At 60.2% G+C, this 57,671-nt stretch carries 48 protein-coding genes, 1 tRNA gene and 1 pseudogene (2 of these 50 cut by a window edge); 21 read left to right on the forward strand and 29 right to left on the reverse strand.

Annotated features, from left to right (window positions below; all coding sequences use genetic code 11):
- Positions 1-1,391, forward strand: partial view of a type IV secretory system conjugative DNA transfer family protein gene (locus tag ATJ93_RS12160; RefSeq protein ID WP_120244886.1) — the 3' portion only. It extends 505 nt beyond the left edge of the window; 1,391 of the gene's 1,896 nt are visible here — the last part of the coding sequence; its start codon lies beyond the left edge, outside the window; its stop codon occupies positions 1,389-1,391.
- Positions 1,388-1,810 (forward strand): hypothetical protein, encoded by a 423-nt coding sequence (locus tag ATJ93_RS12165; RefSeq protein WP_120244887.1) that lies wholly within the window; start codon positions 1,388-1,390, stop codon positions 1,808-1,810. Before ATJ93_RS12160 ends, ATJ93_RS12165 begins: the two co-directional genes overlap by 4 nt.
- Here the strand turns inward: ATJ93_RS12165 and ATJ93_RS12170 are convergent.
- Genes ATJ93_RS12170 through ATJ93_RS23920 form a run of 8 tightly spaced genes read right to left on the reverse strand, consistent with a single transcriptional unit; the run spans position 1,807 to position 13,491 of the window.
- Positions 1,807-3,447, reverse strand: a complete 1,641-nt coding sequence (locus ATJ93_RS12170; protein ID WP_120244888.1) for an ATP-binding protein — start codon at positions 3,445-3,447, stop codon at positions 1,807-1,809. The two genes, ATJ93_RS12165 and ATJ93_RS12170, sit on opposite strands and share 4 nt — an antisense overlap.
- A gap of 3 nt (positions 3,448-3,450) precedes the next feature.
- Entirely contained in the window at positions 3,451-4,065 is a 615-nt protein-coding gene (locus ATJ93_RS12175; RefSeq protein ID WP_120244889.1) for a hypothetical protein, read from the reverse strand.
- Positions 4,066-4,069: 4 nt separating this feature from the next.
- A complete protein-coding gene (locus tag ATJ93_RS12180) occupies positions 4,070-5,287 on the reverse strand; it encodes a DNA double-strand break repair nuclease NurA (RefSeq protein ID WP_170155566.1) in 1,218 nt (405 codons plus the stop codon).
- 1 nt (position 5,288) lies between these two features.
- Positions 5,289-7,973 carry an AAA family ATPase gene (locus tag ATJ93_RS12185; RefSeq protein WP_120244891.1) on the reverse strand — a complete coding sequence of 895 codons (2,685 nt, stop codon included), beginning with the start codon at positions 7,971-7,973 and terminating at the stop codon, positions 5,289-5,291.
- A complete protein-coding gene (locus ATJ93_RS12190) occupies positions 7,970-9,343 on the reverse strand; it encodes a metallophosphoesterase family protein (protein ID WP_120244892.1) in 1,374 nt (457 codons plus the stop codon). Before ATJ93_RS12190 ends, ATJ93_RS12185 begins: the two co-directional genes overlap by 4 nt.
- A gap of 26 nt (positions 9,344-9,369) precedes the next feature.
- Positions 9,370-11,661: an argonaute/piwi family protein gene (locus ATJ93_RS12195; protein ID WP_120244893.1), complete on the reverse strand. Its 2,292-nt coding sequence runs from the start codon at positions 11,659-11,661 to the stop codon at positions 9,370-9,372.
- Complete coding sequence (locus ATJ93_RS12200) at positions 11,658-12,389, reverse strand: hypothetical protein (protein WP_147376651.1); 732 nt, start codon at positions 12,387-12,389, stop codon at positions 11,658-11,660. The genes ATJ93_RS12195 and ATJ93_RS12200 overlap by 4 nt, the downstream gene beginning before the upstream one ends.
- Positions 12,367-13,491, reverse strand: a complete 1,125-nt coding sequence (locus ATJ93_RS23920) for a helix-turn-helix domain-containing protein (protein ID WP_120244895.1) — start codon at positions 13,489-13,491, stop codon at positions 12,367-12,369. The genes ATJ93_RS12200 and ATJ93_RS23920 overlap by 23 nt, the downstream gene beginning before the upstream one ends.
- 134 nt (positions 13,492-13,625) lie before the next feature.
- On the opposite strand from ATJ93_RS23920, the gene ATJ93_RS12210 reads away from it, so the two are divergent.
- The 3 genes from ATJ93_RS12210 to ATJ93_RS12220 all read left to right on the forward strand — a co-directional run bounded on the left by ATJ93_RS12210 (position 13,626) and on the right by ATJ93_RS12220 (position 17,177).
- A complete protein-coding gene (locus tag ATJ93_RS12210) occupies positions 13,626-15,668 on the forward strand; it encodes a phospholipase D-like domain-containing protein (RefSeq protein WP_120244896.1) in 2,043 nt (680 codons plus the stop codon).
- A 106-nt stretch (positions 15,669-15,774) separates the two neighbouring features.
- Positions 15,775-16,788 carry a hypothetical protein gene (locus tag ATJ93_RS23255; RefSeq protein ID WP_147376652.1) on the forward strand — a complete coding sequence of 338 codons (1,014 nt, stop codon included), beginning with the start codon at positions 15,775-15,777 and terminating at the stop codon, positions 16,786-16,788.
- A 5-nt stretch (positions 16,789-16,793) separates the two neighbouring features.
- Positions 16,794-17,177, forward strand: a complete 384-nt coding sequence (locus ATJ93_RS12220; RefSeq protein WP_120244898.1) for a type II toxin-antitoxin system PemK/MazF family toxin — start codon at positions 16,794-16,796, stop codon at positions 17,175-17,177.
- Positions 17,178-17,212: 35 nt separating this feature from the next.
- On the opposite strand, the gene ATJ93_RS12225 is transcribed toward ATJ93_RS12220, so the two are convergent.
- The 5 genes and pseudogenes from ATJ93_RS12225 to ATJ93_RS12240 form a co-directional block, all read right to left on the reverse strand.
- The gene (locus ATJ93_RS12225; RefSeq protein ID WP_170155536.1) at positions 17,213-19,162 is read right to left on the reverse strand and encodes a restriction endonuclease; all 1,950 of its coding nucleotides are present in this window, start codon (positions 19,160-19,162) and stop codon (positions 17,213-17,215) included.
- 69 nt (positions 19,163-19,231) lie between these two features.
- Positions 19,232-19,300: pseudogene (locus tag ATJ93_RS24545) on the reverse strand (zinc-ribbon domain-containing protein); the annotation flags it as partial.
- A 284-nt stretch (positions 19,301-19,584) separates the two neighbouring features.
- Positions 19,585-19,827 carry a hypothetical protein gene (locus ATJ93_RS12230; RefSeq protein ID WP_120244900.1) on the reverse strand — a complete coding sequence of 81 codons (243 nt, stop codon included), beginning with the start codon at positions 19,825-19,827 and terminating at the stop codon, positions 19,585-19,587.
- 49 nt (positions 19,828-19,876) lie between these two features.
- Positions 19,877-20,242: a DUF6908 domain-containing protein gene (locus ATJ93_RS12235; protein ID WP_120244901.1), complete on the reverse strand. Its 366-nt coding sequence runs from the start codon at positions 20,240-20,242 to the stop codon at positions 19,877-19,879.
- On the reverse strand, positions 20,239-20,760 hold the full coding sequence (locus ATJ93_RS12240) for a hypothetical protein (RefSeq protein WP_147376653.1): 522 nt from the start codon (positions 20,758-20,760) through the stop codon (positions 20,239-20,241). The genes ATJ93_RS12235 and ATJ93_RS12240 overlap by 4 nt, the downstream gene beginning before the upstream one ends.
- 442 nt (positions 20,761-21,202) lie before the next feature.
- Between ATJ93_RS12240 and ATJ93_RS12245 the strand changes: the two genes are divergently transcribed.
- Positions 21,203-22,921, forward strand: coding sequence for a DUF262 domain-containing protein (locus tag ATJ93_RS12245; protein WP_120244903.1), 1,719 nt, complete (start codon positions 21,203-21,205; stop codon positions 22,919-22,921).
- A 32-nt stretch (positions 22,922-22,953) separates the two neighbouring features.
- Here ATJ93_RS12245 and ATJ93_RS12250 read toward each other — a convergent pair whose 3' ends face one another.
- From ATJ93_RS12250 to ATJ93_RS12275, 6 genes are all read right to left on the reverse strand, one after another.
- Positions 22,954-24,075: a tyrosine-type recombinase/integrase gene (locus ATJ93_RS12250; protein WP_120244904.1), complete on the reverse strand. Its 1,122-nt coding sequence runs from the start codon at positions 24,073-24,075 to the stop codon at positions 22,954-22,956.
- A 185-nt stretch (positions 24,076-24,260) separates the two neighbouring features.
- A tRNA-Gly gene (locus tag ATJ93_RS12255) sits at positions 24,261-24,331 on the reverse strand.
- Between the two features lie 264 nt (positions 24,332-24,595).
- Positions 24,596-25,543 (reverse strand): WD40/YVTN/BNR-like repeat-containing protein, encoded by a 948-nt coding sequence (locus ATJ93_RS12260; RefSeq protein ID WP_120244905.1) that lies wholly within the window; start codon positions 25,541-25,543, stop codon positions 24,596-24,598.
- Between the two features lie 215 nt (positions 25,544-25,758).
- On the reverse strand, positions 25,759-26,478 hold the full coding sequence (locus ATJ93_RS12265; RefSeq protein WP_120244906.1) for a class I SAM-dependent methyltransferase: 720 nt from the start codon (positions 26,476-26,478) through the stop codon (positions 25,759-25,761).
- A gap of 61 nt (positions 26,479-26,539) precedes the next feature.
- Positions 26,540-28,657 (reverse strand): type II secretion system F family protein, encoded by a 2,118-nt coding sequence (locus tag ATJ93_RS12270; RefSeq protein WP_120244907.1) that lies wholly within the window; start codon positions 28,655-28,657, stop codon positions 26,540-26,542.
- Between the two features lie 9 nt (positions 28,658-28,666).
- The gene (locus tag ATJ93_RS12275) at positions 28,667-30,535 is read right to left on the reverse strand and encodes a type II/IV secretion system ATPase subunit (RefSeq protein ID WP_245977556.1); all 1,869 of its coding nucleotides are present in this window, start codon (positions 30,533-30,535) and stop codon (positions 28,667-28,669) included.
- A gap of 276 nt (positions 30,536-30,811) precedes the next feature.
- On the opposite strand from ATJ93_RS12275, the gene ATJ93_RS12285 reads away from it, so the two are divergent.
- The 5 genes from ATJ93_RS12285 (at position 30,812) to ATJ93_RS12305 (ending at position 36,391) form a co-directional block, all read left to right on the forward strand.
- Positions 30,812-31,288, forward strand: a complete 477-nt coding sequence (locus ATJ93_RS12285) for a DUF5793 family protein (protein ID WP_120244909.1) — start codon at positions 30,812-30,814, stop codon at positions 31,286-31,288.
- A 151-nt stretch (positions 31,289-31,439) separates the two neighbouring features.
- Positions 31,440-32,621, forward strand: coding sequence for an ABC transporter ATP-binding protein (locus tag ATJ93_RS12290; protein WP_120244910.1), 1,182 nt, complete (start codon positions 31,440-31,442; stop codon positions 32,619-32,621).
- Between the two features lie 78 nt (positions 32,622-32,699).
- Positions 32,700-33,368 (forward strand): DUF998 domain-containing protein, encoded by a 669-nt coding sequence (locus ATJ93_RS12295; RefSeq protein WP_120244911.1) that lies wholly within the window; start codon positions 32,700-32,702, stop codon positions 33,366-33,368.
- Positions 33,369-33,451: 83 nt separating this feature from the next.
- Positions 33,452-33,730: a UPF0058 family protein gene (locus ATJ93_RS12300; protein ID WP_013881203.1), complete on the forward strand. Its 279-nt coding sequence runs from the start codon at positions 33,452-33,454 to the stop codon at positions 33,728-33,730.
- 66 nt (positions 33,731-33,796) lie between these two features.
- Complete coding sequence (locus ATJ93_RS12305; protein WP_120244912.1) at positions 33,797-36,391, forward strand: cell division protein ZapB; 2,595 nt, start codon at positions 33,797-33,799, stop codon at positions 36,389-36,391.
- A gap of 305 nt (positions 36,392-36,696) precedes the next feature.
- Here ATJ93_RS12305 and ATJ93_RS12310 read toward each other — a convergent pair whose 3' ends face one another.
- Positions 36,697-37,002, reverse strand: coding sequence for a hypothetical protein (locus ATJ93_RS12310; RefSeq protein ID WP_120244913.1), 306 nt, complete (start codon positions 37,000-37,002; stop codon positions 36,697-36,699).
- 329 nt (positions 37,003-37,331) lie between these two features.
- Between ATJ93_RS12310 and ATJ93_RS12315 the strand changes: the two genes are divergently transcribed.
- The 3 genes from ATJ93_RS12315 to ATJ93_RS12325 all read left to right on the forward strand — a co-directional run bounded on the left by ATJ93_RS12315 (position 37,332) and on the right by ATJ93_RS12325 (position 39,693).
- Positions 37,332-38,711, forward strand: coding sequence for an adenylosuccinate synthase (locus ATJ93_RS12315; RefSeq protein WP_120244914.1), 1,380 nt, complete (start codon positions 37,332-37,334; stop codon positions 38,709-38,711).
- Between the two features lie 123 nt (positions 38,712-38,834).
- A complete protein-coding gene (locus ATJ93_RS12320; protein ID WP_013881199.1) occupies positions 38,835-39,035 on the forward strand; it encodes a methytransferase partner Trm112 in 201 nt (66 codons plus the stop codon).
- A 40-nt stretch (positions 39,036-39,075) separates the two neighbouring features.
- Positions 39,076-39,693: a DUF7524 family protein gene (locus ATJ93_RS12325; RefSeq protein WP_120244915.1), complete on the forward strand. Its 618-nt coding sequence runs from the start codon at positions 39,076-39,078 to the stop codon at positions 39,691-39,693.
- Positions 39,694-39,705: 12 nt separating this feature from the next.
- Here the strand turns inward: ATJ93_RS12325 and ATJ93_RS12330 are convergent, their stop codons facing one another.
- From ATJ93_RS12330 to ATJ93_RS12340, 3 genes are all read right to left on the reverse strand, one after another.
- Complete coding sequence (locus ATJ93_RS12330) at positions 39,706-40,863, reverse strand: DR2241 family protein (protein ID WP_342768861.1); 1,158 nt, start codon at positions 40,861-40,863, stop codon at positions 39,706-39,708.
- A 2-nt stretch (positions 40,864-40,865) separates the two neighbouring features.
- The gene (locus tag ATJ93_RS12335) at positions 40,866-41,798 is read right to left on the reverse strand and encodes a CbiX/SirB N-terminal domain-containing protein (protein ID WP_120244917.1); all 933 of its coding nucleotides are present in this window, start codon (positions 41,796-41,798) and stop codon (positions 40,866-40,868) included.
- A 162-nt stretch (positions 41,799-41,960) separates the two neighbouring features.
- Entirely contained in the window at positions 41,961-42,320 is a 360-nt protein-coding gene (locus ATJ93_RS12340) for a BsuPI-related putative proteinase inhibitor (protein ID WP_120244918.1), read from the reverse strand.
- A 416-nt stretch (positions 42,321-42,736) separates the two neighbouring features.
- Between ATJ93_RS12340 and ATJ93_RS12345 the strand changes: the two genes are divergently transcribed.
- The 3 genes from ATJ93_RS12345 to ATJ93_RS12355 all read left to right on the forward strand — a co-directional run bounded on the left by ATJ93_RS12345 (position 42,737) and on the right by ATJ93_RS12355 (position 46,779).
- Positions 42,737-43,498, forward strand: coding sequence for a DUF2797 domain-containing protein (locus ATJ93_RS12345; RefSeq protein ID WP_120244919.1), 762 nt, complete (start codon positions 42,737-42,739; stop codon positions 43,496-43,498).
- 87 nt (positions 43,499-43,585) lie between these two features.
- A complete protein-coding gene (locus tag ATJ93_RS12350) occupies positions 43,586-45,175 on the forward strand; it encodes a sensor histidine kinase (RefSeq protein ID WP_120244920.1) in 1,590 nt (529 codons plus the stop codon).
- A 239-nt stretch (positions 45,176-45,414) separates the two neighbouring features.
- A complete protein-coding gene (locus ATJ93_RS12355; RefSeq protein ID WP_120244921.1) occupies positions 45,415-46,779 on the forward strand; it encodes a serine hydrolase in 1,365 nt (454 codons plus the stop codon).
- A 1-nt stretch (position 46,780) separates the two neighbouring features.
- Here the strand turns inward: ATJ93_RS12355 and ATJ93_RS12360 are convergent, their stop codons facing one another.
- The 5 genes from ATJ93_RS12360 to ATJ93_RS12380 all read right to left on the reverse strand — a co-directional run bounded on the left by ATJ93_RS12360 (position 46,781) and on the right by ATJ93_RS12380 (position 48,659).
- Positions 46,781-47,035 carry a KEOPS complex subunit Pcc1 gene (locus ATJ93_RS12360; protein ID WP_120244922.1) on the reverse strand — a complete coding sequence of 85 codons (255 nt, stop codon included), beginning with the start codon at positions 47,033-47,035 and terminating at the stop codon, positions 46,781-46,783.
- Positions 47,036-47,054: 19 nt separating this feature from the next.
- Positions 47,055-47,189, reverse strand: coding sequence for a DNA-directed RNA polymerase subunit P (locus tag ATJ93_RS12365; RefSeq protein ID WP_006181151.1), 135 nt, complete (start codon positions 47,187-47,189; stop codon positions 47,055-47,057).
- Between the two features lie 28 nt (positions 47,190-47,217).
- Positions 47,218-47,478, reverse strand: coding sequence for an eL43 family ribosomal protein (locus ATJ93_RS12370; protein ID WP_120244923.1), 261 nt, complete (start codon positions 47,476-47,478; stop codon positions 47,218-47,220).
- A 97-nt stretch (positions 47,479-47,575) separates the two neighbouring features.
- Positions 47,576-47,776, reverse strand: a complete 201-nt coding sequence (locus tag ATJ93_RS12375) for a hypothetical protein (RefSeq protein ID WP_120244924.1) — start codon at positions 47,774-47,776, stop codon at positions 47,576-47,578.
- A gap of 106 nt (positions 47,777-47,882) precedes the next feature.
- Complete coding sequence (locus ATJ93_RS12380; protein ID WP_120244925.1) at positions 47,883-48,659, reverse strand: DUF2103 domain-containing protein; 777 nt, start codon at positions 48,657-48,659, stop codon at positions 47,883-47,885.
- A 138-nt stretch (positions 48,660-48,797) separates the two neighbouring features.
- On the opposite strand from ATJ93_RS12380, the gene ATJ93_RS12385 reads away from it, so the two are divergent.
- From ATJ93_RS12385 to ATJ93_RS12400, 4 genes are all read left to right on the forward strand, one after another.
- Complete coding sequence (locus tag ATJ93_RS12385; RefSeq protein ID WP_120244926.1) at positions 48,798-49,193, forward strand: FxLYD domain-containing protein; 396 nt, start codon at positions 48,798-48,800, stop codon at positions 49,191-49,193.
- Positions 49,194-49,330: 137 nt separating this feature from the next.
- The gene (locus ATJ93_RS12390) at positions 49,331-50,851 is read left to right on the forward strand and encodes a flippase (protein WP_120244927.1); all 1,521 of its coding nucleotides are present in this window, start codon (positions 49,331-49,333) and stop codon (positions 50,849-50,851) included.
- 153 nt (positions 50,852-51,004) lie between these two features.
- Positions 51,005-54,829 (forward strand): glycoside hydrolase family 97 catalytic domain-containing protein, encoded by a 3,825-nt coding sequence (locus tag ATJ93_RS12395; RefSeq protein ID WP_120244928.1) that lies wholly within the window; start codon positions 51,005-51,007, stop codon positions 54,827-54,829.
- Positions 54,830-55,059: 230 nt separating this feature from the next.
- Positions 55,060-57,540, forward strand: coding sequence for a DNA topoisomerase I (locus ATJ93_RS12400; protein ID WP_120244929.1), 2,481 nt, complete (start codon positions 55,060-55,062; stop codon positions 57,538-57,540).
- A gap of 34 nt (positions 57,541-57,574) precedes the next feature.
- Here the strand turns inward: ATJ93_RS12400 and ATJ93_RS12405 are convergent, their stop codons facing one another.
- A protein-coding gene (locus ATJ93_RS12405) for a TlpA family protein disulfide reductase (RefSeq protein WP_120244930.1) crosses the window boundary here: on the reverse strand, positions 57,575-57,671 show its 3' portion. It continues 500 nt past the right edge of the window; only the last 97 of its 597 coding nucleotides appear in the window; its start codon lies off the right edge, out of view — the gene reads right to left on this strand; the stop codon is at positions 57,575-57,577.

Here is a 57,671-nt window from a genome sequence, read left to right on the forward strand (position 1 = left end):
ATCAAAATGAGACGAACTCGTTGATGGATGTCTTCCGCTGCGTCATCAACCCAGAACAACTCGTGGAGCTTATCGACAGGACAGAAAACACCGTTGTCAGGGAACAGCTCGTCCGTGTGAAGGAGGATCTGTCGAGCTACCATCTGGAACCGCTTCAACGCCGGTTGAACGACTTCATTATGAACTCAACCATACGGAGGATCGTCTCCTCGGAAGAATCTACAGTCAACTTCCGAGACGCGGTCAACCAGGGGAAGATCATCCTCCTCAATATACAGAAAGGCGAAGTCGGTGATACTGTCTCAACACTTATAGCAAGCATCGTGGTCACCAAGATCTGGGCTGCGGCACAGAGCCGTATCACCCAGAAACCCGGGGAGCGGACTCCATTCTACCTGTATATAGACGAACTACAAAACTTCGCCTCGGAAGGATCGGCGGTAGCGAAGATGTTGAGCGAGGCACGGGAGTACCGCCTTGGCTGCTGGCTTGCCACACAGTACCTCTCCAACCTCGACTCGAGTACAATGAGGGAAGCGGTTATCAACAACTGTCGTACCAAGATCGCCTTCAATCCCCTTGGATCCGACAATGAACGCCGACTACTCAACATGTTTACTGGTGTCAACAAAAGGGAGGTAGAAAACCTTGGAAAGTACCGTGCTGTTCTCCAGACACCAGGAGAACAGAAACAACGCTCAGCTATTATCGTCGATACATACCCGCCCTGGGACGGCGACCCCCAACAGACTCAGGAGTTGAAGAAAAGGAGGATAGTGACAGGGACAACTTCTCCCGTCAAAGTGGAAGAGTCGTTAGGTAGAGGCAGAAACGCAGGAGGAGAAAAACACGGAGAACTCCTGAGGAAGGCAAGGAACCTACTTGAGGAACGAGGAATACAGGTCAACCTTCTCTACCAGGGTGAAGGTGACAGCAAGCCTGATGCAAAGGTATCTCTCCCCAATGGTTCAGTAGCTCATCTTGAGGCAGAAACTGGTACTCTGACGAAGCCGGCGAAAGTGCTGAAGAACTTCAAGAGAGCGGTCGAAAACGATGCGGAGTGCATCTTCGTTGTTGAACAGGGTAACGCAGCTAAACTACGGAGTATCGTTGAGGACCCTGTCAACCGTAATGGGGACAAGTACGAGGATGAGTTCGGCAGTTACAGCTACTACACTGATGACGGCGACGAGTTCACCGATACCGAACTGATTCTGGATGGTGAGTACCGGGTTATTGAGATCAGTGAGAACGATCTTACAGTCCACAACAATATATCGGAGTGTCCTGAACTCGAGCACCAATCTCGGGAGGATTTGGAGCAGTTCTGTCTCTACCGGGAAGATGACGGGTTCTGTACTGAGTTGGAACAGAGGTGTGTTTTCAAATGAGAGGGGATGAGTTGCCGTTAAGGGAGGAAGATATCGATGTCCTTGTCGAGATCAGTCACGGGAAAGATCTCCAGGAGATCACTTCGACTACGGTCTACGACAACGGGCAGGTAAACCACTGCTTCAGAAAACTCGAGGAACTCGACCTGATCCAGGTGGACCGGCCTGACGGCTATACAACCAGATCTGTAAACGGTCAGAAACGGACATTTCGGACGCCGAAGAGAGGTACATTGACGAATAAAGGCGAAGAAGTCGTGTCGGACCTAGAAAGGGACAGGGAGAGGTATGAGAGTTGGAGTCGAGAAGAACTTGTCCGAGAGGTCCAGGAGTTGAAACAGCAACTCAACGAGTTTGAAACCCGGTTCCAGACCTTCAAAGAGCAGGTGAGAACCCGGTTTAATGAAGAAAGGGATTAGATCAGGGCGTCTCTGTCTTCGACTCCTTCCTCTTCGTCCGCTTCAGTAAGTCCGGAGGGTTCCGTGTCTTGACCGTTCCAGGCGTCAGTCCAGAGTTCTGTGGCGGGAAGGCTTTCCGCCTCGTGGCTGGTATACCGTTCACGTATCTGTGCTAGGAACGGGGTGTTCACGCTGTCACCGGCGATGATTGCTTGACCTGGTGTAAGGCCGGGAAGCTCATCCAGAAGGTCTTCTCCGACATCTTCAACCCCTTTCTTCACAGCGTCCTGATCTAAGGGGTTCTGTATCTGCATGATGATCTGGGTCTTACACTGTGAGAGGACGTCGTCATCTATCTTGCTCGGACGTTGACTGATGATACCGACTCCGATACCGAACTTGCGGCCTTCGCTTAGGATCGTTCCCAAGATGCCTAGTGAGCGGGCGTCACCGTCGGCAGGGGCGAACCTGTGGCCTTCTTCTAAAAGTGTGAAGACAGGGAAATCAAGCTCGCTGTCCCTACCCTTTACGTGTTCTACCCGTGCATGGTTGATCTTTCTGAACAAGACGCTGAGAAGCATCTGTTGGTCACGGAGATCAAGGGTGTCGAGCTGGAGCACGGTGCATCGACCGGGTTGAAGTAGTTCTGGGAGTGAGAGATGCTTGCTGTGGTGGAAGAGGTCGCCGCCAAGTGCTTTCTCGATACGCCAGTCCAGGGCGCGGGCGCTACTCTCTAATCCTTTCTCTTTCCCGACCTCTTGGCACTTCTGCTGGAGATCGTTGGTCGAGATGTATTCGCTGTTGCCGTCACTACCTGACTGAAGTTCATCCCATGCTTCTGCCAGTACTTGTTCCTGAGCGTCCGATGGGTCGTCAAGCAGCGAGAACAGGTCGGAGACCGTGAGTTCGGAGATACGGATATGGATATCTTCAGGTTTTATCTTCTTGACCTCCGGACTGTACCCATCGTCTCCCTGAAACCGGTCGTCAGTCTCCATCTCTTGGAGTGATCCGTACTCGCCGTGTGGATCTGCGATAAGGATGGAAGCGCGGGAATCCGGCTGCATCATCTCTTCGATCAGGACAGAAGAGGTGTAGGATTTCCCGCTGCCGGTCGAGGCTAACACCGAAAGGTGGGTCGATGCGAAGTTGTCTATCGGGAGATCGATCTGTGTCTTTCCTGGCGGTCTGTGAAGCAGTTCTCCGATACGTGCGGAGCCTTCCTCCTCTGGGTCGACGTCTGTCAGATACTCCTCTAGGTCTGTATCTGAAGCGAGTTCAATAGTTGTCCCGGGCTGGGGAACGATACGGGGGTTGGTGAAGTCACCAAGCTTTTCATCGAAGTATCCGATGATGGTCGCCGTTATTTTGTAGAGGTCGACACCTTCTGTTGAGATACCGAGTCTACGGGCGACGGACTCCGGAGAGACACCGGGGTCGGCCATGAAGTTGTCTGGGAAGCCTCGTTTCTGCTCACGGCTGGTTACCCGGGCGAAAATCTTCTTCTTCTCCTCTACGAGATCGCCATCGTCGTTTTCTACAGTAACGCTGCTTTCGTAGAAGATGAACTCACCTGTCTTCAACTCGGTATCGTCAGGTGTAACGAATACGAATTCGTTAGCCTGTTCTCCTGGTTCACAGACTATTCCAACGGTCATCGTTTACATCCCCTCCATCTTGGTTTCCCATTCCAGATTTTTCTGTATCACATCGAGTGCGTCAGCCTCCTCAGGCCGTTTCTGTTTCAGTTGGTCCAGTATCTGTGATAGAATATCTTCAGCGAACCCGCCAGCTACGTCCACGATCCTCTGGTAGTATTCTAGGTGGAGTTCGTCGTTCAGTTCGTGGAACCGGACAACCTGGTCTTCCGGAAGCTTCCGGACGACGTCATCGACCTCTAAGGTCCATCGGGGGATCGAGTGGTCTGCCTCAACGATTTCACCGTCCTCCAGGTCTGCGTGTCCAAGGATGGCGATACCTGTCAGTATCTGTTTTTCGTCGACGTAGCTGGGCTGGAACACGTTCTGCTCTTCTGGCTGTGCAAGTCGTGGCCCCGTCCGTCCCTGGTCAGGATCTACGATCTGGGTGTCGTAGATAACGCCTATGAAGGCGCATTCTTGGTTTTCGATTGTCTTTTTGATGTAGACGAACTCGCCGAACTCGTAATCGGTGGGGTTCGGGGAGTTTTCACGCATTCGTTCTGTGTAGATCTCACAGATGTAATCGATGTGTGAGTTTGATCCAATGATTTTCCCGATTTCAGTGTTGTCTGTCATATTTTTATCGTCGCCTCCGTTTTTTGCTGAGTGCTTTGCTGTCCCATTTGATGTCAATATTATGTTCGTTCGAAAAGTCTTGGAACATCCGTAGGAACTCCTCCCGTTCCTGCTTGCTGATAACGGCGTCTGCGTCAACCGCTTGTAGTATCTCCGGGTATCCACGGCCGATCCCACATTCTGCGCGGAGCGCTGAGAGAACGTGGTCTACCAATCCTTCGCGGTAGATCCACCGTGGGAAGTCCACCCGATCCATCTGCGGACCGGGACCGATGTTGAGGTATGTAAATAGGATGTCTTCTGAAAAGTCGTAGCTTTCTCCACGGTAGGTCGCAGTAAGCCAGTTGAGAGAGTTATCTCGCCGTGAGTTGAAGATGATGGAGCGGTCTCCCCAGTTTTCCATGAACTCGTTTAATACCTGGTAGTCTCGAAGTGTGACGTTGGTATCAGCGAGTTCAAGCGATTCAAGCATTTTGGCGAGATCACTGGCTTTTGAACCGGCGGTATAGCCAACAACCGGGACTTTGTGGTGTTTGCTGGCGGCTAAGACTTTGGCCAGTGATTCGATATACCGTTTCTGCGTACTGTCATTGAACATCTGAGCGAACGAGAGGATTAACGGCCCGTCGTACATGACGACAGGCGGTGTCTCGTCCTCACTGTGTTCTTCAATCCGGTTGGCAAGTACCTCCATTTCGGATTCAAACCGGGTGAGAGAGGTCTCCTCATCGTCGATAAGGATATGACCGCTTTCCGGATCCTCGTACAGAAGGTCTTCAGGTGTCAGGACTTCTGTTTCGACACCTCGTTGGTAATCCCCGTCTATTGTATGGTTATTAGCCATCCAGACAGCTTGGACAAGGGCAACAGGCTGTTCAAACTCTGTCACCGGATCGATCTGTGAGCCGTCTGCGGCGATAGTAGTCGTGTTCTCGAGGTGGCTTCGAGCCCAGTCGTTAACCGCTTCATGTGACTCCCAGTCCTTACTGTCCTCAAACGGGACGATCAAACCGTCTTGTTCGTTGAGTTCTTCTGTAGGAAGTGCGCCGGGGAGCGTGTAGTCGGCTAACTCCTCTTCGATCTCTGTTTTCGTATAGTCGGTGGTGGCTGACGTAGCTGCTTGACGGTACTCCTCGATCACTTCGTCTTGAACTGATTTGCCCTCGAACTCGCTTCGTTTATTCTCGAGGTCTTGAGCCACGTGTTTCCTGTAAAGCGGCATCCTACTGATCCACCACCTTTGAAGCTCCATTCTGTTTTTCAACAGCGATCACGTGTTCCGTCATCGACTCAAAGGTATCATCGTGACTGACGACGGTCAACTGCTCGAAACCGTTGAGTTCCTGGATCTGGTCGACGAGGTTGCCCTTCTTCTCGCTGTCGAGGTTGGTCGTCGGTTCATCCAGGAAGACGATATCAACGTCACTCAAGAGCTGAAGGATCGCCAGTCTTACAGCGAGTGCAGCGCTCATCTTTTCACCGCCGCTGAGTTTCTGGAACGGTTTCCGCTGGTCGTTTTCTTCGACAATAATTTTGTAGTCTTTCCGCCACTCCAGTTTCTCACCGGGATTGCCTCGAAGCTGGCGGTAGATCCGGTCTGCTTCCTTCGAGATCTTCTTGATCATGACTTCTCGGACCTGTTCACCGGCGTCCCTCATCTTGGTCCGGAGGAACTCCCCGTACTCCAGATCCTTCTTGAGTTCTGTGTATTCGTCTTCCTTCTCCTCGAGATCCTGCTTCGCTTCTTCCATCTCCTCGATCTCGTCCTCCAGGTCATCCACCTGGCCTTCTTTCTCCTCAATCCGGGTTTCGTACTCCCGAATATCGCCTTTCAAGTCATCGACTTCTGACTCCAGCTGTTCCAGTTCTTCTGGATCAAGCTGTTCTTCTTTCTCACTGAGCTGGTCCTCAAACTCTTCAACCTCTGACTCGAGGCCTTCAATTTCCTGTTCGAGATCGTCTACCCGTTCCTGTCTTTCCTCGACCTTTTCCGCTGTTTCTTCCTTGCTGACGTACTTCCGGTGGTCGTCCTCAAGCTCGTCTAAACGGTCCTCGATCTCCTCGATCTTTGTTTCAATATCCCCGAACTCATCCAGTTCGTCCTGTTTCTCTTCCTTCTTCTCCTCCCATTCTTCTAACTCCTCTTCGACCTCCTCAAGGCCGGACTCCGCATCCTTGTTGTTCTGGTAGGTGACTTCTGCTTCCTTGTAATCGGAGCGTGGGTCGTCCAGTTCCTCCAGTTCAGACTCAACCTTGTCTTTGGAGTCGATTTCTTCCTCCAAGCTTTTGATCTCCTTCTTGATCTCCTTGATCTCCGTTTCCTGCTCCTGTTTCTCCTCCTGTTTCTCTTTGAGTTGAGGGTTGAGGTCGTCAAGACGCTGGACCTGCCGTTGAGCTTCTTCGGCCTCTTCAATCTCCTCTTCTAACTCCTCAAGCTTGGAGTCGATTTCCTGAATCCTGTTCTCAGCACTCTCCTTCTCCTCCCGTTTTTCGGTTAGGACTTTTTGCCGGTGTTCCGCATCTAAATCCTGGCCACAGGTCGGGCAGTCGGCGCCTTCTGCGTCTTCAAGGATAGAGATCGCCTCTTTGTAGTCGTCGATATTCGCTTCGAGACGGGACTTCTCATCACGGAATTCCTGTTCTTTCTCTTCAAGACTCTCCAGCTTTTCCGCTGTCTCCTTCTTTTCCTTGATCTCCTCTATTTCCTTCTCGAGATCCTTTATCTCCGTCTCCAGCTCGTCTAACTCGTCTTCAGCGTCTTCTAAGTCGGTTTTCAGTTCCTCGATCTTATCTTCCTTATCTTCAATCCCGTCTAACTTGTCTTCTAACTCTTTCTGACGCTTCTTCTTATCTTCCAACTCATCCATCTTCTCCTGCGCTTTTTCGGCCTTCTCGACTTGTTCCTCCAGGTTCTCCTTTTTCGCCTCTAACTGGCTGATCTTTTTCTCGATCTCTGTGATCCGATCCTCTACGTCGTCTTTCTCCTGTTTTCTCTCACGTAGCTTTTCCAGTTCCTCGTCTTTCTCTTCATACTCCTCGTATGCATCCTCGACCTCGTCGATGATTTCCTGGGCTTCCTCCGCTTCCTCTAATGCTTTTTCCGCTTCTCCCAAGCTTTCTTCCCGGTTCTCTATAGTATTCTCTTTCTCCTTGATCTTCTTTTCCAGCTCCTCGATCTCATCATCTATTTCTTGAAGCGTTTCCAGACGATCTTCCTTGTCCTCTAACTGCTCCTCAGCATCTTCTAGATCGGTTTCCAGCTCCTCGATATCATCCTCGAGATCGTCTTTCTCCTCCCGGGTTTCTTCAAGTCCTTCAACCTGTGCGTGGAGTCCTTCAAGATCCTTCTCTATCTCGTTGATTTCCTTACGGAGCTCATCGTTTACGTCTTTGAGCTCGCTCCAGAGATCGTCGTAGACATCGACGTCGAGAAGCGGGTTGAAAACGCCTTCCCGTTTCGACTGGCTTTTCGCGAAGTCGTTTGTGAACTGTGTTTGTGGAACCCCGATACTGGACTTCCAAAGCTTTTCAAGACTGTTAGACTCGGGGACGCCAAGATGTTCTTTCAGCCATTGTACCCGTTCGTCCTTGTCGGTTAGATCCAGTTTGTTCCCATCCTCGTCGAGGATTCGGTGTATGGATCGGTCGGCGTACCGTTCGACAGTGTACTCCTTCCCGTTCTTGTTGGAGATGAACTTGACCGCGACTTTTCCACTGTTTTCCCCGTCTCTCACGAATTCGGACTGGGTGAGGCGGAGATGGTCGAATAATGCGAACCCGACAGCTTCCTGGACGGTGGATTTGCCTGCGCCGTTCTGTCCGATGACTGCGTTTACGCCTTCAGTGAGTTTGATAGTGCCTTGTTTGTAGCTCTTGATGTTGGATAAGTCGACTTCAGTAATCTTCATTCGTTGTCACCTCCGGTTTCAGGGAACAGTTCGCGGCGGCGTTCTTTGACGGTTTCAGCGACTGACTCCGGTGAATCACCGGCTAACAAGCTGTTCTTTACCGAGGAAAGGGTTTCTGCGACGCCCTCGACATCGGTTTCGTACCGGGAGTCTTGACCGGCTAGCTGCTGGAAAACAGCGTGTTCTAGCTTGTCTCTATCGATCTGGCCGTCCTCGTTCTGTATCTCCTCTTCGCCTTCTTCGAGGTCTTGGATGACGCTGATGGCTTCCCGTGACTCGGTTGCGTCTTTCAAGCTGACGTGTAACGCATCGGTTTTCTGTTCGACGATCTCACGGATCCGTTCGATATCCAGCTGGGACCGGTTGAAGTTGAGGAGGCCTTCGAGGTGAAGGTCGATAACCGGGTTCCGTGGCTGTCCTTGATTGGTGTACCGATCTTTCTGCTGTACTTGTTGAAGACCCGGGATTTCATCCATAACCTTCTGTTTGAAGCCTTGTTCGAGTTCCTCCGGTGTGTCGTACTGGTCGACCTCGAAGTCGATTCTGTAGAAGGGACGGCGTTTCGAGAGGCGGTGTTCAGCCTCAAAGCTTCCGTCCGGTTCAACATCAACAAGGTAGTATCCGAGGTCCCACCGTGCCTGTCGTGTGTTATGTGCTTCAGGAGAGCCAGGGTTGAAGATCCAGTCGCCGTGGCTGTACTGTTTATGGAGGTGGCCGAGTCCGAGGTAGTCGACTAGTTCTTCGACCGGTTCAAGCTGGTTGTATGAGATGCCGCCGCTCATCCCGGGAATATGGCCTTCGATGCCGAAGTGGCCGAGGAGAACGGTGGTATCGGGTTCGCCCTTCTCTTCGTTGACCTGGCGGATTCCTTCCGCAACGGTTTCTAGGTACCGTCCGGTTTGTTGGCCAAGGTACTGAAGCCCGAATATCCTGACACCGTTTATCTCGATGTAGCCTGATGAGGTTCCAGGGTTCTCCGGGTCGTGTTCCTCAAATACTGGGCCATCGCCATCGAGATCGGCGTTCAGCAGCACCAGGTTTTCCTTGGTATGAAGGTATTCGAGCCAGTGAAGATCTTCTTTGTAGAGCTTGGCATCGTGGTTTCCCCGAATACCGACGACCGGGATATCTTCTTCACGTAGTTTTTCGAGTCCTCTCTCTGCGTCACTGAGGGCGAGTGCGTTAACGTTCTTGTTGTGGAAGAGATCGCCGCCGAAGACCGTGAAGTCTACGTCGTGTTCAATGGCTTGGTGGATCACCCAGTTGTAGGTAAGGTTCATGTCGTCCCGCCGTTTCTTCAGGTTGTACTGTCGGTGCCCGATATGGGCGTCCGAGAAGTGGAGGAACCGCGTATTGTTTGATTTTGACATATTTTAGACCTCTTTTCCTTAGTGTCTTAAATCATTGCCATATTTTCCGGGATATCGATTCCTGCGGACAGATTTTCTCCTAGGTTTTGGGTGAGTATCTGTGGAAGCGCGTACTTGCCTTGTTTAAAGACTGAGGACCAGTTGAGATGGCTGAGAGCGTAATATTCCTTCAACAGGTGTTCCGCGGAGGGTTGAGGTATGTCCTCCCTGTTGAGGGAGACGTGGTCTTTCGCAGTGATCTCGAGTGGTTGAGCGGTTCCACGATCCGGTTTGTGGGAGACGAGGAGCCCGCTGTCGTCTCCGTACATGACTGCGCTTCCACCTGAGGCGTTGGTGAACCGTGTTCCATCTCGTGAGATCAGGCGTTTGTTCGGCGACTTGTTCACGCTGATCACGTCGATGATCATATCGTCGGGAAGCAGGCTGTCTTCCTCCAGAATCTGTTTGATCGGCCGCTTGTTCTCGCTGGGAACCCCTTCCCGGATCACTTCTTTCATCATCCGCTGTTCCTTCCAGGAGATCTTCCCGTCCTTTGCGAAGACGAGGCGTTCGAAGTGGAACGGTTTCTCACCGCTGGATTCCTGTCTTCTATGGAAGGCTGAAACCTTTCTCAAGAGTTCGTTCAGGATGTCGTGGAACACAGATTCCTTCAAACGTTCTCCGCCACTCGGCTGTGAACCGGTTGCGATGTACCGTCCGTAGGAGTCGGTAGTGGCGCTGTACGCAGTGGCTGCGGACTTCTTGTCAGGCCTCCGGGAGACGTCGTGGTATGCGTAACAGGTGCTTCCCGGCGTTACACCTGGTATATGGGCGTCCGCGGGTTCATCAAGTATCCAGACAGCGGATCCGACGTTCCCGAGTTTGACGTAGACTTGGGAAGAGGTGTTCACCCCGATGAAGTATCCGTTATCATTAGCGAGCTTGACCACGTTCTTGTACTCGATTCCCTGGGCAGGGACAGGACTGCTTCCGAACAACCGTTCGAACAGTTTTCCCCGTGCTTGGAAGTAGACATCTGACTGCTGGCCGGGAAGAACGACGAAAGCCAACAGATCGGAGTCTACTTGATCGAGCTCGGAACGGATCTCGGTTATCCTGTTGGCGTATGCGTTACTGTTCTGGCTTCCGACGTCGATGATCCCGTTGTCACCGACTTCCGTACACCGTTCTATACTGCCGAGGTTTAGCTGGCTGTAGATCGATTCGAGCTCTTTGAATCCCCGGTCGATTTCCGGTCCGTTCTGTGGAGTGATTACGACGTACTTACCATTGACCTGGTCAGCATATGGACCGTGGTTTTTCAAAGCGGTATGGAGGTCGGTGACACTGGTTTTGAAACCGTCTCCGAGACGGACGTCGAATTCGTAAGCGTTCCTGAACTTTTCAGTCTTGAACCCGAGTTCGGAAGTGGTGGTGAGTTTGCTGAAGTCGGCTTCTTCGCCGCCGAACTTCATGGAGCCGAAGCAACTTTCCACCATGTTGGCGGCTTCAGACACCCGTGTCTTCGGATCTTTCTTGAGTTCGTCAGGAAGACTGCGGCCTCTGCTGTAGCTGCTGAAGACGCAGGACCGTGGGTACGGTAGCTCCTTGTCGAAGGATGGAACGTAGATATTGACCATCTCTTCGTCCGGGTCCACGAACCCGATATCGTGTTTCTTCTTCCAGTATTTCGGGGTCGGGTATGTTTTGCCGTTGAGCTCGAATGATTTCTCCGAGGCGGTGACTCCTGCCCGCCCGGTTAACCGGCCTCCTCTCCAGCTCGGAAGGATCTGGACGTTGACCTGGGAATCGGTTCTGTCTGCTTCCTCGATTTCTTTCTCGGTCAACGTCTCCATGATACGGGTGCAGGGATCTACCGCTACCGTGGCTTTCCCGTTGATGTACTCCGCCTGTATCTCGTATGCTTCTTTGAAGTCGGTATCCTCATTCAATAGGTCGTCAACCTTGACGTACTTCCGACCGACTTTCTGGAACCCGTTTTCCGCGAGATGGGTGCGGACGCGGTGTTTCCAGGCCTCTTTCAGTTCATACAGTGTTGCGTCGGTCTCGCTGTGGAACTCCGGTTTGAACGAGTTGTAGATCGATGAGACCGCTGTCAGGTAGCTGCGGTCCGGGTCGATCAACGTAATATCTGCTTCTGTGTCTCGAGGTGCTAATGTGCAGTCGATCCCGTTCTTGTTGAGGTTAGAGATGATCGACTGGAGGAAGGAGATCCTGTCCTTTCTCTCATCGACAGGTAGTCCTTTCATTGAGACACGGCGCACCTTAGCACCCTTTTCGGGCGAGTTCCGCATCTGGAAGATGTTGGTGAACATCATCTGTCGACACCTCGCAGCGTCTTCTGGAACGTTTCAACGCCTAGGCTGGAAACCACTTCATCCGTGATGTACCGGAGGATCTCTACCTGAACGTCTTCAGGTATCTTTCTGCCGTGGACCGTGACCTTCCCTTTCTCGTAGAAGCTGACGTTGTAGATCGCTTTGTCGGGGAGATCGACCTTGACCTTCTCCAACGGTTCGGATCCGTACTTCTCCCAAAAGCTCGTGTCCTGTAAGCCGGGGAGGTACCGTGCTGAAACGTTGTCGGGTCTCTGGCTGGACGGTGCGAAGTCTGCTTCACGGACCTTGTCCGACCGGTCTACAATACTGTGTAATGTATCGCGGTCAAACTCCACAGGTTCGTAGAAGATGTCCTCATTGAGGAGGTCCGCAACCGTTTGAACGACTTCGTTCTCAACGTCCTTGTTGGGAAGGTTGGCGTCGTAGGCCACGTACCCGTTTCCGAGGAAGATGATGGGGTACATGTCCGCGACTTTGATCTCTTCATCATCGCCTTCTAGAGTGGTTACTTCGGTTTTCTCCTCTTTCGCGTACTCGACGTAACACATCCCGTCTTGGAACGTTTCAAAGGTTCGTGGCAAGGTGCCAGACCGTAGTTCCTCGGATGATTCCAAGGCGGACATGTGTTCTACACGGTTTTGAAGGGTTTCAAGGTCGATTCCGTCTTCTTGAAGTGGAAGGATTTTATAACTCGCCATGGTACTCACTGGTTTGATTTATTCTAGTCTGGATGAATGGTTTGACTGGTTCTTTGATCTGGTAGTATGCTGAACGCCCCTGCTTCTCTGACTCAACTAACCCCGCTGATCGGAGGTCTTTCAGGTGGTAGGATACGGTGGACTTGTCGCGATCGATCAGGTCCACGAGCTGTGATGGACGTATCCCGCTCTTGTCGTGCCATAGGACCATGTGTGTCAGTATTGTTAGTTTAGTTTCCGACAGGTCGTACACTTCCTCTTCCAATCCAACTAGGTTCATCTTCTCCGCTGCGGCGTCCACAGCTTCTGCATCACCGATCTCCGTCTCTTTCAGGAACGTCTCTCTCAGCGTCTCCAACGCCAGTAGGGTGAAAAGCCGTGGAATACCGGAGCTGTAACCGTGGATCTTCTGGAGAAGTGCCTCTGGGAGCTCCAGCCCGTCATCGGCCACTACTCTGAATATCTGTTCTAAGGCGTCAACCGTCTCGTCTTCCTGGAAAGAGGTGAGGTGGATCTCTTTGGACGCTGGAACCACGTCTTCAACGTCTTCCCGGTGATGGTTCCAGTACTCCGGCGTCCAAGAGGTGAGGAATAAGGCGTCATCGACGACAGTATCGATCACGCGCAGTGCTTCAGTCAGGCTCTCTATCCGTTTCCATTCGCAGTTATCGATGAAGATGACAACTTTCTCGAGGTCACGGAGTTCATCCCGTATCTCGAATATCTGCTCTTCTTCGTCTTCGATATCGGTGAATCTGTCTGCCTTAAGATACTTCTGTGTGATCTCCGGTTCTGTCTGTTTGAGAAGGTGCTGTACAGTGTGGAGAAACTGGGTCTTCCCTATTCCGGAGACTCCAATTATCGGTAGGTGGTAGATGTTGCTTCTCTGCGAGAAAAAGCCGAGGTATTCAGCAGTAGATTCAAGCTGTTCCTCGTGATTAACCGTTTTTTCCGGGTTTTCGTAGAAGTACTTAGTGAGATACTCTATACTACTTTTGTTCGGATCGATTCCTTTGTCCTGTAGCCAGGTCTCGTAGTTGCTGACCTGGCCTTTTTGGCCTCTCTGAAAGGCTTCTTCGAACCGATTCAGCTTGTCAGATTCATCAACCATATCTCAAACCACTACTGTCTTTTCAAACTATACTTCTACCACCAAACTATTTAAACCTTGGGTCAGATACTCAACAATAGAGGGAATCAGTCCAGAAACCGGCGGTAAAGCACAGTCAATCCCCGGGATCCAGTATGAGCGAGAACCCAAACACCATTCTCGAAACGGCAATCCAGCTCGAACAGACCAACGAAAACGCGGAACTAGAACTTGCAACACTGAAAACAAGAAACAACTTTGAAACCTACTTCACGGACGACATAGTCCATATCCGCGCCATAACATACTCAGACTCTCCAGAAACCCTTCTCAACCTGTTAGAAAACGTTGGAACCGACGACATCTCACTCGAAGTCGTTATCGGCGACAACACCCTCGACTACCGAAAAAAGCTCCGGGGAAAAGAACAGCTCGCCACCAAACTCGACAGACTCCAACGGGACAACCGTCTTCAAATCCTCCTCGCCGCCACCAAAGGAAACGAGGTCCACACCAAACTATACATACTACAGCATAGAGACGGCTCAAGAACCAACATCCTCGGATCACCCAACCTCAGCGAACAAGGATGGGGATCAACACGGCAGAAAAACGCGATCGCCGTCTTCCGAACCGACGGGGACCAACCCCTCGACAACGTCTTCGACCACTGGTACGACGAACACAAACGGTACGGCGAACCCTTCATGGAAGACCTCACAGAACAGCTAGAAGACGTTGACAGCGATGAGAAACGTGAAGAGATCATCCATGCATGGATAGACGGACGCACTACCTCACAAGAAGAGGAAGCCGAACTCGAACAGGAACTCACAGAAAAACTCGACGAAGCCAACGTCGAAACAGCCACTATCATCGGAGAGTTTGAAGACCCGGACCTCACATTAGCAGTCACCGACAACCCTGAAGAGGCGGACGAAACGCTCTCCCAATCACTCAACGGCTACAGCGACTACCTGCCAAAACTCGAGGAAGAAACCCGGTCGTTCGACGCCTCCGTCGACGGGAAAACACTTCGAGCCTCTCCAGGCGCGATCAGTAAACACGCGAAAGAGAAGTTCGGAGCGCCGAAAATGTGGTTCAACAGCGATGACCAACTGATACTACAGACACCGACCCAGAAACAGCTGAAACTAACGCGGGAACTTCCTGACGATCCCGACCGAATAGACCAAGCCCTCGAATACCTCGAGGAATACTTTGAAACGGTCGATAACTTCGGGCGAACCGACCACGCAAAAGCAGTCAAGGCCCAGATGTGGGAAGCCATTATCTGGTTCTTCTGGGCACCATTCATCAACCGGTACGCCGCCGTCTACAAGGAACACGGGATCGACCTCGACAAGTACCTTCCCAGCCTCTACGTGTACGGAGAACCAGGCAGCGGAAAAGGAACGCTCTCACGGTACGCATTCCACCTCCTCTCCGACGGCCACGTAGAGGAACCGGAGGACGGCGACTCACTCAACAAGACACGGCTCCGATCCGTAAGAAATGTTGACTCAGTCTTCCCCGTCGTGTTCGACGATATCGACCCCAACGATCTAGACACTGAAACCTTCCTCAACTTCCGGCAGAAACACTGGACCGGAGAAGTAGATATCCCCGCGCTCGCATTCATCAGCAACGACAACCTACCCCGCAACCGGATCCAACACCGAGCTAAGATCCTCAACTTCGATATCCAGTTCAAAGACACCCATAGAACAGCTAAATACGTGAACGACCTTACAAACCGTTCTAACCCGGTGTTCACATGGTTCGCCCACCTGTTCAAAGACCGGGACGTGATCATGCGTTCAGAGGACGCTGATACGCTTGCTGAAGCACGTGAAGTCTTCAAAGAGCTCTACCAAAGGGCGGATCGTGAACTTCCAGAGTATTTCCCCGATGAGCCTGCGGAGAAGAAGTACGATATCGGGAAATGGATGTGGGAAGACGCGTACGAAAGCGGCCTAGTCGAGTTCAAAAGACGTAACGGCAACCTCATCGCCGAGTTCGACGACTCGCTCAGCGTCTACAGCAGCGTCAGAAAATACGCGCGTACACTGCCCAAAGAGACCCGGGCACAACAAGACGGTAACCAGATACTTATCCGGGCAGAACAACAAGCACTCGACTGGTTCCCCTTCGACACAGACTCAAACGGAGGATTCCTGAACCGCCTCCTTAGCTGAAAACCCATTTCTACCTTGTCCCAAGTCAAACTAATCAGCTCTAGGTAGTCACCGATAATTCGACGGAAAGATTTTACACCTTGCAAGTGTACTACTACTTGTACAGATGCTCACTCTCGGGGACGAGGATGACCTTCTCAAAGATATTGAAGAAGGCATTCAGATCGCCATGGAGCGTGAGGGGTATCCCTCTGATGCGATCGATCCAATTAAAGTTAATAAGTTAGCTCATTTTGCTATTCAGGACATAGGTGTTCCTCTCACCTATGGCTGGTACAAATATGGTCCAGCCCCTGTATTCGATACTAGTACTGCACGGCTTGAACCAACCCCAAAGAGAGAAGTTAAAGCAGCTGAGGAACCACGCCTCCCTGATCCAAGTAATGAATTCTATAGTCCAGATGAGTACGCATATTACTTTACTCGAGACTGCACCTATTTCGATAGAATCCTTCAGACTCCAACCAAAGAGTACCTGATTGAGTTCTATGAGGATCATGCTCCGTCCCCCTATGGAACGCTATATGAGCAAAGTGTGCAGGTTCAGGTCATCCTAGATAGTATTATCGAAGATGACGATTGGCATTCAGAGGCAGAGTCCTATTCCAAGTCACTCAGCAAAGAACTCACAGAACTTCACCGGGAGTTACTCGGAATTGATGCGCTGAGCGAAGTGGTTGATACCTTTAGCGATTACTCAAAACTTCTTAAGCGAGTCCTTGCTGAAGCCTCTACTCAGGAAGAGCTGACCCCCTCACAAGACCGATATATTAGAAAAGTTGCTAACTTCTTCTATTCACATGTTTGGAAATATGCGGCCCTGATTATTTCGAAAAACACAGTTCATCTATCACCTGGAGACAATGATGACAAATTGCTGAATGCTATTGATAGTGATCTCCAGAAACTCAGGGGCGAGATCAAAGACGAAATCCATAGTTTGGAGAAGCAGGGGGGTTCACGGGGACTCTATGTCAATTATCAGCCTGACAGCCTGGATAGTAATTCAACATCTCTCGAAGAAACTTTTACCGAATCAAACATCGAACCATGGACAAAAGCTGCTGCAGTTCCAGTTCGAAGGAAACTATCAAGAAATCCTGAAGAAGTCGACAGATAGGAATAATGTCTTCGGTATCAAGAGGAGATGTGGTCTGGGTTACGTTTCCAGATCCTGATGATATTCCAGATGAAGAGTTTGAAAACCCACACCCGGCTGTTGTAGTCCAAAACGACACTCGGAACCAGAGATATGATACTACAATCGTAGCACCACTAACGACAAGCCAAGACTCTCCTGAAGAGTTCGCTGATGTGGCAGTCCCTTCAACAAGTGAGGGAGTTGAAGAAGACAGTATAGCAAAACTTGGAATGCTTAGTACTGTCTCTGTTCCAGGGAGAATTATGGATCAGAGTGAGAACTCCGATGTATGGAAAATGGGCGAACTTTCAGCCAGCAAAATGAATGAGATTGAGGCACGTCTAGAAGTTCTATTGGGAATTGCCTGAGATCATGCCTTTAAGAGCGTAGCTCTACTAAAAAGCTATTCTACTTTCTCTCCGGACAGTTCCTTCAACCGTCTTTCGTCCGCCTCCGTTAACAGTTGGACGTCGTACTCTTCCTCGAGTTTTGCGATAGACCGGAATAGCTCCAGTGCTGTTTCCTCGTTGCCTTGGTCGATATGGTACTTCCCCTGTTTCCTCGAGACCTTCGCCACTCCTTGTTTTCCGTCGTACCACGGCAGGATCTCAGTGTAGTACGCTTTGGCCTGGTTCAGATGCTGCCACCACTCATCCGTATCATACTCAGTGTTTTGAGCCAACGACCAGTGGGTGTCCGCCAGCTTCCGCGCAACGTTCTTCTGTTCGTTCTCTTCTTCAGCTAGTTCGTAAGCCTCCTCCAGTAGATCGAGTGCTTCCTCTAAATCATCTGTCCGGCTGCTTTCCATCAACTGTTGCAGCCGTTCCTGCCGCTGTAGCTCCTCGCTCTTCCAGATCACTTCGCCTTCTAAATCGATAGCGTACAACGGATCCTCATCTCGGTTCTCGAAAAGATATAGGTGTAAACCATCATCGTCGCTACGGAACTCGATATCCGTCTTGTTCCCATCAAGGTTCTCGTGTTTCAGAACCTGTTCTCCCCTTTCTACGTCGAAGATGTAGGTGCTGCAGTCAGGGTTCAAAGTTGCTGCCGCTGCATACCTACCGTCTTCAGAAACGGTGCACGCCTCCACGTTTGCGTTAAGGAAATGGCCTAACAGTTGTTCACCGGAGGAATCGAATACGTAGAGTTTGCCAGACAGCTCTTCCTGATCCAAGTTATCGATGACAGCCGCTACACCGTTATTTGAGACTGCGGCTTTCCCATCTAATGTACCTACGTTTTCAAGAGGCTCTGTAACACGGATATTGTCTCCCCCAAAAAGGAAGAAACGGTCGTCTGTATCATGTGACCGGCCGTACGCAGCTCTCCACCGGCCGGTAGGTGAGTCACTGTACTGGTAGTGGAACCTGTTACCTTTGTACTCCAGACTGTTGATCTGGAACCCTGAATCCGGTTCAGTATCTACAGAATCTTCGACTACCGGGGCTTCTTCTTGATCTTGACCGGAATCACCACTTTCAGAACCTTCCAACGTGGTTTCTACTGATAGATCCGCTGATACTGACGGCTCGAGATTACGGCGTTTCCAGAGGTATATGAGGCCTGGAACTACTGCGATGATCCAGACCAGCGACGGAAGGATGTACGCCCATCTGTACTTCGGCCAGTCCGTGTACTGCTTGACTTCTGCTGCATCTTTGTAGAGCGCTATAGGAAGCAGGATCCAGGAAAACAGGACAAGGAATCCGCCTAAAGCATCAGGAAGCACACTGAGACCGAACAGTACGACTATCCATCCACCTGTAGCTGCCATTACACCCTTACGCCACTTCGTATCCGGTAGACCGACTTCTTTCTCGACTTGAGTATGAGAGCGAGAGGTTTTCTCTGAAACAGCGGTAGTTGGTTCAGTAGTGCTTTCTGAAGGTGAGACCTGTTCAGCAACGTTATCACGTGTTTCAACTGTCTCTAATGCTTCTTCCGCCTCCTCCGTCTCTTCCTCCGAAAGGTCGAGGTATTCCTCAAGTAAGCCGTAAGCATCCAAATCATCGATAATATCCAGAAGCTGGTTTCCATCAACCAGTTTGACGTTCAGCTCTCGGCCTCGTTTCTCTGCGTCACGTGAGAACGAGCTTGTGGTAACGATTACTGAGGCGTCGACACCGTCTTTCTGCTGTTTCAAAGCCGAGTACTGCTGTACATCGCTGCTGCTGACCGTGTTTCCTTCGGAGTACCGTTTGGCCTGGATCAACTGTTTCTGAGGATACGGCTTCTCCTTCTCGGCAACAACGTCGATACCAGCGTCAGCAGAAGCCTGTGTAACCTCGGTCTCCCATCCCAGTTTCTGCCAGAGATCAGCGACAAAATGCTCGAACTCGATCTCGTCCATCTCCCGTAGCCCGTTCAGAATCCTGCTCGAATCAACGTCAAAATTGATGGCATCGGGCTCCGAGAGGTCTGCGCCGCAGTCACTACAGTACTTATCGTCCGCGGATATCTCTGCCCCACAAGCTGAACACTTACGCATTAACAAGACAGTTGATACTTATCTCTAATAAAACGGGGGACTCACTCTACTCGATAAGTTCCAGGTCGTGTCTCCGGAAATTGAGGCTGGGTACTTCACTGTTGTCGAGTTTGACGGTGTAGATGAAGTTATCCTCTGAGTCTCCTGTAACGGAAGCGGCATCATCAAATTCTACATCGATGATCTCGCCGGTTTCCCCGTGTAGATGGTTGTCTGGGCCGAGTTCTTTGTCGAGTATGAGTTTGACTCGGTCGCCTTTCCGGTATGCGTCTGTAATCAGTGGTTCACCTTTCAGATTGTTTGTAGGCTTGTCTAAGGAGTTTGTCTGTGGTCAGTGAGGCGATGAGTTGTCCTCGTTCCAGGTCAGTCATTTTGTCGAAGGCTTTCTTGTACCGGTTGACCGTGTCACGTGAGACCTCGAGTTCTTCAGCGGCCTCTGTCTGGTTCATCCGTGTGATGGCGTCGATGTACCGGGTTGTGGTCTCTTTCGTGAGACCGTATTTTTCGAGTATATCCTCAGCCTTCATCTCTATAGATAGTTCTGCGAACTCATTTTTTATTAGAGGAAGTGTCGGTTCACTGAGCTAGTTCTTGTTCTTTGGCTGCGTCGACGAATCCTTGGATTCTCAGGTTGCGGCTCCACTCCTTGACGAACTCTTGGACTGGCTCTAACCCGTCTTCATCGTGCTGATGGACTCCCGGGTTCTGTGTGTACCGTACAGGTATCCAGTCCCCGTTTCGGACTTTGAAGACTATTTCAGGGTCAGCCGTGCGGTCGCCCATCTGTCTGTAGTAGTGGCCGACGACAACCCGCTCTTCACCAACTTTCTCGATAACCAAGTCCATGTACCCGTTGTTTTCGACTGTAATCGTTTGACCTGTCTCGAGTTCACTGATCGAGTTGATTCCGAACTGTTCCAGGATCTCTTTGACCGTTTTCACCTCTGGTTCTCACCCTTAGTCATCCAGTTGTTGTCGAGGTACCGGGTCATGATCTTGATATAGTTCTCTACAACCTGTTCAGGGTCTTGGTCGGTAGCGATTGTTTTCGTAAGAAGATGTTCGCCGCCGTTGTTGTGCATCTGGAGTGAGATCCCGGTATCTTGTTGACTACAAGGCGTTGCGTAGAGCTTGAGTGAGAGACCCCGGTTGCCGGCGTAGGTCCAGTAGAGGCTGTGACTCATCTTGTCGTACCGGAGCTTCCAGCCTCGATGTTCTGTCCCTGCGTACTGTTCTTTGAGTACACGTGTTCCTTCCTGTCTGTAGAGATGTTTCTTGGCCTTTTCTTCGGCGTCTATTCCTTCCCACTCTTCGCCGCAACAGCACTCCACGTAGTCGCCGGTTGAGTGGCCGGGACAGTGTTCTTCCCCGATAACCGTTTCTTTGACCGTGCCGTCGTCAGCCAGTTTGAAGGTTTTCACGACTTTTGTCGGAAACCTGCCGGAAAGCGCATGATCCACACCAAACCACCCTATCTTACAAATAGCAAGACAGATTTAAAAACATATACCGCACAAAGTAATATAGGTTGAAAAGGTTCGTGAGATCAGCCTGAAATCAGCCTTGAATCATCCTCCAACGATCAACGATCAGCTTTGAAAAACAGTTCTAAATCAGCCTTGAAAACAGGAACGACTATACACTGTACAGTAAATCACAGAAGAAACCGAACCGGGAAGCCTTGGACAGAGTTGAATCGTTAGCTGAAGACCGTGATTGGCTCCAGCCACCTATCTACAAGAGGGCCAAAGATCTCTTCGACAAGTGATTCCTTCCAGTTCTGGAACAGAAACCATGGGACAGCTATCTCCTGAAAGGGTTTTCAGATGATATCACTGCTTGGGTTACTTTCAGGATGTAGCATACACCTCTTTTACTTTGAGTTGTGTGGTATCATGGCTCATGGAGGGAGCGTTAGGGATATCTGCCAATGAGGATTCGATAGAGAGCGCTTTGAGACGGGGTTACAGGTATCGAGTTCCTGACTATCAGCGGCGGTACTCGTGGAAGAAGCAGCAGTGGCGAGAGCTATGGAACGATCTGCGAGCGTTGGAGGATGAGCAGACCCATTTTCTCGGAGCGGTCGTGGTCGTTGAGAGGCCGGGGAACTTGAACCAGTTAGACACTCTCGAGGTAGTTGATGGACAGCAAAGGCTTGCCACGGTCTCACTTCTTCTTGTGGCGATGAGGGATAGATACCGGAAGGAGGGAGAGATCAGTCAGGCAAGAGCTATCAACAATGACTATCTCTGGGTGTCAGACCTTGATCAGAACAAGCACCAGAACCTTACACTCAACACGTTTGACAACGAGATCTACAATACGCTGTTGACTACTGAAGCAGACCGGGCACAGGACAGCCAGCTCAAATCAGCGCTACAGTATTTCCACAATCGAGTGGACCAGACATCTTTGGACGAGTTAGATACGTTGAGAAAACGTCTTCTGAGGTCGTTTACGCTGGTTTCGATTGAATGTAACAGTGACCATTCTGCCTTTCGCTTGTTTGAGACGCTCAACAACCGCGGGTTAGAACTCACGGCGGACGATCTTATCAAGAACCATCTCTTCAACGTCGCGTCCAGCAACCGGGAGGTAGAATATGAGCGTATCAAGAAGCAGTGGCTTCGAATAATTGAGAACATCATACCTACAGATGTAAAGCCAGCTCTCTTCTTCCGGCACTATCTCATGTCATCACCGCTTCTAGATATCCAAGAGTCGATTACGGAGTACACTCTCTACGATAGAGCTCGTAAAATCATTGATAAGGAAATCCCTCAACGAGAATTGTCTCTTGAGAATTTGATTCGGGATATGGCTGATGCAGCAGAACTCTACGCATCTATCCTACTAGCAGACATACAGAAGTTCGACGATACATCAAACAGTTCGGTAAACAGGAAGCTCAAAGATATCCACGCAATCGGGATGGGTGCATCAGGCACCCTTCTACTCCGGCTCTTTCAGGAGATCGATAACCCCAACAAGGCTTTCGAAATCCTCCAGTTGCTCGAGGCATTCCTTCTGAGGCAGAAGATCGTGGGCTACCCTAGTGGAGCGGCATCCGACAGACTGTATGCACGTCTCTGCTCAAACGCCTTCGATCAGAATAACCCTGTGAAACGGATTAAGCAACGGTTCTTAGAGGAAGTTCCGAGCGATACTGAGTTCCGGGCCGGTATCGTGGAAAAACGTGCGACGCTAAACTCGAGAACACGTTACATGCTGAGACGGATAGAGTCCGATCACTACCACGGCATCGATGTTGGAAACGGAGCAGATGCCGAACTGGAGCACATTGCTCCACGGGCGGCCTTCTCAGCGAAGAAGTACAGCACGTGGCCAGGCCACCTCGGTGTCGATGAAGAGGTCTTTGAACAGTACAAAGACAGGCTTGGAAACATTACCCTTCTTGAAAGCCGGCACAACGCAGCCTCCGGAAAACACCCATTTCAGCAGAAGAAGAGGGAGTACGCATCCTCCAAGTATTCAATGAGTCAGGAGATCGCTGACCAACACCAAGAATGGTCGACTGAGAAGATACAGAGCAGGACTGAGTATCTCGCCGATGTTGCCACCCAGATCTGGAAAATAGAGCCAGTAAACAACCACCGATAGAAAAGTAGAGAACCCCCACGGATCAGAGAGTCTTAGTCCCAGTTGTTGACTGTTTCCTGTCGGTCTTCCACCGGTGCTTGGTCGTACCGGACAGCCATCTCATACGACTTCTGTCGGAGTTGTTGTTGGACTGCAGCAGGTCCCTGATCACGGCTCATCTGCGTGCCCACACTGTGTCTGATGGAGTACCAGGACATGTCCCTGTGTTTCACCGGTATATCGGCTTCCTCACACAGCTTTCCGAGTAACCGGTTGAGCGAGGAACTACCGTACGGGTTTCCGTACTTGGTCAGCCATAGTGCTTCTGTCCCCCGGTACTTGTCGTAGTTTTCTCGTTCGCTCACCCATTTTCGGAGGATGTTGGCTGTGCGTTCGCTGAGTGCGACGTGCCAGTTGTCCGTATTCTTTGTAGACTCTCCTTTTGGGATACGGAGCATCCCGTTCTCGAGATCCAACCAGCTCGTCTTGGCGCGTCCGACCTCTTTGGGTCTCAGTCCTGCGTCCATCGATGTGTAGACGATGGAGGGGTATTTCCAGCCGTTCGCTTTTTCCCAGTCACTCCTTGTCACATCGTTTTTCGGCTTTTCGAACCGTTGCGCTAGATGAGCCTTCCACTTGTCTCGTTCCTGCGGATCGAGGGAGTTGTAGTGGGGTATGGATCCGTACTCGAGGCTGGCCTGTTTGATCTTCCGTCGTTCGTCTCCTGTCAGGAAGTCTCGTATCTGGTGTGTGGCTCCGCCGCTGGAGAACTTGATTTCCGGTTCCCAGTCGATACTCCGCCCTCGTTCATGGTTCAGATATTTGAATAGCGATTTGATCGCTTTCTGGACGGCAGCTTTGTGTGTCTTCGACAGTTCCTCGTACACCAGCTCCTTGCAGTACTCGTCCGCATGGTCGGTCGTGACGCGGAGCGTGTACCCCTCTTCTTGCTTCCAGATCCACCGGTAGAACTGGTCGATTTTGTATCCTCTTTGCCGCGTAGTGTCGAACGCGTAGCCTTCAGCTTTCTCCGGATCCTTTCCCAGGTTGAGTAGCCATTTGAGTAACTGTTTTCGGAAGCTGTGGTAGTCCTCGAGCTGCCGCTGGTTCAGGTATTTCTCCGACTGCTCCGGAACTACAACGATGCCGTCGACCTTGTCACGTTCATCCTGCATAAGCCCTCACCTCTGGCTCCGCGAAAACAGGGGAACCGCTGACTCTAGGTCTAGTAAGCCTGAAACTTTTTATAATCCGGGGACGGCTCCGGGGTGCGATACACCAACCCACGTTGTAAGCTTCGAATGGCATAGTCGGGTCATTGCTGGAAACCCGGAAAACCAACGAGAGAAGGCGTGAGGAGTGCGCGGACCGGGATTTGAACCCGGGCCATGAGCTTGGAAGGCTCAGGTCCTACCACTAGACCATCCGCGCGCACTCCCCGATTTTCGCTCCGAGTTTAAGGGTCTTCCTGTTTCGTCTGTCGATTCGGTTGGGGCACTGACTCGAACCGACTCGCTCAACTACCGACTCGAGACTCGGAAACGAAGAAGCAGGAGCCGATCGGTGATCGGTCCGGAGACGATCGGTGGGTGGTAAGGGGGGTGAGGGGAGGGAGGGGAAACGATCGAACCGGCAGTGAGCCGGCTCCGGATTACCGGGGCGGACGCGATGACAACGGTGGTGGTACCGGTACCGTTACTTCTCGAGGACCTCGGCACCGGAGCCGACGGCGATATCGACGTCGCCGGTGGCGACGGCCTTGAGGTTCTCGCCGGTCGGGGTCTGGACCTGCGACCACTTGCCGTCGGTCTGTTCGAAGATCACGCCGCCGCTGCCGACGGTGACGCCGCCGTTGTCGTCGGTTTCGACGTCGAAGAGGTCGGCGTCCCCGAGGCTCTCGGGGACCCACTGGCTGCCGTCGTACTCGAAGACGGAGGCGTTGCCGCCGGTGACGACGACGTCGTCTTCGGCGTCGCTGTCGAGACCGTAGAACGTGACGCCGGCGTCCTCGATGCCGATCGGGTTCCAAGTGGTGCCGTCGTCGGTGGCGAACACCTTCCCGTTCGTGTCGATGACGTGGCCGGCGCCGTCGGCGTAGAACTCGATGGCGTTGAAGCCGGAGCCGCTGCCGGGCGTGGCGTACTCCCAGGTGCCTTCCTCGCCGTTCTCGAAGCTGTAATGGATCGAACCGGAGTCGTCGGCCACGTAGACGTCCGCGTCACCCGCGGGGCCGGTGACTGCGACGTCGTTGAAGTTGGCCGTGAAGTCGTTGGGCGCGGAGCGGTCGACGAGGTTGCCCGTCGTCACGTCGTACTCACCGATCGCGCCGCTGGCGCCGACGATCCAAAGGCGTTCGCCGTCGTCGGTGGTGTCGACGCCGTAGAGGTCGTTCCCGTTACCGGTCGGACCGCCCTGGAGGACGACCTCCCAGCCCTCGTCGGCGCGTTCGATGACGAGGCCCCCGCTCGCGACCGCGTGGGCGTTCGTCGTCGTGTGGATAACGTCGTGGATCGTGCTGTCGATGGGGGTCTCGGAGACCGTCCACGTGGATTCCTCCTCGGCGGCGGCCGTCGCGGGGAGGGTAGCTGCGGCAAGCGATGCGCCTGCGGCCTTCAGCGTCGAACGTCGAGTGAAGCGCGTCATAGCGCATCCGGTGCTGGGGGACGAGATGAGGATAAAAGCCGGCGGCGTTTTGCACAGTTGCCGCCGTTTGCGAACGTTTTATTCGATTTACTTTTAACTTATACATACTCAATTGATTCGAAAACTACAGTCTTAGTCGGGTGGGAAGTAACTTTTAGTAATCTGTTGAAAAGTGTCCTCATTTGACGGGTTGCGTGTCCGTCACACGCCCGCATTCACCCGGAGCCGGCCACTTCGGCGTAGCAGTTGCCGCTCGAGACTTCCCACTCGAGCAGGTCGAGGTCGCTGGTCGCGAGGTCGGCCTCGAACTCCGCGGGCGCGTAGATGTGGTAGAACCGATCGACCGCGTCGCCGCCGGGGAGCGTCCACTCGACGGTCGTATCGAACCCCTCCTCGGCGTCGGCGGTCGCGTCGAACCGGTCGTGGGCCGTCGACCACGCGCTGACGAGCGCGCGGCCGTCCGGCGAGAGCACTCGTGCGAGTTCGTTCAGACTCGCTCGCCGCACCTCTCGGGTCGGAAGGTGGTGCAGCGTCGCGACGTAGACCGCGAGATCGACGCAGTCGGCTGCCAGCGGCAGCGAACTCGCGTCGCCCTGACAGAGCGCGACGTCGAATCCGTGCTCCCGTGCGCGCTCCCGGCCCGTCTCGAGGAGCCCGCGGCTCGCGTCGAGGCCGACGACGGTCTCGCAGTGGTCCGCGAGCAGTTCGGCGTGGCGGCAGTTGCCGCAGCCGAGATCGAGGCCGACGGCGGGCTCGTCCTCGTCCCCGTTCTCGAGGACGGCCGCGTGGTCGTCGACGAACGATTCGACCTCGGGCCACGCGTACTCCCGCGTCGACGCGAAGTGGCTCGCGATCCGGTCGTAGGTCGCGCGGACGCTCCCGCGATCCGGCTGGCTCGGCGCCGACTCGTCGTCACCGTTGTCGCCCGTTCCCATCAGTGCGGAGTGGTCGGGGCGCGTGCAAAAAGCGTTCGCACCGTCGGCGGGGAATCGGTGGTCAGACGACGACGGCGAACAGCAGGACCGAGAGCGCGAGCATCGCGGCCGCGTGTTTCGCGCCGGCCCTGACGTCGCCGGTGCTCAGCTGGCCGGCGATCAGCCCCGAGAGCAGCCCCTGGACCAGCGTCGCGTGGTAGAACAGCGTGTTGTACTGCGTGGCGGCGGTCTGGGAGAGCCCTCCGAGCCCGTCGATGGTGCCGCCCCCGCCGCCGGCGGCCTCGATCCCCTCCGTGGGGAGATTCGGCAGGAGATAGGCCGCGAGCACGGTGATGATAAACAGGAAGACGAAAAACGCGATGTAGACGACGACCAGGTACTCGACCATCGCCTGCTTGCGCTCGCGCTTGAGTCGCCGGTCGGCCGCCGCCTGTCTGGCGGCGATGGTGAGCACCGTCGCGAGGTTGCCGCTCGCGTTCATCGCCTCCGTCACCAACGTGACGACTCGAGACGTCGCGCGCGTGCGGACGCGCCGGCCGAACCGTTCGAGGGCGGTCTGGAGGTCGGCACCCCACTGGACGTCCGCCCAGATGCGGTCGAGTTCGGCCCCGAGCGGCCCCAGATCGGACCCGCGGACCTGATCGATCGCGGACACCGGTGCCATTCCGGCGTCGTTGACGCTCGCGAGGCGCTCGAGGAGGTCGGGAATCGCGCCCTCGATCGCCTCGATCCGCCGGCGGTGGAGTTCGTAACAGAGAGCGAAGACGGCGACGACGAACAGCGCGCCGATAGCGACGGCGTCGTCGATGACGGTGACGTCGAATCCGCCGTCGGCGAACGCTACCGGCAACCGCCACAGGACTGCGGCGAGTGCGATCGGAACGGTGAGGACGAGCGAGAGCCGAGGGCGCTCGCGCAGCGTCGACAGGGGCGACCCGACGCGCTCGCGGAGCCGCTGCAGTCGACGGTAGTACCGGACTCGTTCGACGTTTCGCTGCTCGCGATCCCGTCCGCGATCGGTCGGTCGCGCCGCGTTCCGGCCGCCGTCGGGCCGGGGTTGTTCACGCGCCACGGCGACGGGGCTCGGCACGGCCGCGTCGTCTTCGTCCGAATCCGGTTCGGCGACGCCCCCCGGCGTGATCGTGTCGGTCACCATGCTCAGGTAGACGATAAAGGCGAGGTTCCCCAGCGGCAGGATGAGGTAGATCAACGCCCGGAGCGGATCGAACGTGTTGCCGACGGAGATGCCGATGACTACCAGAATCGTGATGAGAAAGAGCGGCCCGGCGACCAGCACCGTGACGTACGCCTCGGCGAGCGTCCCGAGCAACTCGATGGTCGACTCCTGCTGGGACTCGGATTCCTCCTGGAAGTCCCGATACTGGGTCTCGAGGAACGTCGAGAGGCTATTACCGCTCTGGAGGACGCTGACGAGGTTCTCGACGAAGTCGGCGAACTTCGGGCTCGGGGACCGCCGGCCCGTCGTCTGGAGTGCGGTGATGACGTCCATGCCGAAGGTGTCCATGTTCCGCACTGCGACGCTGAACTCCGCGGCCGCCTCGCCGTAGGTGTCTTCGTGGCGCGCGAGGATGCGGACGATCTTCGGGAACTCCATGCCACTGCGCGAGAGGGCGTACATGAACGCGACCGTCGAGGGAAGGCTCGTCTCGATCCGCCGGGCGCGACCGTCGGCCACGTAACTCGGGTACCACCAGCGGAGCCAGTACGCGCCGAAGCCCGCGAGGGTTCCGATCGTCAGACAGGAGAGGGCAAAGAGGCCGAACAGTTCGGTCGCCGACAGCGACGGGACGCCGCCGAGGTTCGCCAGGAACGCGAGCGCTCCGGGAAGCGCCTCGCGCATGGCCGCGGGATCGACCGCGAGGACGAGCAGCAGACCCCAGATGACGTAGATGCCGACGATCGCGCCGGCGATCGCGAACAGCGTCGCGTACAGCATCGTCATCGCGCCGTACTCTCGGTAGGTCGTCGCGAAGTGTGCCGCCCGGAGCGCCGACTGTCTGTCCGGATGCTCGCCCTTGAACTCGGCGACGTAGCCGCCGAACAGCCCGATCGCTGCTCGAGTCAGTACCCGATCGAGTCCGACGTGAACCCGCGCGAGGGCGGCGAGCGAACAGAGCGCGGCGGCACAGACCAGCGGCAGGAAGTTCGAGAGCGCCATCGGCGACGATCACCCGTCCTCGTCGGGACCGGCTCCTGCGAGCGGGTTGCTGACGATCGAGTCGGCCGCCGGATCGGTCGCCGTCGGGTCCGCACCGTCGCCGTCGTCCTCGTCGGCCGCAATCGTCTCGAGCACGCGCTCCGTGTCGGCGTAGTACTCGTTGACCAGTGCGGTAAAGCGTCGGTAGTCCGAGATATCGTTGTTCCGCAGGTACTCGAGGAATCGCTCGCGGTTTCGGAGTTCGGTCAACAGTTCGGTCCGGGACCAGCCCTGCTCGTCGCGGATCTCCTCTAAGACGCGGCTGCCGGTGCCGCGGAACGCGTCGGCCTCGCTGTCCCAGGTGTAGGCCGTCGAGTAGTCGAGTTCCCCGGTCCGCTGGTCGATCCCCTCGATTTCGGCGAGCACCTTGTTCCGGCGGACGCGGCCCTCACCGAGCCGGGTTAAGGTCTGCACCGAGAGGATGTCCAGGCTCTGGACCATCGACCGCGGGACGTTGATCGGCTCGTTCTCGAGCCGGTTGATGACCGTCTGAACCGAGTCGGCGTGCATCGTCGAGTAGGTCGTGTGGCCCGTGTTCATCGCCTGGAAGAGCGTGATCGCTTCCTCCCCCCGGACCTCGCCGACGACGATGTACTCGGGCCGATGGCGCAACGCGGAGCGCAGCAGGTCGTACATCGTCACGTCCTTCCCTTCGTGGACGCGCTCGCGCGTGACCGAGGAGAGCCAGTTGTCGTGGTAGAGTTCGAGTTCGCGGGTGTCCTCGATCGTGAGCACCTTCGCCCGCGGCGGGATGAACATCGAGATCGCGTTCATGCTCGTGGTCTTGCCCGACGCGGTCCCGCCCGCGAACAGCAGGCTCTTGTTGTGTTCGATGGCCAGCCAGAGGTAGGCCATCTGCTCGACGCTGAAGGTGCCGTACTCGAGCAGATCGACGGGCGTGAACGGCTCGCTGGCGTACTTTCGGATGGTAAACGCGGAGCCTCGCGGCGTCACCTCCTTCCCCAGCGCCAGTTCGGCCCGCGAGCCGTCCGGGAGCGTCGTCTCGACCATCGGCTCGCCGATGGAGATGTGCCGGCCCGAGTGCTGGGCCAACCGGACGACGAACCCGTCGAGTTCGTCGGTGCCGAAGGCGACGTTCGTCTCGATGTCGGTGTACTCGTCGTGGTAGACGAAGATCGGCAGGTCGTAGCCGTCACAGGAGATGTCCTCGACGTGGGGATCGTGCATGATCGGCTCCAGCCGGCCGTAGCCCCGGAAATCCCGGTGGATGTAGTAAAAGAGCCGGTAGAAGGTCGCCATGTCGATTTCAGCGCCGTAGCGTTCGAGGTACTCGTGGATCGTCTCCCGCAGCAGGTCCTCGACGTCCCCGGCGTCGTCGGCCCGGTACAGCAGGGGATCGCGGACGTCCTCGAAGAGCGTCTCGAGCAGGACCCGTTCTTCCTCGGTCAGTTGCGGTTCGATGACGCGGTAGCGGTGTTGGCTGGCCGAGGCGTCGTAGGCGATCGAGACGAACGAAAACGGCGCGTCGACCCAGTACCGGTCGACCTCCTCGAGGCCGTCGACGGCCTCGTACTCGACCAGCGGGCCGTGATCGCGCGGATCGTAGTCGTCGACCTCGATCGTCGACCCGCGCAGCGTCTCGAGGACCCGGCGGATCGTCCGTTTGGCGGTTTCGAACGTGGACTCCGGCCGGGAGTCACCGGAGTCGGTGGCTGCACGAGCGTCGTCGGCATCGTCGGCTGGACGGGAGTCGTCGTGGGCGGCAGCGTCAGTATTAGCGTCAGCGTCGCCGCCACCGACGGCTGCGGCGGGATCCGGACGCGACGCTGCGCGGTCAGCGTCCGAACCGTCCCGAGCCGAATCGGTGCGTTCTGACATCAGTATAGGGCCTCGCCGCCGGGAGGACGGTGTGTTCGTCGCATATCACGACCGCACCATCATAAATATCCCGACCGTCTCCGTCGCCGACGGGTCGACCGTTTCCGTGGCCGTAGCCCGTTGACGAACCGAGCGACGACTACCGGCGGCGCGAACCGACGACGACAGACAATCGACGAGTGCCGACGCGACCGGGCGATCGTCCCGGACGTGTTCGTTCGAAGACCGGTTGTGCGTTACGTTCATACGGCGGGAGCGCTAATCCGTGCGTACGGAATGAGGCGCGAGGACTTCACGCTAAACGTTACTAATATTGACTGGGTCGAAACCGACGGCGAGCCGCGCAAACCCGCGGTATCGATCGACTTTACCGGCCCGTCGACGATGCTTCGCGAGCGCCTTACCGGTCCCGAGGGAGACCTCCTCGACGCCGACGAAACCGACGTCGCACTCCGGCTGCAGGAGCCACTCGGCAACGACACCGCCGGCGTCGTCAGCGTCACGAACAGAATCACGGGTGAGTTCATCCTCGAGCTCAACGAGGACGCCGACGACGTTCTGCAGTTCATCCGGGCAGCCCGCGGCTACGGCGAGGACGCCACCGAGGACGAGGGGCGCTACACCGTCGAGATCACGCTCGAGGGAGACGACGAGCCGTTCGTCACCTACGACAAACGGACCTTTCTCGTCTACGACGACGAGGGCAGTCTCCTGCGCCAGCACAGCCTGATCCCGAGCGGCGTCGAGCTCTAACACGCCGATTTGCGATTTACGACAGTTCCAGCGACCGTTTTACGCCGGCTCCGAGTCTGCTCCCAACCGGCGGGAACTGACCGGCAAGTATAAGTGTTTTAGGAGTGCCTAAACCGAATGAACGCCGGTACCGGGCCGGCCGGAGTTGATTATGCCGAACGGAGACCTACTCACGACCGCAGCCGACGAATCGGCGCCCGAGCCCGCGTCCGCACCCGAGTCCGCTGGGACGGACGACGTCGTCCTCGAGCTCGACGGCGTCGCGAAGCGGTACGGGAGCGAGGCCGTCATCCCGGACCTGTCGCTGTCGGTTCGGGACGGCGAGATCCTCACGCTGTTGGGGCCGTCGGGCTGTGGAAAGACGACCACGCTGCGGCTGATCGCCGGCCTCGAGAAACCCGACACGGGCCGGATTCGACTGCAGGACGCCCCCGTCGCGGTCGCGGACGAGGGTCGGTTCGTCCCGCCGGAGAACCGCGGTGTCGGCATCGTCTTTCAGGAGTTCGCGCTCTTTCCCCACCTGACCGCGCGGGAGAACATCGCATTCGGTCTGCAGGACTGGGCAGCAGCGGAACAGGAGGCCCGCGTCGACGAACTACTCGACCTCGTCGGTCTCGAGGCCCACGGCGACGACTATCCGGACGAACTCTCGGGCGGGCAGCAACAGCGGGTTGCGCTGGCCCGCTCGCTCGCGCCGGAACCCGAGATGTTGCTCCTGGACGAGCCCTTCTCGAATCTCGACGTCGATCTGCGCGTCGAGATGCGCGAGGAAGTGCGCCGGATCATCAAGGAAGCCGGCGTCACCGCCGTCTCCGTGACCCACGACCAGGAGGAGGCGCTGTCGATCTCGGATCGGGTCGCCGTGATGAACGAGGGCGACATCGAGCAGATCGGCGCGCCCGAACGGGTGTTCCAGCAGCCCAGATCGCGGTTCGTCGCCGGCTTCCTCGGCCACGCGAGTTTCGTCTCCGGCGAGGTCCGAGAGGACCACGTCGAGACGGCGGTCGGGCGCGTTCTCCGTGACGACGTCAACGGGCTCGTCGAGGAGTACACCGGCTCGGCGATCGACCTGCTCGTGCGACCGGACGACGTCGTGGCCGTACCGGGTGACGAGACTGCGGAGCCAAACGGCCGCGTGGTCTACCGGCGCTACCTCGGCCCGACCGTCCTCTACCGCGTCGAACTCGACTCGGGCGAAACCATCGAGTGCATGCACAACCACTCCGACCGGATCGACTTGGACGAGCGGGTCGGCGTCCGCGTCGTCGCCGACCACGAACTCGCGTGGTTCCCCGCGGGCCAGCGCGAGCGCGACGTCTCCGTCGCCGACTAACAGCGCTTCCGCGTTCGATTCTGCGGTCCGATCACCCACTTTGATAGCGGCGCGGTTCGATAGCTACCGGTCACCCCAATGGGAGGAACGCAGCGTCGACGCCGGCCCCGCAGTTCGACCGCCGCTCGAGTCGCAACGCACTGCGGGCTCGCCGCGGCCGTCGTCGGCCTGGGCGCGGTCCTCCTCGCGACGGTCATCGCCGCCCCGGAGACGTTCACCTGGCGCGGTGCCGCCCTCTCGGATATGGGCCGGTACGGGACCCGCACGTTTCCGCTGTTCAACGGCGGGCTCGTCCTGAGCGGCCTGCTCGGCGTCCCCTTCGGCTGGCGGCTCTGGCACGCGAGCGAGACCGCCCTCGAGCGGGTCGGCGTCGCCCTGCTGGTCGTCGCGACGATCGGACTGGTCGGCGTCGGCGTCTTCTTTCTCGGCCACACCGAGTGGTACCTCGAGCGGAGTTTCCACGGCCCGGCCGCGCTGACGTACTTCGCCGCCGCGCCGCTGGCGCAGTGGTGTTACGGCACCGGTGCGGTGCTCGCCGGTCGGCTCCGTCGCGGCCTCGTCTCGATCTGGCTCGCCGTTGTGCATCCGCTGGCCTGGCTGGGCTGGCTTAGCTTCCTCGTCGCCGGCGGCGACGCCGGCGCGTGGTTCGCCGTCCCCGAGTTCGTCGCCGCCGTCGCGTTCGGGGCGTGGATCGGCTTCCTTGCGGTCGATCTCGAGGCACGCTCGCGCCCCGGAGACGCAGCATAACTCGCGTTCCCACCCGACTCGCGCCAGATTTTGCGACGCGTATGCACACAATCCTTAAGCCGAGACCGTCCATACACGCGGGTATGCACAAAGACGAACTCCTCGAGCTGCACGAAGAACTCGTGACCATAATGGAGTACTTCGCCCAGCGCGAGGAGGTCGACGAAGAGCTCTTCGAACCGTACCGCCAGCTCGACGTCGACCCCTCCCACGTCCACAAATCGAAGAGCGAACACAAGCACGCGGTTTTCGTCCTCGGCAACGCCCTCGCGAAGGGGATGAGCGAAGACGAGTTCTCGAGCGCCGGCCGGATTGGCAAGCGGATGAAAGAACTCGCCGAAGACGCCGAGTCGAAGATTTAGTCGGGCGACATATAGCGGCGAACATCTAGGCGAAACGTATTTGTTTCAGTTACCGCTTGTTGAACTATGGACTCGCGCACGCAAGAGCGCGTCGAACAATGGGATTCTCGCCCGTTCAACGGCGGCTACGATGGGCTCGCTGATCTCGCCGAGAGCGGCTTTTCGGGGGCCGTAACGACGGGTACAGGCGGCACCTGGCTCTTTATGCTTAACGGCCGTATCGTCGGCGTCTTCGAGGGGGCGATCGAAGACTTCGACGGCGCCTCGGGCACGATCTATCAGGCGCCGCATCCGTCGCTGCCGTTGCTCTGCTCGATGGAGGAACAGGGGGGCGACACCCGGGCCAAGTACTACACGAACGAAACACCGCTGCGGGAGGTCGACGAGACGCTCCAGGACGGCTCGTTTACGGGCTACATCGTACTGAGCGAGAACGTCCTCAGCGGCGACTACTACGCCGTCTACTACGGCGGTCGCCGGATGGCCGCCGCCTACATCGGTAACGCCGAGCGGCTGGTTACCGGCGACGAGGCGTTCGAACGCGCCGACGACGAGGTCGGAATCTACGAGGTCATCGACGTCGACGTCGAGGTGACCGACGTTCCGGGCGCGGACGACACGCCGGCCGGAGACGCGAACGCCGAGACGGGCGCGACGACCGACAGCACCGACGTCGGCTCGACCGACGAGCCGTCCGTCGGCGGCGTCTCGGGCGTCGAACCGATCGACATCTCCGGCGGCTCGAGCACCGGCTCGTCGGCCGATACCGGCAGCAGTACCGACGATGCAGTGACCGGAAACGACGGCCCGACGGGGATCACGGCGACGGACTCGGACGCAACCGCTCGCGAGTCGACGACGCCGGGAATCACGGACGCCGATTCGATTTCGACCGACGCTGCCGTAGATCCCGATTCCTCCGATACGGCAGCTGATTCGGTCGCTGCCGTCGAATCTGAACCCGAACCCGGACCTGAGCCGGACCCGGAACCGAACCCGGAACCGAACCCGAACGGCGTCGAACTCGAGACCGGAACCGATCACGAACCCGGACTCGAGACCGAGCCTGACCCTGACGCGTCGACCGCAGCCGAAGCCGACGCCGACTCCGTCGGTGGTGACCCCGATTCCGGGGCATCCCCAGCGAGGACGTCCGAAACTGGACACGAAACCGAGACCGAGACCAGCTCTAGCTCGCCGGATCCGGCCGAAGTCGAGGCGGCCGCCGAACAGCTCGATCAGAACGACATCTCCTGGACCGGTGACGACGACGAGCCCGAGCAGCCCCAGACGACGGCCGGAGACGTCCGCCCACCGGGCGGGGCCGAGCGAATGGAGTCGAAAGCCGCCGACGCCGACTCACCAAGTGGTGCCGAGGCGGACGACGAGGATCAACTCGAGGAGCGATTCGAGGAGGAAGAACAGTGGCGCGAAACCCGGCGGATTCCGTCGATCGATCCGGAGAAGACGACCGCAGACGGCTCGACGAGTGCCGTCTCGGGATCGAGGACAGGGTCGGGGTCCCAATCCGCAAGCCAGTCCGCTCGTGAGGATGCCGGTACCCGAACCGAGGCCCGGCGATCGACCGGATCGACCACGCAGGGCTCCGCGAACGGACCGCGCGGCTCCGGACAGGCGGACAGTGGCGCCAGCGCTGGAACCGGGACGACAGCACCGAGCGGCGCCACCGCCGACCGAAACCAGACCGAGCGCATGGAACGGCTCGCCGACCGAATCGAACGCCTCGAGGAGCAGCGCGAGGCCCTCGAGTCGAAGAACAAAGAGCTCGTCTCCGAACGCGATCAACTTCGCGAGAAGAACCAGCAGCTGTCCGAGACGATCGACCGCCTCGAATCCCGTATCGAGGAACTCGAGTCTGAACTGGAGGCGGCACGAGCCGGCGACGGTGCAGGTTCGGGTGTGAACGCCGCGGGCACCGAACTCTCGCCCGACCGGGCGCTGGCCGGGACGAACCTCTTCGTCCGGTACCGCTCGAAGAGCCAACCGACCCTCGAGACCGCCCACGAGGGCGACGCCGACCGCGACGAGGTCGCGTCGAACCTGCAACTCGAGCACCACACCGAGTTCGACGCCTCGGACGTCGCCGTCGAGGGCGCGCCGTACGAGGAGTTCCTCACCGGGACGATGGCCTACCGGTTCGTGAAGTGGCTGACCGACACGACGCTCTACGAAATCCGCGACACCGGCCACGCGAACGGGCTGTCGGACCTCTACGACGCGATCCCGCAGATCGACCGGGCCGAACTCGACGCGACGATCTCGCTCGCGGACGACGACACCGACGACGTTCCCGACGAGGTCACCTTCGACGTCGTCGCGTTCGACAAGATGGGGAACCCGCTGCTCGTCGCGATGCTCAACGACTCGCGCAAGCCGGTCAGCGAGGACACCCTCGCGGGCCTCGAGGAAGCGGCGTCGGCGGTCAAGGCGAACTACCCCGACCTCGCGGCCGCGATCGCCGTCACCTCGAGTTACTTCGAGTCCGGCGCCCACGAGGTGACCGAGGAGGCGACGAGCAGCGGCTTCCTTAGCCGGAGCTCGAAGCTGAGCTACGTCAGCCTCTCGCGAAAGCAGGGCTATCACCTCTGTCTGGTCGAGTCGCGCTCGGAAGGGTTCCACATGACCGTTCCCGAGCTCTAATCGCGACGGGCGCTTTCAGGGACGGCGGTCCGATGGACGACCGTCTCATTTGCTCACGCCACTATTTTCGAACGCGAGCCGTCAACTGAGCCCTGCAGTCGCCGCGACGTTTCCGCAGTTTCGGCTCCGGAGAGAGTGTCTCGAGTCCGCGAACCGGCGAACGGATAGTCGCAGTCGCTGCGAATAGAGCGGGAGTCGAAGAAGAGGCCGCGAACGCGCCGACCGGTTGCACCCGTTCAGTCGTTATACCGGTCGTTGCAGCGGACGCGACGATCGATCGATGCGAACCCGCGGCGATCGAACAGTTAGCCTTCGATTTCGGCGACGTCTTCGATCTTCATCCCGTCGAGCTTGCCGATGATGTCGTCGAGCTTGTCGTCGAGTTCGTCGACGAATTCGACGGTGCGCTCGGTCTTGATCGCACCCTGGCTCGAGGGCTCGATGAGGTTTTCTTCCTCGAGAACGCGCAGCGAGTAGCGAACTTTGTGGTGGGGGTAGCCGGTCTCGTTGGACATCTTGACGATGCCGATCGGCTCGTTTTCGATGACCATCTTCAGGACCTGCAGATGACGTTCCAGCATATCGACTTCCTTCTCAAGTCGGTCTATCATGGCATTTGTTAACTTGTCTTTGGGGCCTTTAAATGTTACCCTCGAAAGCCGAACAGTCTACGCAACGTTTTGATTACTATTGAGAGTAGTTAACGATTCCGTTCCGATACGGCCGTGATGGTGCCGACGATCCGACGAACGGTGTCTCGCCGCTGAAACCCTATAGACTCGTCGGTTGGGGAGCCTGCGACGGGCCGGCCCGAACGCAGTATCGACGGTCGACACGCCCATGGGTGACGATATCAACGCACGCACACTCGAGTTGTGCCCCTGAATGGGCCGGCAATACCGTAATCTGTTTATCGGCCCGGCAAGAATCCGCCGCTGTTATGACCGTCACAATCGTCGGGTCGCAACTCGGCGACGAAGGCAAGGGTGGCGTCGTCGATCTCTACGGCGACGCCGCCGATGTCGTCGCCCGGTATCAGGGCGGCGACAACGCTGGACATACCGTCGTCCACGACGGCGAGACGTACAAGCTATCGCTCGTTCCCTCCGGGGCCGTCCGGGGGAAGATCGGCGTGCTCGGCAACGGTTGCGTGATCAACCCGCGAACCCTCTTCGACGAGATCTCTACCCTCCAGGAGAAGGGCCTCAACCCGGACGTTCGGGTCGCGGAACGGGCTCACGTCATCCTGCCGTTCCACCGCGTACTCGACGGCATCGAGGAAGACGTCAAGAGCGAATCGGACCAGGAAGTCGGGACGACCGGTCGCGGAATCGGCCCGACCTACGAGGACAAGGCCGGCCGCCGCGGCGTCCGCATCGGCGACCTGCTCGACCCTGACGTGCTCCGGGAGAAACTCGAGTACGTCGTGCCCCAGAAGCGGGCGATCGTCGAGGACGTCTACGGGCTCGATATCGACGACCTGGACGATCCTGACGCGTTCGACGTCGACGCGCTCTTCGAGGAGTTCCGCGACATCGGCGAACGCCTCGAGGATGAGGATATGACCGTCAACGCCAGCGCGTTCCTCACCGACGCGATGGACGACGGCCAGACCGTCATGTTCGAGGGCGCGCAGGGGACCATCATCGATATCGATCACGGGAACTTCCCCTACGTCACGTCCTCGAACCCAACCGCCGGCGGCGCCGCAGTCGGGACGGGCCTTAGTCCCGGCGTCATCGGCGACGGCGAGATCATCGGTATCGTCAAGGCCTACCTCACCCGCGTCGGCAGCGGCCCGCTCCCGACCGAACTCGGCGGCGTCGAAGGCGACACGCCGGGCTACGACGAACAGGGCGAGGGCGAAAACGAAGAGCTGGCGACCTACATTCGCGAGGAGGGCGGCGAGTACGGGACCGTCACCGGCCGACCCCGTCGCGTCGGCTGGCTCGACATGCCGATGCTGCGCCACTCCGCGCGCGTGAACGGCTTCACCGGTCTCGCGGTTAACCACGTCGACGTGCTCGCCGGCTTGGACGAGGTGAAGGTTGGGCACAGCTACGACTTAGATGGCGAGGAAGTCTTCACGATGCCCGCGACCACCGAGGAGTGGGGTCGCTGCGAGGCGAACCTCCGCACGTTCGACGGCTGGGACGAGGTCGACTGGGAAGCGGTCGCCGAGGACGGCTACGACACCATCCCCGAGAACGCCCGAACTTATCTCGAGTACCTCAGCGACGAACTCGACGCACCGATCTACGCAGTCGGCGTCGGCCCCGGCCGCGAAGAGACCGTCGTCGTCGAAGACCCCTACGAGTAATCGGCGCGTCGATTCGCGCCATCTGATCGGCCGCGCCCGCCAGCCCCCTCGAGACGAGCCGCGGGCGCGAAAGCGCGGGCTCGTTCCCGAAACCTTTTGCTGGATGCGGCCAGCCTACGTACTATGAAGGAGTCCTTGCTGGATATTCTCCGCTGTCCGCTCGACAAACACGAGCTCGAACTCGAAGACGCCGAGTACGGCGACGACGGCGAGGAAGTCGTCGGCGGCGACCTCGTCTGTACCGAGTGCGGCGAACGATATCCCGTCGACGACGGCATTCCGAACCTGCTCCCGCCGGACATGCGGGAGGAGACGCCCGCCTGAACCGGTCGAACAACTCCATCCCCGTGCGCGCACCGTAACCGTGTCCCGATCCCGAACCGGAACCGAGGTCACCGTCCACGTCAACCGCGAGTCGCCCGATACGCTCGAGGCAGCGACGACTACGGTGTCGACTCGCGGTTCGTTCGTCCTCGCGTTACGGGGCCACGAATCGCCCGCACACGTTCACTGTCGGCTCGCTGACGCCGACCCGTCCTTTTCGCGGCACGTCTCGATCGACCAGTCGAACTACTACGTCGAAGCGGGCGAGACGATCGCGGTTCCGGTCGGTGTCGACGCCGAGGGGATCGACGAGCCCGTCACGGGTCGCCTCGAGGTGGTGACCGGGTACGGCTCCGAGTCGGTGACGATCGACGTCACCGTCAAACCCAAGCCGGCTGCGGTCGACGTCGACGAGTCGCTCTCCAAACCGCCGTCGCGGGATCAGTCGACCGACCGAACGGCCGCCGAGAAGGTGCTGAAGCGGCTGTTCGGAGCGGGCGGCCTCGATGCGGGGACGCTCGCGGTGCTCGCGCTGGGACTGATCGCGCTCGCCATCGCGACCGCGACGGCCGCGACGATCGGCGGACTCGCCGCAACCTTCGGGTTCGTCGTCGTCGCCGGCGGCGTCGTCATCGCACTCGCGTTGCTGATCACGTAGCTCGAGTACGCTTTACTCCGAGTCCGCGGATGCGGACCGCTCTCGAATCTCGAGAGCGCCATCGTCGTCGAACCGCTTGGCTCGCAGGTACCTGGCCCGGTAGCGGTTCGCGCCGTCGTTGACGTCGGCCTCGCGGATTTCGTCGGTTCGTCCGTCGGCGACCGCCTCGATCAACTCCTCGAGTTGGTTGCGTTCGCTCGGGGTCAACTCGAGTTCGTAGGTGCGCTCGTCCTCGGACTCGAGGACGGTCCACTGACGCGCGGCGGCGATGACGAGCGAGCAGGGCTCGCGGCAGGGGAACGGGCCGTCGCCGCCCGGCGGCTCGAGGTCGTCGCCCGCCTCGTACTCCCACTCGCGCCGTCGGAGACACTGCGAGTCGACGCAGCACGCTTCAGCCACCCAGTCGACGGCTTCGCGGGGCAGTTCGTCGAGGATGTCGTAGATTCCGGTCTGTCGCTCGGCGGTTTCCCGCCAGTGATCGACGTCCAAGTTCCCCCGCAGTTCGCGGTGCCAGTTGGCGACGGTCGCGGGGTAGAAGAACTCGACCGCCTCCACGAGTTCGTCGCCGGAGAGGCCGGTGAACGCCCACCCCGAGGGCAGCGTCGGCGCGGTCTTCAGGGGCCGGTAGCGCCCGTCCTCGTCGTAAGTCGCGATCTCGCGGGCCTCGCGGGGATCGTCGGAGACCTCGAGCTCGGCCAGATCCGTCCCGGCGTCGTCGACGTGCCAGAGGTCGTAGACGCGCTCGCCGTCGGGCTCGGCGACGTCGACGAACCGGGCGGTGATCGAGAGCTGGCCCCACTCGCGATCGACGCCGTCCCGCAGGGCCGCGTAGCGTTCGGGAACGGCGAGCGGGTCCTCGGTCGGCGCTCCGGCGCCGTCCTGGGCGATCGGGGCCCGTTCGCACCACCGGAGGAAGGCCCGGCGGTAGGTTCCCTCGCCGCCGACCGACTCCTGCCAGTAGCGCCAGTTCGTCGCGTACGCCGCGACCGCGTCGAGAGCCGTCGGGAGGTCGTCCGCGTCGACCCGCCGCGGGTCGATCTCGGGCGTCTCGAGGACGTACTCGTCGCCGTCGCGCTCGAGGGAAAGGCCGTCAAATTCGATAGTGGCGTCCGCCCGGTCCTCAAGCGCCGCACTCAACGCGTCGACGGCGTCGGTTGTCGCATCCGCCACGGTCAGTCACCCGCACCCGCGCCGGCACCCGCTCCTGTGTCGGTTCCCGACTCGAGTTCGCTGCTGTCGGTACCCGTTGCGGCCCGTTCGTTCGCCCGGACGATCTCGAGGGCGTCACCAAGGTCCGCGCCGGCATCCGCCGCGCGCTCAAGGATGACGTCAGCCATCAACCCCTCGGTGCCGACCGCGCCGGCGTACCAGATCCGGTGGCCGTCGACGTCCGCGGGGACGTCCCAGCCCAGTCGGTAGTCCTCGGTCAGGCCCATGTCCTCGGGGATGTCCTCCTGGGTGTGGTAGCCGTCGGCGATAAAGAGCGGGACGACGACGATGTCGTCGCTTTCGAAGTAGTCCGTGACGTCGTCGACCTCGGGCTCTTCGTCCATGAACAGGGCCTTCACCTCGTCGAAGCGGTCCCGTTCGCGGATCCGCTCGGCGTGGTACTCGACGGCCTTCGCGGAGTTTTCGTTGCGCTCGGTGCCGTGGCCGACGACCGCGAGGCCGAACCCCTCCCCGACGTCGGGGTCCTCGGTGACCGTCTCGGCGCGCTGAACGATCACGTCCGTCATCGCGTCGTGGGTCCCGACCGGCCCGCAGTAGTGGACCGTCTTGTCGACGTCGGTCGCCTCGAGCGTGACCTGCGAGGCGCTCGTGCCGTCGGAGTCCCACTTTGCGGGGTGCCACTCGTCGAGGCGGAGTTCGCGGGGAATCACTTGCTCGGTGAAGTACCCCTCGCTGATAAAGAGCGGGACGACGAAGACTTCGTCCGACTCGAGAGTGCGAATCACCTCGCGGAAGTGCGGTTCCTCCTTCCAGAAGGCCTCGCGGACCTCGTCGAACGCGCCCGTCTCGCGGACGGCGTCCGCGTGGGCGTAGGTGGGGTCCGAGGCGTCCGGATTGAGATGAGAGCCGTGTGCCGCGACGACCAGCGCTTGCATATCCGCCCGTTGGGACGACGCCCGCTTATACCCTCTGCCAACCAGTCTAAACCTCGCGTACGTCGAAAACGACCGGCCAATCGGGGCACAGCTTTCCCGAATGCGAACCGGTTTCGATCGTACCGTCGCCCGCGCCTCGAGACGCAGCGTCGGCGCGGGCCGCTACTCGGACTCGGGAACGCGAAACTCGGTTCGAGCCTCGCAGGACGCGTCCTGCGCGCGCAACTCGGCGACGGCGGTGTACTCGCCCGGCCGCGGCTCCTCCCACTCGCCGTCGTAGGTCGTCGACTCCTCCGGGGCGAGCCGCTCGGCACTGAGCATCTGCATGAACGCTCGCCCCTCGGTGAACCGCCAGACCTCCTGACCCGCGTTCTGCACGACGAACTCGGCTTTGGCCGCGTCCGAGAACTGCAACTCGATCGGCTCCGGCCCCGCGTTCGTCACGGTGAACCTGAACGCGACCGCCGACGACCCCGTCCCGTCCGTCGATACCCTCGCCTCGAGCGATCCCTCGAGTGTCATGGCCGGAAGTTCGCCGGTCGGACGTATAACCGTTCGCCGGCACGGGCGGTTGCGGTAGGCGGGACAGTCGCAACTATAGCGGGTGGGAATAACAAGCACACCAGTTATATGGGTCGGCCGCGGACGACAGACTGTCACCGGACGATAGCAAGCCCGGTGAACGGCTGGTCGACGCATCGCGTGCGAGCCACCCGCGACGAGACGGGCCGCGCCTCCGCCGGATCGGGATCGTGCTATGTGCTACGTGCGGAGCCGAACCACACATTCGCGCGGCCCGTTTCAGCGAACAGCGAGCCCCGCGCGACGACGGGGTCGGTTTCCACCGTTCCCGTCCCCGTCCTTGTCCCGGGATCGCGGAGAGTCGTCCACACCGTCGATCCCGGTACAGCTATCCGTTTTCGTTTCCAACTCCGACCGTGCAACTGGTGGGCTACGAGCCGAGCGGTCGCGGGTCCGCACTGTTGCTGGCCGACGACAGCGGCGCACTCGAGCGCCGACCGCTCGAGGCCGGCGACACCCTTTCCTACGCGCTCGGGGAGCGACGCTGCGCCGGCACGATCGACGACGGCGAGCACGTCGCCTGCGACCGCCCGGCGGCGCCGTACTGTGAATATCACACCAGCACGTGGGTCTGCGCCCGCTGTACCGGCACCTGCCTCAAGGACGAGATGGACTGCTACGAGGAGCACGCGGTCTACATCGCCGCGTTCGCTCCGGACACGTTCAAGGTCGGCGTCACCAAGTCGCGGCGCCTCGAGACCCGCCTGCGCGAGCAGGGTGCCGACCGGGCGGCCCACGTCCACACCGTCTCGAACGGCCGCATCGCCCGCGAGATCGAGGCCGAGATCGCCCGGCGGCTGACCGACCGCGTCCGCACCGGGCCGAAAGTCGCCTCGCTCGCGGCGACTGTCGACGAGGACGCCTGGGAACGGACGCTCGACTCCCTCGAGGCCGACGTCATCGACCGCTTTTCGTTCGACTACGGGCTCGAACTCCGAGATCGGCCCGTCCGCGAGACGATCGCGTCCGGGACGGTCGCCGGCGTCAAGGGTCGGCTGCTCGTCCTCGCGAACGGCGGCACGACCTACGCCGTCGACATGCGCGATCTGGTCGGTTACGAACTCGAGGCCGGCGAAACCGGTCGACGGTTGCAGTCGTCGCTCGGTTCGTTCGGCTGAGACGCAGCCGCGGCCGGCGAACGTATTCGGTCGACGGATAGTCAACGGTCAGACAGTTCTTAGGACCACGGCCTCGTACGCCCGGGCATGGCTTTCGGCAGCGACCGCGTCCGTCGGTACCTCGCCGGCGGGTGCGTCTCCGGACTCGGTGCGGTACTCCTGCTCGTCCCGCTGTACGACATCTGGGACGACCTCCGCAACCTCTCGTGGGACGTGACGTGGACGCTCCTCGAGAACAGCGCCTTACTCGTGCTCGCGTTCGGCCTCATCGTCGCGGGGGTGTGGCTCGTCCGGCTGGACTGGGAGACCGACTACGTCGTGACGGTCGCGAAGTGGAACCTGCTGGTCGGCGGGGCGATCGCGGCGCTGTTCCTGTGGATCGTCCTGATCCAACTGCGGGTAATGTCCGAACCGAAACCGTACGTGCTCGCGCTCAACGGCGTCCTCTTCGGCGTCGTCGCCGCCTTCGGGATCGGCGTCTACAACGCCAACCAGCAGCGCTACACCGACAAACTCGAGGCCCAGGAGCGACGGCTGCTCGAGCTGTGCGAGCGCGTGTCGGCGTCCGAACGGCGCTACCGGACTCTCGCGGAGCGGTTTCCCGACGGCATCGTCGCCCTGTTCGACGAGGAGCTGACCTTCTCCCTCTCGGCCGGCGAAGGGTTCGATCGGGTGCCGCTCGGCCCCGGGGACGTCGACGGTCGAACCCCCAGCGAGGGATTCGGCGAGGCGTTCGCCGAGACGGTAACGCCGGCGCTCCGGCGCGCGCTGGACGGCGACCGGGAGACGGTCGAACTCGAGTACGCGGACCGCCACTGGCTCGTCCGAACGATCCCCATCGAAGATGACGACGAGACGATAGTTGCGGGGATGCTGATGGCGCAGGATATCACCGACCTCATCGACTACCAGCGCGAACTCGAGGCGTCGAACGAACGACTCGAGCAGTTCGCCTCCGCCGTCTCCCACGACCTGCAGGAGCCCCTGCGGATGGTCACGAGCTACCTCGAGTTGCTCGAGGGGCGGTACGGCGACGAACTCGACGAGGACGGCCGGGAGTTTCTCGACTACGCCGTCAACGGCGCGGATCGCATGGGCGAGATGATCGACGGCCTGCTCGAGTACGCCCGCGTGGAAACGCGGGGCGAGTCGTTCGAACCGGTCGATCTCAACGCCGTCGTCGCCGACGTTCGCGAGGATCTCCAGGTGAAACTCGACGAAAGCGACGCCGACCTCACCGTCGAAGATCTCCCCCGTGTCACGGGTGATCGGAGCCAACTTCGGCGCGTCTTCCAGAACCTGCTGGAAAACGCCCTCGAGTACAGCGGCGACGACCCACCCCGCGTGCACGTCGGCGCCGAACCCGCAGCGGACGGCGGGGCCGGCTGGATCGTCTCGGTTCGGGACGAGGGGATCGGCCTCGATCCCGAGCACGCCGACCGCATCTTCGACCTCTTCGAACGGCTCCACGCGAAGGCGGACCACCAGGGGACGGGAATCGGCCTCGCGCTGTGCGAGCGGATCGTCGACCGCCACGGCGGCGAGATCTGGGTCGACTCCGAACCCGGGGAGGGGACGACGTTCTACGTCGAACTGCCCGCCGCATCGGCGGATAGACGGGAAATCGACTCTGACGGAGCGAATACGTCAGACGGAGGCGATACCGTAGCGCAGTAGTCGCCGAGCGGCTGCACGATAATCGAGTCGGTTCCGCCGATACTGAGTCTGCCAGGGTGGAGCGACGGGTTCAGCGAGCGGAGTGACACTCGAGTCCCGAGCGAGATCAGATCAACTGGTCGGCGTCATTGAGGAGCGACGCGACCGTCGCGCAGACTGCCGACGGGTGCCGCCCAGTCGATCCGTGTGAATATTGCGCAAAGAAGTGGTATTTCAGTGATGTGTGTGGGAGTAGTTGCATGGCACCGGATCGGAACGAAGTTTCGGCGTCGACCCGCGCCGAGATCGAGGCGCTCGTCGCGGAGTGGATGGAGTCCGAATCGATTCCGGGCGTCAGCATCGTCGTCGCGGATCGGGACGGGATCCGCTACGCGAACGGTTTCGGCGTTCGAGACGTCGAGTCGGAAGCTCCCACAACCCCCGATACTCTGTACGCGGTCGCGTCGCTGACGAAGTCCGTCACCGCGATCGCCGTCCTGCAACTGGTCGACCGCGGCGCTCTCGACCTCGAGGACGAACTCCGCGAGTACGTCGCCGTCCTGAACGAGGCGCCGGGACCGCCGATCACGGTTCGGGAGTTGTTAGCCCACTCCTCGGGGATGCCCCAGGACTTCGTCGCGCGCCGCCCGGCCATCGACGACGGACGGGACCTCGACCTGTTCGAACACGTCGACGGCGCGGCCGACCACCGACTGGTCGGCGACGAGCGGTACATGTACTACAACGGCGGGTACTTCGTCCTCGGCGAACTCGTCGAAGCCGTCGACGGGCGACCGTACGAGGCGTACGTTCGGGACGAGATCTTCGAGCCGCTGGGCATGGACCGTTCGACGTACGACCCCGACGCGCTCGATCGGGACGACGACGCGATGACCGGCTACACGAGGGTCGACGGCGAGCTCACGCCGGACGCGTACGACGGCGGCGCCGGGCCGGCCGGCGGACTGATCAGCTCCGCGCGGGAACTCGCGACGGTGCTTCGCTGCGTGCTGAACGACGGGACGGTCGACGGGACGCGGATTCTCGAGTCGGACCTCGTCGCGGCGATGTGCGGTCGCCAGTCGCCGTCCCTGCCGACCGTCGACGGGACGTACCGCGGGTACGGGTACGGCTGGGAAGTCAGCGAGTTCCTCGAGGAGACGCTCGTCTCTCACCTCGGCGGCATCGGCGTTTCCGGGGCCTACATGGGCTGTCTGCGGGAGCACGATGTCGCCGTCGCACTGGCGTTCAACACGCACGGGCCGTCGGTGACGGCGGTCGGCGCGGGGATTCTGGCTGCGCTGTGCGGCGAGCGACCCGAGGACGCCGTCCGGGCGCTCCGAGTGCGCGAGGCGATCGACGCCGTCGCCGGCACCTACGAATCGTATCGCGGCGCGTTGACCGCGACCGTCGAACCGGCGGCCGGCGGGCGGATCAGGATCCGCGTCCCGGAACGAGACGTCGCGTTCACCGCCTCTCCGGACGCCGTCGAGCGCCCGCCGTACTCGTTTTCGGCGGCGACGGGAAGCGGGGTTCGGTGGACCGCGGCGTTTCGCGACCTCGAGACGGAGCCCCGACTGATCCTTTCGATGGGCAAGTGGACCGCCGTCCTGACGGGCCGGTAGCCTACGCCGCCTCGCCGATCGCCGCCGTCCGTTCGGCCACGTCGACCAGCGAGAACCAGGTGTTCAATGCGGCTCGCAGCGCGACGACGTCGGCGGCGTCGATCGTAATCCGTACCGTCGCGCCGTCGCGCTCGAGCGTCGTCTGCGACCGATCGTCGTCGATCTCGCCGATTTCGCGGGCGACGCTCTCGGCGACGATGCGAGCGCGATCGACACTCTCGTAGTCGAACTCGAGCGTTGCGTCGTGAGAAGACACGGGCAGAGCGGAGACGACGTTACTGGACGTCGACTTCCTTGACGTCGCGGCTGCGCTCTTTCAGCAGGACGCGGTGGCCGCAGTAGGGACAGCGGACGCCACCGTATTCGTCGAGTTGAACGTCGCGTTTACATCGGGAGCACTTGTAGCTCATTGGTGGACTCGAACGGGAAGGGAGACGGTTATTCGTCCTCGGCCAGCGCGGCGCGGATCGAGCGCTGGACGGTGCGGCCGGCGGGGGTCTCCGGACGGTAGGCACCGCCGGTGAAGACCTCGCCGGTTTCTTCGTTCTTCCAGATGCCGGTTCCAATGCGGGTGACGTCGTCGCCGTCGACCTGCGCGTTCTCCATGTCGTCTTCGATCTCGCTGACGCGACGTCGTGCGACGCGACCGTAGCGTGCGCCGAAACGGCCCGCGCTACCAACGCTTCCTTTGTCGGCCATAGTAGGGATATCTATCGCCAGCGGATTCTTAAACCTGTTGAGTCGCACCTGCGCTGGCGGCAGTAGCGGAACGCCCGGCCCCCGCCGCGGCGAGCACTCATCGCATCCGTTTCGCGACCGGGCCAGTCAGCAGTTCTCGAAAGACGAGCGCGAGCGCTGCGAGGTACCCCACCGGCGCGAGGGGTGCTGCGAGCAGTCCCGTCCCTACGCCCGTCACCGCGATCACCGAGCGGAGGACGAGACCACTGAGCGCGAGCAGCGGAATCGCAGCCAGGACGGCGTCTGGACGCTCGAGCATGGCTAATTATATCTAATTACGCCGAGCCCGTAAAGGCGGTGGCTACCAGCAGACAGTGTCTCTTCCATCGGCTCGCGACAATACTTGCGCGAACACCGTCATCGACTCACTGAAATTCCGCCTCGGTGAGGACGTCGTTCAAATCCTCGCGAATCCGTTCACCCATCTCGCGGTCGCGAGCGGTCGTCACGACGCGGTTTTCCTGCACGCTCGAGCCGTCGCGAAGAAGCATGCGAACGTTGCCGCCATCGTCGGCGCGGGTGACCTTCGCCCGCAGGCCGGACTGGGACCCCTTCCCGCCGGCGTCGATGGGGCCCGGAATCACCTTCTTGACGTGCGGATGGCCGGCGACGGCTCGGATAGCCTCCATCCCCGTTCGACCGCCGATGAGCGTCGAGTGGCTGCCGCCGATCTTCTCGATCGGCGGCGTCTCGACGACGTCGAGCGCGCGGTTACCGCGACGCTCGATGACGGTTTCGACGGGGTTCTCGTCGTCGACGCGGTACAGCGAGTGGTGAATGTCTTCGCGGACGGCGCGGATGACCGCCCGCTCGCCGCCGGCGTAGACCTCCTCGGGACGCTTGCGACGGATCTCGTCGCCGATCAGCCCCGCGAAGTTCCGGAGTTCGACGGGTTCGTTCTCGCCGTCCTCGGGCGTCGTCGTGATGGTCGTCTGTCCGAGAACGGGATCGTCGTCCGCGCCGCGTCCCCGTCCGTGGCCGCGGTCGTGATCGTCACCCTCGTCGGCCTCGCCGGCCAACATCGTCAGCGTCGCCCGCTCGCGCCCCACCTCGAGGACGACCGCCTCGGTATTTCGCTCCCGGCAGACGAGACAGAAATCGCCGGGTTTCTCGAGAGGCGAGGCACAGTGACGACACTCCATACCGGCGGTTGCCGTCGGAGGTGTAAAACGACCCCGTTTCGGCGTCGGTCAGCAGCGAGCGATCGGCTCGAGCGTGCTGTTCGTCCCCTGCTGCGTCCTCCCGAATCCTCAAGACTCGCCCCGTCGTACGACGGACCGATGCACCGTCGCTCGTTCCTCGCGGCTCCGGTCGGTCTCCTCGCGCTCGCTGGCGGGTGCCTCGAGTTCGTCGAGGACGACGGCGAACCGATCACCGATCCGGGCGACGTCGAGGTCGTCTGGTCCGACCTCGTCCGGGACGATCCCGGGACGGAGGAGGAACGCGTCACCGTCTGGGGAATCGTCAGGAACGTCGGCGACCGAACGCTGAGCTACGTCGAACTCCGGGCGACCTTCTTCGACGCCGAGGGCGAGGAACTCGAGAGCGTCATCGAGAACGTCGACGTGGACGTCTCGGCCGACGAGGAGTGGCCGTTCGAGGTCGAGTATCCACACTTCGGCGAGGCCGCCGCCGAGGTCGAAACGTACGAACTCGAGCCGGCGACGGGCGTCTGAGATGGGGGTTAGATCGTGCCCCCGACTGTGATCGTCGCCTTGACCCTTGCGACCCGGGCGCGACGGACGCTGTCGCCCCGCCGTGAACCAGGCGGCCACAGCCGACGGAGCGAACGCGTCGAACACGACCCGCGGACATGACCGAACGCGACGAGGGACACGACGAAGGCGTCACGACGCTGGCGAAACAGGGGAGTATCACGTTCGTCGGCAACGTCATCAACGGCGCGTTCGGGTTCGCGATCGTCATGCTGATGACCCGGTTCGTCAGTCCCTCGGTGTACGGGCTGTGGGTCCTGTCGACGTCGGTGATCCTGTTCGCGCAGGTCTTCGCCAACCTGGGACTCCCGCTGGCGATCGACTACTTCGTACCGCAGTATCTGGACGACGGCGAACGGGGAAAGGCGAAGGGCGTCATCCTCCAGGTGACCGCGACCGTCCTCGTCACGTCGTCGCTGGTCGCGTTCGCGCTCGCAGCGGGCTCGCGGGTCGTCGGTGACTTCTTCCAGGAGCCGGCGATGCAGATCGCGCTCCTGTTGCTCTCGGTGACGATTCCGATGCTGGCGATCTACAACGTCCTGCTGACCTCCTACTACAGCATCAAGAAGCTCCAGTACCGGGTCGTCATGCGGGATCTGGTCCGGCCGACGGTTCGCTTTGCCGTCACCGCGGGGCTCCTGCTGTCGGGGTTCGGACTGTTGGGGCTGATCGCCGGCTACGTCGTCGGCCTCTTCGTCGCGATCGCGGTCGGGACGGTCCTGTTCGTCTACAAGGCCTGGGACCTGCTGACGACGACTACCGAACTCGTCGCGGCGAAGCCGCTCGTAACGTACTCGGTGCCGCTGGCGATGACCAGCGTCGTCTTCGTGTTGATGGGGCAGGTCGACTACTTCGTCGTCGGCTACTTCCTGAACGCCGACGACGTCGGGATCTACCGGGTCGGCTACATGCTCGGCTCCGGGCTGATGATCATCTTCAACTCGCTGTCGCCGGTGTTCAAGCCGCTGATCGCCGAGACCAGAGAGGACGTCGATCTGGTCGAACAGCGGTTCCGGATCATGGCCCGCTGGATCGTCGGGATCACGCTCCCGATCGCGATCGTCCTCTCGCTGGGCGCGAGTTCGTACCTCGCCGTCCTCTACACGCCCCAGTACGCCGCGGCGAGTCTCGTCGTCGTCCTGCTCTGTGGCGCCTTCCTGTTCAACGTCACCTTCGGCGGTCCGGACGGCTCCCTGCTCCAGGGGATGGGCTACTCCCGGTTCGTCTTCGTCAACACGCTCGTCCTCTTCGGCGCGAACTTCTTCATCTCGGCGGCGCTCGTCCCGCTCATCGGCATCGAGGGCGCGGCGGTCGGCTCGGCGACGGCACTCGTCCTCGTCGGCTGTCTCTCGCTCGCCGAGATCTACTACCTCGACGGCATCCATCCGTTCACCAGAGATTTCGCCAAGGTCGTCGCCGCTGGCATCCCGGCGACCGTCGCGGGCGCACCGATCGTCGTCTTCCTCGAGTCGGACGCGCTAATCGTCGCCCTGCTGCCGGTCGTGGTGATCGGTTCCTATCTGGGAACGCTGCTCGCGACCGACGCCTTCACCGACGAAGACGCGCGGATGCTCGGGGAGTTCAGCCCGACCCTCGAGAAGTGGCTGCCGGTCGGGTAGCCGGCGCTGCAGTTCCCCTCGAGCGGAACGAAAGCGAACGTCCCACGTCGTTCGACGCCGAAAATTAGACTATCGATCACGTATCTCGAATCATGTGAATTAGTTTAAACTACATTAATTTTATACGGAATAACGTTGCAGCCACGGAAGGAGATGTCTGAGGAAAAATTACGACATACGTCAAACGGGTCGAGCAGACGGCGCTTCCTCGGCGGTGCGGCGTCGCTGATCGCCGCGGCGGCGTACGCGCGGACGGTCCCCGACGACGTCGCGGCGCAGGTGACCGACGGCGACGACGACCCGATCCAGCGGGTACGCTCGCCCGACGGATCGGTCGCGGTCACCGTCGACGTCTCGAGCGGGACGCCGACCTACGCGGTCGCGGTCGACGGGACGACCTACCTCGAGCCCTCGCCGCTGGGCTTCGACTTCCGGAATCAGCCGTCGTTCGGAGCAACCGAGGACGGGAGCAACGGCCCCGCCCTCACGGTCACCGGTACCGAACGCCGCTCCGCGACCGAAGAATGGGAGCCCGTCTGGGGCGCCTACGACAGCGTCTCGGCCGACTACAACGCGCTCCTCGTCGGCCTCGAGGAAACGGAGGGGCCGGGACGAACGGCCAACCTCGAGCTCCGGGTCTTCGACGACGGGCTCGGGTTCCGGGTCGTCTTCGACGAGAGCTTCGCGAGCAACGCCGACAAAGCGGTCCTCGAGTCGGAGAACACCGCCTTCAACTTCGCGGACGACTACACCGCGTGGTGGATCCGCAACGAGGTCACCAACCCGCGGTTCGAGCAGGAGTACGAGGAGACGCCGCTGAGCGAGATTCCCGGCGGCCGACGGGAGACCCGACCGACGGGCACGCCGATGCGGACCGGCGCACACACGCCGCTGACCGTCGAGGCCGGCGACGGCGACGCCTACCTCAGCGTCCACGAGGCCGACCTCGAGGACTACGCGGCCGCGACGCTCGCGCCCCGCTCGGACGAGGGCGACACCGAGTTCACCACGGAACTGACGCCGCTGCCCGACGGGACGAAAGCCTCGCTCGAGGTGCCGAACGCGACGCCCTGGCGGACGGTGCAGATCGGTCGGCAACCGGGCGATCTGATCGAGTCCCAACTGATCCCGCTGTTGAGTTCCGACCTCGAGGAGTCGGCGCTGCCGACGGTCGACGGCGAACCCGACACGGACTGGATCGAACCCCGCAAGTACGTCGGCATCTGGTGGACGATGATCGCCGGCTCCGCGAACTGGGAGTACAAGAGCGACGACGAGATTCGGGCCGAGGGCGGCGACCCCGCGTCGTACGTCCACGGCGCCCGCACCGAGCGGATGAAACGGTACATGGCCTTCGCCGCCGAAAACGGCATCGACAGCGTCCTCGTCGAGGGGTGGAACCAGGGCTGGGACACCTACCCCGGCGACGGCACCGGCCTGCAGTTCGGCGTCGACGACTCCTACCCCGACTTCGACGTCCGCGACGTGACCGACTTCGGCCGGTCGCTCGAGTCCGAGGTGGAGATGACGATCCACAACGAGACCGCCGGCGCCCTGCCCCACTACGAGGACCAGATCCTGAACGACGACATCTTCCAGCAGTACGAGGACGTCGGCATTCACTCGATCAAGAACGGCTACGTCTCCGATTCGGGGCTGGGCATCGACGGCGACGGCTCGGAGCCGACGCACAACCAGCACAACCAACTCGCGGTCAACCACCACCGGCTGGTCATCGAAGCCGCCGCGGCCGATCGCCAGCTGCTGGAGATCCACGAGGGGATCAAGCCGACCGGCGAGATCCGCACCTACCCGAACGTGGCCAACCGCGAGGTCGTCAAGGCCCAGGAGTACGACGGCTTCGGGCAGTTGAGCGCGGACGTCGCCCCGGACCACCACGTCACGCTGCCGTTCACGCGGAACCTGGCGGGTCCGGTTAGCTTCCAGCCGGGCATCTTCGACCTCACCTTCACCGACGACCGCGGCGGGCAGATCCAGACGACGCGGGCGAAGCAACTCGCGATGTACCCGACCTACCTGAGCGGCCTGCAGATGGCCGCCGACCGAATCGAGGCCTACGTCGACGAGACGCTCGCGGTCGGCGAGTGCCTGCAGGCCGCCTCGGGCGACATCGACGGCTTCGTCACGGTCGACGAGTGGCGCAACGCCTTCGGCACGAACTACGTCGCCGTCGACCCCAACCGCGTCCCGTCGGGCTCGTCGGTGTCGTTCACCGTCGAAGACGCCGACGCGGGCACGTACGACCTCCACCTCCGGTACGCGGCCGCACCCGAGGACAACGCCCAGCGCGTGATCGACGCGGGCGCGCCCCAGGCGACCCTGCGAGTCAACGATTCGACGCGGACGATTAATCCGGCGTTCACCGATTACTGGGACCAGTGGGAAGTGTTCACGACGGAAATCGAACTCGAGGACGGCGACAACGAGATCGCGATCGAACTGCACTACGACGACTCGGGCGAGCAGTTCGAGGGCGACGTCGGCGGCTTCAACCTCAACACGATCGGCGTCAGCGAACCGGGCGCGCCGTCTCCCGTGCCCGCCGACTACGAGGGCTACACGCCCGCAAACGAGAACTTCGACGCGAAACCCGAGTTCGAATTCCTCGAGGCCGTCCCGGCGGCCGGCTGGGACGAGACGCGGGTCGTCGACGCCGAGATCGGCGACTACACCGTCCTCGCTCGCCGGAAGGGCGAGGAGTGGTACGTCGGCGCGATGACCGACGACGGCGGCCGCGCGGTCGACGTACCGCTTTCGTTCCTCGCGCCGGGCAATTCCGAGGGTAAGGGGAACGGAAACGGTCCGCGGGGGCCGAAGTACGTCGCCGAAATCTACTCGGACGGCGTCGGCGGCGGCTACGAGGCCGATCCCGAACCCGTCCGGATCGACGAGGCCGTCGTCGATCCGAGCACGACGCTGCTGGCCTCGATGGCCCGCAGCGGCGGCACGGCGGTTCGCATTCGCCCCGCGAAGGGCGCGGAACGGAAGGACCTCCCGACATACGAGCGCCCCGAACAGGACGTCCAGTACAGCATCGACGAGCAGGCGGATCTCGGCGATCCGTTCATCACCGCTACCGGTTCCAATTACGGCGATTTCGTCGGCGGGACGACCGTCGCGATCGAGGTCGACGGCGAACGCGAGACGGTCGACAACGTCCGGCTCCCGCCCGGCGCGACCGACGAGACGGTGCAACTGGGGTACGCGATCACGTCGATCGGCACCTACGACGTCGTCCTGCGCGATCCCGAGGACGGCAGCGTCCTCGAGTCCGGGACGGTCACCGTCGCCCCCGGCGACCTCGTCGCCGAGTTCGACGATCCGCAGGGGGACGACCGCGGCCCCGGCTCGTACACCTACCCGACCAGCGACGACTTCCGCGACGGCGCGTTCGACCTGCGGTCGTTCGCCGTCTACGAGACCGAGGACGCCTACCGGTTCGTCTTCGAGGTCGAGGAACTGTACGACACCTTCGGCGGGCAGTTCTCGCCCCACTACTTCGTCGTCTACCTCCGCGATCCGTCCAGCGACGGCGGCCGGACGACGGAACTGGGCGACCTCGAGGTCACCGCCGAATTCGAGGACGCCTGGCACTACCGCGTCGCCGCCAGCGGCTTCGGCTCGAGCGTCGTCGCCGCGGACGGCACCGGTCTCGGAGGGCCGGAAACGGTCGTCGACTTCGAGAGCGACACGGCCATCCTCTCGGTCCCGAAGAGCGCGCTGGACCTCGACGTCGCGGGCGCCGAAGTCCTGCCCGTCGTCGGCTCCGAGGATCGGGGAACCTTCCGCGACGTCGCCGTCGAGGCGGAACCGTACGTCTTCGGCGGCGCAAAGGAAGGCGCGGCCGACAACGCGCCGCGAGTGATCGACCTGCTGACGCCGTCCGGCGTCGACCAGTCCGAGGCGCTCGCGTACGACGCAGCGCAGTTGGCGACCCTCCCGTTCACCCCGCTGTGAGCGGCGGATAGCCTCTTCCACACTCCTCGCGCACGCGCGACGCTCGAGCGCGCGTACCGCACGCACACCCGCGCTGTCTCCCGGTTTTCGGCGAAAGGGTTATCCGATCTTCAGTCGTACCCGGCGACGATGAACGACACGCGTTCGCCGGACGTCCGTCTCCGGCAGGGGACCGTCACCGTCACCGACGCCGGAGACGGCGACGGGTACGGTCGCGGGGGTGATCCGACGTGGAACTGATCATCACCGAGAAGGACAACGCCGCGCGACGGATCGCCGACATCCTCTCGGGCGGGACGTACGACTCGAGCCGCGAGAACGGCGTCAACGTCTACGAGTGGGGCGGCAAGCGCTGCGTCGGGCTGTCGGGCCACGTCGTCGGCGTCGACTTCCCCGACGAGTACTCCGACTGGCGCGACGTCGAGCCGGTCGAGCTCATCGACGCCGACGTCGAGAAGACGGCGACGAAGGAGAACATCGTCGCAACCTTGCGCATCTTCGCCCGCAAGGCGACTAGCGTAACGATCGCGACGGACTACGACCGCGAGGGCGAACTCATCGGCAAGGAGGCCTACGAGATCGTCCGCGACGTCAACGAGGACGTTCCCATTCGCCGCGTTCGATTCTCCTCGATCACCGAAAACGAAGTGCAGGAGGCCTTCGAGAACCCCGACGATCTGGACTTCGACCTCGCGGCCGCCGGCGAGGCCCGCCAGATCATCGACCTCATCTGGGGCGCCGCCCTGACCCGCTTCCTCTCGCTGTCTGCGGGTCAACTGGGCAACGACTTCATCTCCGTCGGCCGGGTCCAGTCGCCGACGCTCAAGCTGATCGTCGACCGCGAGCGCGAGATTCAGGCGTTCGATCCCGAGGACTACTGGGAGCTGTTCGCGGATCTGGCGAAGGACGACACCACCTTCGAGTCCCAGTACTTCTACCGCGACGAGGACGACAACGAGGCCGAGCGCGTCTGGGAGGAAGCCGTCGCCGAGGAGGTCTACGACACCCTCTCGAGCAACGACGCGGCCACCGTCGTCGACGTCAACCGGCGGACCCGCACCGACGCGCCGCCGACGCCGTTCAACACCACCCAGTTCATCCGCGCGGCCGGCGCGCTGGGCTACTCCGCCCAGCGGGCGATGTCGATCGCCGAGGACCTCTACACGGCCGGCTACATCACCTACCCGCGGACGGACAACACCGTCTACCCCGACGATCTGGACCCCGAGGAACTGCTCGACGACTTCGTCGGCCACCCGACGCTCGGCGAGTCCGCCGAGGACCTGCTCGAGGCCGACGAAATCCAGCCGACGGAAGGCGACGAGGAGACGACCGACCACCCGCCGATCCACCCGACCGGCGAGATTCCTTCCCGTGGCGACGTCAGCGACGACGAGTGGGAGATCTTCGAACTCGTCGTCCGGCGCTTCTACGCGACCGTCGCCGAGGCCGCGGTCTGGGAGCACCTCAAGGTCGTCAGCGAGGTCGAGGACTACCGCCTGAAGGCCAACGGTAAGCGCCTCGTCGAGCCCGGCTACCACGACGTCTACCCGTACTTCTCCACCACGGAGAACTACGTCCCCGACGTCGAGGAGGGCGAGGAACTCGCGCTCTCCGACGTCGAACTCGAGGCGAAGCAGACCCAGCCACCCCGCCGCTACGGCCAGTCGCGGCTCATCGAGACCATGGAGGACATGGGCATCGGGACGAAGTCGACCCGCCACAACACCCTCGAGAAACTGTACGATCGGGGCTACATCGAGAGCGATCCGCCCCGCCCGACGAAGCTCGCGATGGCCGTCGTCGACGCCGCCGAGAACTACGCCGACCGCGTCGTCAGCGAGGAGATGACCGCCCAACTCGAGGCCGACATGGACGCCATCGCCTCCGGCGAGGCGGACCTCTCCGACGTCACCGACGAGTCCCGCGAGATGCTCGAGGAGATCTTCGCGAACCTCGCCGAGTCCCGGGAAGAGATCGGCGACCACCTCCGGAAGTCGCTCAAGGACGACAAACGGCTGGGCCCCTGCCCCGAGTGCGGCGAGGACCTGCTGGTGCGCAACAGTCGCCACGGCTCCTACTTCATCGGCTGTGACGGCTACCCCGACTGCGAGTACACGCTGCCGCTGCCCTCGACGGGCAAGCCGCTCATCCTCGAAAACGAGTGCGAGGAGCACGGCTTACACGAGGTCAAGATGCTCGCCGGCCGGCAGACGTTCGTCCACGGCTGTCCGCTCTGTAAGGCCGAAGACGCCGGGGAGGGTCCGATCCTCGGTGACTGTCCCGAGTGCGGCGAGGAGCACGACGGCGAGTTGGCCGTCAAGACGCTCCAGAGCGGCTCCCGGCTCGTCGGCTGTACGCGCTACCCCGACTGCGAGTACTCGCTGCCGCTCCCGCGGCGCGGCGAGATCGAGGTCACCGACGAGCGCTGCGACGAGCACGACCTCCCCGAACTCGTCGTCCACAGCGGCGACGAACCGTGGGAACTGGGCTGTCCGATCTGCAACTACCAGGAGTTCCAGGCCCGCGAGAGTGACTCGGGCTCCGACCTCGAGGCCTTGGACGGCCTCGGCGCGAAGACGGTCGAGAAACTCGCCGACGCTGGCATCGAGAGCATCGACGACCTGACCGACGCCGATCCGGACGCCGTCGCGGAGGACGTCGACGGCGTCAGCGCCGACCGGATTCGAAACTGGCAGGCGGAAGCCTGAGGGTGAGTCCGAGTCTGCGGTTCGCTTTTCCCCGCTACTGCGTCTCGCCGTTCGCACCCGCGTGCGCCTCGAGCACCGGTTCGACGTTCCCGACGATCTGTTCGGCCTCGAGTTGGCCGCGGTTGTCCCAC

The sequence above is a fragment of the Halopiger aswanensis genome, from assembly GCF_003610195.1.
Lineage (GTDB): Archaea > Halobacteriota > Halobacteria > Halobacteriales > Natrialbaceae > Halopiger > Halopiger aswanensis.

Coding starts and splice junctions, on each gene's coding strand:
- ATJ93_RS12275 (WP_245977556.1), bottom strand. CDS start 30,535: ATGTCAGAACGCACCGATTCGGCTCGGGACGGTTCGGACGCTGACCGC.
- ATJ93_RS12170 (WP_120244888.1), bottom strand. CDS start 3,447: ATGACCGTTGGAATAGTCTGTGAACCAGGAGAACAGGCTAACGAATTC.
- ATJ93_RS12385 (WP_120244926.1), top strand. CDS start 48,798: ATGCACCGTCGCTCGTTCCTCGCGGCTCCGGTCGGTCTCCTCGCGCTC.
- ATJ93_RS12295 (WP_120244911.1), top strand. CDS start 32,700: ATGGGAGGAACGCAGCGTCGACGCCGGCCCCGCAGTTCGACCGCCGCT.
- ATJ93_RS12380 (WP_120244925.1), bottom strand. CDS start 48,659: ATGGAGTGTCGTCACTGTGCCTCGCCTCTCGAGAAACCCGGCGATTTC.
- ATJ93_RS12315 (WP_120244914.1), top strand. CDS start 37,332: ATGACCGTCACAATCGTCGGGTCGCAACTCGGCGACGAAGGCAAGGGT.
- ATJ93_RS12260 (WP_120244905.1), bottom strand. CDS start 25,543: ATGACGCGCTTCACTCGACGTTCGACGCTGAAGGCCGCAGGCGCATCG.
- ATJ93_RS12165 (WP_120244887.1), top strand. CDS start 1,388: ATGAGAGGGGATGAGTTGCCGTTAAGGGAGGAAGATATCGATGTCCTT.
- ATJ93_RS12225 (WP_170155536.1), bottom strand. CDS start 19,162: ATGGACGAGATCGAGTTCGAGCATTTTGTCGCTGATCTCTGGCAGAAA.
- ATJ93_RS12350 (WP_120244920.1), top strand. CDS start 43,586: ATGGCTTTCGGCAGCGACCGCGTCCGTCGGTACCTCGCCGGCGGGTGC.
- ATJ93_RS12265 (WP_120244906.1), bottom strand. CDS start 26,478: ATGGGAACGGGCGACAACGGTGACGACGAGTCGGCGCCGAGCCAGCCG.
- ATJ93_RS12355 (WP_120244921.1), top strand. CDS start 45,415: ATGGCACCGGATCGGAACGAAGTTTCGGCGTCGACCCGCGCCGAGATC.
- ATJ93_RS12370 (WP_120244923.1), bottom strand. CDS start 47,478: ATGGCCGACAAAGGAAGCGTTGGTAGCGCGGGCCGTTTCGGCGCACGC.
- ATJ93_RS12180 (WP_170155566.1), bottom strand. CDS start 5,287: ATGCCGCTTTACAGGAAACACGTGGCTCAAGACCTCGAGAATAAACGA.
- ATJ93_RS12220 (WP_120244898.1), top strand. CDS start 16,794: ATGTCTTCGGTATCAAGAGGAGATGTGGTCTGGGTTACGTTTCCAGAT.
- ATJ93_RS23920 (WP_120244895.1), bottom strand. CDS start 13,491: ATGGTTGATGAATCTGACAAGCTGAATCGGTTCGAAGAAGCCTTTCAG.
- ATJ93_RS12285 (WP_120244909.1), top strand. CDS start 30,812: ATGAGGCGCGAGGACTTCACGCTAAACGTTACTAATATTGACTGGGTC.
- ATJ93_RS12390 (WP_120244927.1), top strand. CDS start 49,331: ATGACCGAACGCGACGAGGGACACGACGAAGGCGTCACGACGCTGGCG.
- ATJ93_RS12335 (WP_120244917.1), bottom strand. CDS start 41,798: ATGCAAGCGCTGGTCGTCGCGGCACACGGCTCTCATCTCAATCCGGAC.
- ATJ93_RS12185 (WP_120244891.1), bottom strand. CDS start 7,973: ATGAAGATTACTGAAGTCGACTTATCCAACATCAAGAGCTACAAACAA.
- ATJ93_RS12375 (WP_120244924.1), bottom strand. CDS start 47,776: ATGCTCGAGCGTCCAGACGCCGTCCTGGCTGCGATTCCGCTGCTCGCG.
- ATJ93_RS12195 (WP_120244893.1), bottom strand. CDS start 11,661: ATGATGTTCACCAACATCTTCCAGATGCGGAACTCGCCCGAAAAGGGT.
- ATJ93_RS12250 (WP_120244904.1), bottom strand. CDS start 24,075: ATGCAGGATGAACGTGACAAGGTCGACGGCATCGTTGTAGTTCCGGAG.
- ATJ93_RS12305 (WP_120244912.1), top strand. CDS start 33,797: ATGGACTCGCGCACGCAAGAGCGCGTCGAACAATGGGATTCTCGCCCG.
- ATJ93_RS12230 (WP_120244900.1), bottom strand. CDS start 19,827: ATGAAGGCTGAGGATATACTCGAAAAATACGGTCTCACGAAAGAGACC.
- ATJ93_RS12245 (WP_120244903.1), top strand. CDS start 21,203: ATGGAGGGAGCGTTAGGGATATCTGCCAATGAGGATTCGATAGAGAGC.
- ATJ93_RS12365 (WP_006181151.1), bottom strand. CDS start 47,189: ATGAGCTACAAGTGCTCCCGATGTAAACGCGACGTTCAACTCGACGAA.
- ATJ93_RS12320 (WP_013881199.1), top strand. CDS start 38,835: ATGAAGGAGTCCTTGCTGGATATTCTCCGCTGTCCGCTCGACAAACAC.
- ATJ93_RS12300 (WP_013881203.1), top strand. CDS start 33,452: ATGCACAAAGACGAACTCCTCGAGCTGCACGAAGAACTCGTGACCATA.
- ATJ93_RS23255 (WP_147376652.1), top strand. CDS start 15,775: ATGCTCACTCTCGGGGACGAGGATGACCTTCTCAAAGATATTGAAGAA.
- ATJ93_RS12190 (WP_120244892.1), bottom strand. CDS start 9,343: ATGTCAAAATCAAACAATACGCGGTTCCTCCACTTCTCGGACGCCCAT.
- ATJ93_RS12290 (WP_120244910.1), top strand. CDS start 31,440: ATGCCGAACGGAGACCTACTCACGACCGCAGCCGACGAATCGGCGCCC.
- ATJ93_RS12310 (WP_120244913.1), bottom strand. CDS start 37,002: ATGATAGACCGACTTGAGAAGGAAGTCGATATGCTGGAACGTCATCTG.
- ATJ93_RS12270 (WP_120244907.1), bottom strand. CDS start 28,657: ATGGCGCTCTCGAACTTCCTGCCGCTGGTCTGTGCCGCCGCGCTCTGT.
- ATJ93_RS12210 (WP_120244896.1), top strand. CDS start 13,626: ATGAGCGAGAACCCAAACACCATTCTCGAAACGGCAATCCAGCTCGAA.
- ATJ93_RS12340 (WP_120244918.1), bottom strand. CDS start 42,320: ATGACACTCGAGGGATCGCTCGAGGCGAGGGTATCGACGGACGGGACG.
- ATJ93_RS12175 (WP_120244889.1), bottom strand. CDS start 4,065: ATGACAGACAACACTGAAATCGGGAAAATCATTGGATCAAACTCACAC.
- ATJ93_RS12395 (WP_120244928.1), top strand. CDS start 51,005: ATGTCTGAGGAAAAATTACGACATACGTCAAACGGGTCGAGCAGACGG.